We start from the raw sequence: 55088 nt of genomic DNA, 5'->3' as shown, positions 1-55088 counted from the left end.
GCACTTGAAGGCGCGTATTCGCGAAACCGCAGAGGCGGTCTTGGACTGGCGGCCGGACGTGCTGGTGACCATCGACCTGCCGGAGTTTTCGCTGCGCGTGAACCGGCTGGTGAAAAAAGCTGCGCCAGATCAAAGGGTTGTGCACTATGTTGCCCCCACGGTCTGGGCGTGGCGGCCGGGGCGCGCGAAGAAGATGGTCGGCGTGGTCGACCAGGTGCTGGCCCTGCTACCGTTCGAGCCGCCCTACATGCAAGCTGTTGGAATCGCATGCGATTTCGTCGGACACCCGGTGGTCATGGAGCCTGTTGCCACGGCGGAGGAGGCGGTGGCCTGGAAGGGCGACAGCGGCGACAAGGTGGTGCTGGTGCTGCCGGGGTCGCGGCGGTCCGAGGTGGCGCGATTGTTGCCGGTTTTTCAAGAGGTTGTGGAACGTATCGCGCGGCCCGGCCTGCGGTTTGTGCTGCCTGCCGGTCGGCAGGTCGTGGGGCCGGTGAAAGAGGCGGTAGCCGGCTGGAAGGTTCCGGTTGAAGTCATTGATCCGGAAGGAAATTCCGCGGAGAAACTGGCGGCGTTCCGGGCGGCGGACGTGGCCTTGGCGGCCTCCGGCACGGTGTCGCTGGAGCTGGCGGCCAATGCCACGCCCATGGTGATCGCCTATGACATGTCGTGGCTCAGCCGCCAGATCATCGGGCGGATGCTGCTGGTGGATACCGTGACGCTGGTCAACCTTGTGAGCGACACGCGGGATATACCTGAATTCATTGGGAAAAACTGCAAGCCTGAAGCGATTGCCAAGGCCGTGCTCGACGTGCTGGAGGCGCCGGACAGGCAGCTTCGGGCGATGGATCTGACCATGGAACGGCTGGGGCGCGACGGCGAGGAGCCGGGGTTAAGGGCGGCGCGTGCCGTGCTTAACGGACTGTGAATTAACAAGATCGGGCCGTTCCTTGAACGACCGCACGATGGTTAACGCACCGCGCGCCTACAGGATCTGGGGGTGCCGACGCACGGGCCACATAGGTAAACGAATGGTAAACCGTCGTTCCGGGCAGGTTTAACGGTTTTGAAAGGGGTGAACCGGCCGGTTCGACCCCTCCAACCGGCCGGTTGTTAATACTTGCGATTTCAACGCCTTGTTAAGGTTAACGCTTTGCCGGACGGCACGCTCTGGCCGGGCGTCAGGTGGCCTCCGAACCGACGGCTGTGCCGCCCGGTGGACGCGTGTTTCAAAGATCAGGCGGTGCACCGTTCACGGGTGAGGGACGGCGCGGTCGCTTGTGCCCGGCGCTGGCCGACACGCGGATGCCTGCCACAACCTCCGACCCTCAGTGGTGCAGGACGATGTTGAACCCCTCGTTCGGAGAGGGCGGCACGAAGTGGCTGGAGATTTGCCGGAACTGCTCATCGGTGACCGCGAAGGGATGATCGCCCTGCGCGTTGCGGGCGTGCAGGCGCGCCAGGCAAACCTCGTCGGGCACATCGAGGACATGCAGGACATGAGAGGCGCCTGCCTGTTCGAAGATGCCGCGCATCCAGTTGCGGGCGTCCACGGTGTTCGCCTGAAAGTCGAGAACGACGGAGACACCTGCCTGCAGCACCGACGCGATGTGCGGCGCCATGACCTTGTGAAGCTTCGCCGTGCATCGGACGTAATCGGCGAGGGAGGTCATCTCGTCGCCGAAGAGCGTCTTCAGCCAGTCGTCCTCTGCGATGACGATGGTGGCCGGTTCCTGTCCGAGGGTGGCGGTCAGCGTCGATTTGCCGGAGGCGATCTTGCCGCAGATCATGTGCAGGGTGGGTGTCTTTTGGGTCATGGGGTCTTCCGGGGCAGTTCATCGGGTCGTGCGGGGATTTGTCGGTGACGACACATGCGACCTGACCTGACGGAATGCAACAGGGGGAGGCGTTTGTGGCGCCGACAGGAAAAGGCCCCCGCCGGTTGTGGCGGGGGCCTTTGTGGTTGGTGCGTTGATAAGGTTGGTGCGTTGATAACGCACCCTACGGTGGTGCCTTTACAGCAGGCCCTTGGCCGCTTCGGTCACCGCCTCGGGGGTGATGCCGAACTTCTCGTAGAGCGTCTCGTAAGGGGCGGATGCGCCGAAGCCGGTCATGCCGACGAAGGCGCCCTTGTCACGCTTGCCGCGCTCGGAGAACAGCCACTTGTCCCAGCCGAAGCCCACGGCGGCCTCGACCGCGACGCGCACCGGACCTGCGGGCAGGACCTTGCGGCGGTAGGCCTCGTCCTGCGCCTCGAAGAGTTCCCAGCAGGGCATGGAGACGACGCGGGTGCCGATGCCCTCGGCCTGCAGCGCGTCGCGGGCGGCCATGGCGATGGCGACCTCGGAGCCGGTGGCCATCAGGATGACCTGGCGCTTGCCCTCGGCGTCGGCCAGCACGTAGGCGCCTTTCTCCGACAGGTTGGCGGTCTTGTGCTCGGTCCGGACGGTGGGCAGGTTCTGGCGGGTCAGCGACAGCACGGAGGGCGTCGCCTTCTGCGTCAGGGCGATTTCCCAGGCCTCGGCGGTTTCCACCGCGTCGGCGGGGCGGAAGACCAGCGTGTTCGGCGTGGCGCGGGAAATGGCCAGATGCTCGACCGGCTGGTGGGTCGGGCCGTCTTCACCGAGGCCGATGGAATCGTGGGTCATCACGAAGATGGTCGGGGTCTTCATCAGCGCGGCGAGGCGCATGGCCGGCCGGGCGTAGTCGGTGAAGGCCATGAAGGTGCCGCCGTAGGGACGCAGGCCGCCGTGCAGGCCGATGCCGTTCATCGCCGAGGACATGCCGTGTTCCCGGATGCCCCAGTAGACGTAGCGGCCCTTGCGGTTGTCGGTGTCGAACTTGCCGAGATCGCCGGTCAGCGTGTTGTTGGAGCCGGTGAGATCGGCCGAGCCGCCGATGGTTTCCGGCATGATCGGGTTGATGACCTCGAGCGCCATCTCGGACGCCTTGCGGGTGGCGACCTTGGGCTGGGTTTCGGAGATCTGCTTTTTCAGCGCCTTGATGGTGGCGGAGAGCTTCTTCGGCGCGTCGCCGGCGATGACGCGGGCGAATTCCTTCTGGCGGGAGTCGGAGGCGGCGGCGAGGCGCGCTTCCCATTCCGTGCGGTCGGCTGCGCCGCGGGAGCCGGTGGATTCCCACCAGGATTTCACTTCGGCGGGCACTTCGAACGGGCCGGTGTGCCAGCCCCAGGCTTCCTTGGCGGCGATGTTCTGTTCGTTGTTGGTCAGCGCGCCGTGGCCCTTGGAGGTGTCCTGCGCGGCGTGGCCGAGGGCGATGTGCGTCTTGCAGGCGATCATCGAGGGCTGGTCGGAGGCCTTGGCGGCGGCGATCGCGGCGTCGATGGCGGCGGGATCGTGGCCGTCGATCTCCTGCACGTGCCAGCCGGCGGACTTGAAGCGCGCCACCTGGTCGGTGCGGTCCGAGAGCGAGACCTTGCCGTCGATGGTGATGTCGTTGTTGTCCCAGAAGACGACGAGCTTCGACAGGGCGTAGCGGCCGGCGAGGGTGATCGCCTCCTGGCTGACGCCTTCCATCAGGCAGCCGTCACCGGCGATGACGTAGGTGTGGTGGTCGACCAGCTTCTTGCCGAAGCGGGCGCGGAGCATCTCCTCGGCCATGGCGAAACCGACGGAGTTGGCGATGCCCTGGCCGAGCGGGCCGGTGGTGGTCTCGACCGCCTTCAGCAGGAAGTTCTCCGGGTGGCCGGCGGTCTTGGCGCCCCACTGGCGGAAGTTCTGGAGCTGGTCGAGCGTGACCTCCGGATCGCCGCAGAGGTAGAGCAGCGAGTAGATCAGCATGGAGCCGTGACCGGCGGACAGGATGAAGCGGTCGCGGTCGGGCCACTCGGGGTTGGCGGCGTCGAACTTCAGGTGGTTGCCGAAGAGCACGGTGGCAACGTCGGCCATGCCGATGGGCATGCCGGAGTGGCCGGAGTTGGCGTTGGCCACACCGTCGAGGGCCAGCGCGCGGATCGCGGTTGCGCGCATCCAGTGGTCGGGATTGGCGTTGCGAAGCTCTGAAATGTCCACCGTGAGGTTCCTTGCGTTGCAGCGTTTCGCGCTGAATAGCAGCCGCGGGGCAAATGGCAAGGTCGCGGCCCGGCGGGCCGCGGGCAGGCGGATGAAAACCGCCGTCCAAGTGCTTGGGAAGGCGTTGGTAAACAGGGGGGCGCATTTTCCTTTTGCGCTTGCTAGACTTCCTCCAAAGGGTCGAGGGGCGATTCGCGATGCGGTTGTCCCGGCACAAGACCCGAAAGACGGGACGGCCCGGCATACGGGCGAGGAAACGGGGGCGAGAGGGCAGATGACCCAGATCGACGAGTTGCAGACGCGCCTGTCGCGCGCGCTGGATCGGATTGGCCAGCGGCTGGAGGCCCACACGCCCGGGCCGGACGGCGGAGAGCTGGAGGCCTTGACGGCGAAACTGGCGGCGGCGGAGTCCGCGCTGGCGGAGGCCGAGGAACGGGCCGCCGCGGCGGCGGAAGCGACGGAGGCCGAGCGCGCCTCGGCCATCGAGGCGGCGCGGCTGGACATGGCGGAGGAACATGCCTCGGCGCTGGCCACCCTGAGGGGCGAGGCCGCGGCGGAGCAGGAACTGGCAGTTGCCCAGGCTCTGGAGAAGGCGGCGGAGGAGCGCGACGCGGTCATCGCCGCCGTGCGCGCCGAGGCCGAGGCGGCGGTCGCCGCGGCAGGCGCGGGGTCTTCGGACGACAGCGCGGTTGGGGGCGAGGGCGCCGATCTGAGCGAGATCGAGGGCGAACTGACGGCGCTGCGCGAGGCGCTGGACGACGAGAAGGTTGCCAATGCCCAGCTCGAGGAGCGGATGCGCCACCTGAAGGCGCGGCTGGCCGAGGCGGAAGCCGGAGCCGGGGCCTCGGGCGAGGCGGCGGGTGTCCCTGCGGAACTGATCGAGGGGCTGGACGCGGAAGTGCAGCGCCTGCGCGCGGCCAACGCCGCCCTGTCGGAGAGCAACGCGGCCCTCAGGGCCGCCAATGCGCAGGGCGTCGGCGATGCCTCGCTCATCAACGATGCGATGAAGGCGGAACTGGACGGGTTGCGCGCGGCGCGCGCGGTCGACGCGGCCGAGACCGAGGCGCTGATCGCGACCCTCGGGCCGCTTCTCGAGGCCGCCGGAACGGACGGACAGGAGGCCAAGTCATGAGCCAGGTCGAAGTGGAGATCGGGATCGGCGGGCGCACCTTCGAGGTGGCCTGCCAGGACGGCGAACAGCAGTTCCTGCTGTCGGCGGCGGCGCTTCTGGATGCGGAGGCGCAGGTGCTGGTGCAGCAGATCGGGCGCATCCCCGAGACGCGAATGCTGTTGATGGCCGGTCTGATGCTGGCGGACAAGACCGCCGGTCTGGAAGAGAAGCTGCGCGATGCCGAAGAGCAGCTTGGCGCCATGAAGGCGGAGATCGCCGAGCTGAAGGGGCGGCCCGCGCCCGCGCCCGAGAAGGTCGAGGTGGCGGTGATCCCCTCGGACGTGACGGATGCGCTGGCAGAGCTGGCGGCGCGGGCGGAATCGCTGGCCGAGACGGCGGACGAGAAGCTGGGCGCCTGAGAAGGCCGCGCGGCCGGGCAGGGCGGGTGGCCAACCCGGCTGCGCCGGAACGCCCACCCTACGGCATGTGGCGCCTCAGGCGGCGGCCCTGAGCCGGTCCGCGAGACTGTTCCCGAGGGAAATGAACGCGCGCAGCTGCTCCGGCTTGCGGATGAGGCCGGTCTGGCGCAGGGCGAAGCCTTGCGTGTCGCGGATTGCCATGGGCTGCTGCGCGGGATTGCGCCCCTGACGCGCGGCGGCGAGGTCCGGCGCGTCGCGGACCGGGGCGAGCGCGGTTTCGGCGCCGGGCGTGGCGAGCAGCGTTCCGGGGCCCGTGCCCGGGGCGGCCTGAAGGCGGGCCATGTCCTCGCCCAGCGGCCCGAGGAATTTCATGAGGATCATGCGGCCCACGCCGCCGGTGCTGCCGAGCGCGCTTTCCATGCGGATGCGGGCGCCGTCGGGCATGTCCGGTCCCAGCACGGCCAGCCCTTCGGGCAGCGCGAGGTCGGGCGCGGTGAAGCGGGTCCAGCGGGTGGTGCCGGATGACCCGCCCGGGGTGGAATGGCTCAGGCTGTAGAGCGTGAGGGTCCAGCCTTCGGCGGGGTGCGAGATGTCGATCTTCATGCCGTTGCGGCCGGAGGCGGTGGCCTCCTCGATCTGCCAGCCTTCGGTGGATGCAAGGTGGCGGAGTTCGGCGCGCCACCTGCGGTTCTGGCGGAAGGCTGCGAAGACGATCATGGCGCCTGCAAGGGACGCAATGATGAGGAACGCGGCGGCGGACACGGTGCCCATGGTCAAAGTCCTGTCGGAAAAATGTATGGTCTCAAATGGCAAAGGGCGGCCCGGTGCGGGGCCGCCCTTCGATCTGCAGCAAGTCCTGCGGGCACTGTCAGGAGCCCGGCGCCGGGATCGGCTCAGGCGTTGGCTTCGCGGATCTTGTCGGCGGCGTCCTTGTTGAAGGAGATGCCGTTCTGGTCGAACAGGCCGTCGAGTTCGCCGGACAGCGTCATCTCGGTGATGATGTCGCAGCCGCCGACGAATTCGCCCTTCACGTAGAGCTGCGGGATGGTCGGCCAGTCGGAGTAATCCTTGATGCCCTGGCGGATGGCGTCGTCGGTCAGGACGTTCACGTCCTGGAATTCGACCCCCATGTAGTTCAGCACGCCCGCCACGCGGGAGGAGAAGCCGCATTGCGGCATCGCCTTGGTGCCCTTCATGAAGAGCACCACGTCGTTGGATTTCACGGTTTCCTCGATGCGGGTCTTGGCGTCGGTCGTCTCGGTCATGTCGTTCTCCGTTGTCGGGCGCGCGCCGGGCGGGGCGGGCCGGGATGTGCGTGGCCCGCGAGGGGCCGGGCGGGTCAGTCGGGGGCCCGGGTGGTCAGGGCGAGGGCGTGCAGTTCGCCGGAGGGGCCGTCCATCTTGCCCTTGAGCGCGGCGTAGACGGCGCGCTGCTGCTGGACGCGGTTCATGCCGCGGAAGCTCTCGTCGACCACCATCGCGGACATGTGCACGCCGTCGTCACCCTCGACGACGATCTTGGCGTCCGGAAAGGATTGGCGCAGAAGGTCCTCGAGGTCCTGGGCATGGATGGGCATATGGGGCTCCGCTCTGGTGTCTCTGGTGGGTCCGGCTGTTTCCGGGGGCTTTTGTCAGGAATCTAGACCGCCCGGTGGGGCTGTGCAAGGGCAGGTGGCACGGCCCTGCGGCCGACGAGAGGCGCTGCCTCTCGTGCTCTCCGAGGTATTTCCGTCCAGGTGAAGCGGGTGGGGGCGGAGCCTCAGGCCGCGAGGGCGCACCAGACCGGGACGTGGTCGGAGGGCTTCTCGGCGGCGCGGACGTCCTTTTCGATCCAGCAGTCCTCGAGCAGGTCGGCGGCCTGCGGGGTCAGGAGCATGTGGTCGATGCGGATGCCGTTGTTCCGTTCCCAGGAATTGGCCTGGTAATCCCAGAAGGAATAGTGGCCCGGGCCTTGGGTGCGGGCGCGGAAGGCTTCGGTGAAACCGAGGTTGAGGATGCGGCGGAAGGCCTGCCGGGTCTGCGGCAGGAAGAGCGCGTCGTCCTTCCAGGCGTCGGGCCGGGCCGCGTCCTCGGCCTGCGGGATGACGTTGTAGTCGCCGGCCATGACCGCGGGCATCTCGGCGGCGAGGAGTTCCTCGGCGCGGGTGTGCAGGCGGTCCATCCATGCAAGCTTGTAGTCGTATTTCGGGCCGGGGGCGGGGTTGCCGTTGGGCAGGTAGAGGCCGCAGAGGCGCACGGCGGTGGCGTCGCCCATCACCGTCGCCTCGATCCAGCGGGCCTGTTCGTCCTCCGGGTCGCCGGGCAGGCCGCGCGTCACGTCCTCCAGCGGCAGTTTCGACAGGATGGCAACACCGTTGAACCCTTTCTGTCCGTGGGTCTCGACGACGTAGCCCATGTCCTCGAAATGCTCCCTGGGGAAATTTTCGTCCACAGACTTGATTTCCTGCGCCAGCACGACGTCGGGGTTTGCAGATTGGAGCCAGTCGGAAAGGGCCCCGATGCGGGCCTTGATGCCGTTTATGTTGAATGTCGCGATTTTCATTCGATCCCCCGATTTTGATTCAGGTGGACCGTGGATCGTGTCGAAGGTCAAGCGCGGGGATTTCAGGAGTGAGAAAAGGGGTGACGCCAAAGAGAGTTAAGTGATGTTGATCAACGTCATTTTTCTGATATTTTGTGTCGCGTAGCGGCAGGGGTGTTCAACTTTGGGTTGCGCTCTGCTATTTAACTCAACCGAGTATCCCCTCATCTCGAATCGCCTTTCCCGACTTTGCAAACCTGCAAAGTTGCGTTGCGTGGCGTCGATTCCACTTTTCCACAAGTTTTGTCGGTCTGGGGATAAGTCCTATTGTTTCGCGTTCAGAGACAGATGTTTCCACCGGTCCCTGTGGATAAACAATTGATTAAACAACCTTAACAGGAATTAACTTTTCTGCAAACGCTTTTTGCGGGCAGCGTTAGGGGGTCAACAACGCACTTCCCACAACGGAGAACGACAATGTCCGCACTCATCAAAACCCAGGCTTCTGAAGAAATCGTTTCCAGCGTCGAAACGAGCGCCTTCTCCGGCGATTCGGTCGAAATGTTCACCTCCTGGTCCGGCCCGGCGGCTGGCGACATCGACACCGGCGACGCGGTCGAAGCTTTCACCTCCTGGTCCGGCCCGACCCGCGGCGACCTGCGTGACGGTTCCGCAGTCGAGATGTTCACCTCCTGGTCCTGCCCGGTGACCGGTTCCGCAGCCCAGGGCGACAACGTCGAGGCGTTCACCTCGTGGTCCGGCCCGGTCCGCGGCGACAAGATTTCCGGCGACAACGTCGAAGCCTTCACCTCGTGGTCCGGCCCGGCGGCTGGCGACAAGATCTCCGGCGACAACGTCGAAGCGTTCACCTCGTGGTCCGGCCCGGCGGCTGGCGACAAGATCTCCGGCGACAACGTCGAGGCGTTCACCTCGTGGTCCGGCCCGGCGGCAGGCGACAAGATCTCCGGCGACAATGTCGAGGCGTTCACCTCGTGGTCCGGCCCGGCGGCTGGCGACAAGATTTCCGGCGACAGCGTCGAGGCGTTCACCTCGTGGTCCGGCCCGGCAGCAGGCGACAAGATCTCCGGCGACAGCGTCGAAGCCTTCACCTCTTGGTCCGGCCCGGCGGCAGGCGACCGTGTGTCCGGCGACAACGTCGAGGCTTTCACCTCGTGGTCCGGCCCGGCTGCCGGTGAGCGCGAAGCAGGCGATGCCGTCGAAGCCTTCACCAGCTGGTCCGTCAAGGCCTGAGCCGCGACCGAGAACCTGCGAACCCGGGCGGGGCGCGAAGCTCTGCCAACGACAGAGGAGAAGACCAAATGCAAAATGTCATCCAACTGACCGTCCCGTCCCGGATTGCGCCTCTGGAAGCGCGGATCACCGCGCTTCTGGGCTCCTTCGCCGATCATCGCCGCACAGGTGACGACGTGTTCTGGCTGAAGGAAAACGCGGAACTCCTGAACATCCTGGAGTGCACCGGCCAGCCCGTCACGGCAGAGGCACTGAGCGTGCACGAAGCCTTCTATCAACAGGCCGAAGACAGGCTGACATTCTTCCCACAGTACTACAGATTTCTACTGTCGCTTGCATTGGATCTTGAGGATCTCGGCTTTTCGGGGAATTCTGCTCAGCGTATGGTTGAGTTTGCCGCATCACAGCGCCTTGCCGAGGCTGAACTGTCCGATCTCCAGCGCGCCGAAGCCCGGCGCCTGATGATGCGCCGCGGGATCGATCCCGTGCGCGACGAAGGACTGGATGACCGGCTGCGCGCCTTCTGCGGACGAACCGCGACCTTCGCGCTGCCGAACAAGAAGGCGGCCTACGAGCTGACGCACATCGTCTATTACCTGTCGGAGTACGGACGGCACGATCCGCTGCTGGACGACAAGGCCATGATCAGCCTTCACTATGCCGGGCTGACCGCCTTCCTCGACCAGAACGCCGACCTGCTGGCAGAGGTCTGCATCGCGCTGGTCTATGCCGGACAGGAACCGCCGATCGCCTGGAGCGCCTGGCTGGAAGAGGAAACCGCCGCCTACAGCGTCGATCACGGCGAGGGGCTGCCGCTGAACGACGATTACCACGAGTTTCTGGTCTGCAACTGGCACCAGGCGGTGATCGGGGCGCCGGTGTTCCGCAAGCCGCTGGAAAACGAGCGGATGACCTATTCCAAGAACGGCCGCCGTTCGACCGCGCTGCGCGAGATCAGCCAGGCCATGCTGGGGATGGAACGCCGCAGCGGCGACTGGGAGCGGATGCGCACCATGATCCTGCCGGCGCTGTCGGAGACGACGCTGGAGGTGCTGACCGTGGCGAGCGAAAGCTGCGCCTTCTTCCCCGACTACTTTGCCGGTTTCGCCCGCGCAGGTGCCGCATGAAGCGCGTTTCGAAGATGACGATGGCGCTGGGTGGCGCCGGTCTGGGGGCGCTCTTGGTGGTGGTCTACACCGGCATGATGGCGGCGGCCGACGGGATCACGAAGTTCATCGCCGGGTCCTACGCCGCGCCGCAGCTTTTCGTGCTGTCCTCGCTTCTGGTCGTGGCGCTGTCGGTGGGCGGTGCGCGCATGGGCGGGCAGGGGGTCGTTGCGGGGCTTCGGGTGAAGTCGCGCACGGCCATGCTGATCCGCGCGGTGCTGACGGTGGTCGCCTCGGTGGCGTTCTTCATGGCCTTCCGGCTGCTGCCCTTTGCCGACGTCTTCCTGTTCATCGGTCTCATCCCGCTGATCGCGGCGGTGCTCTCCGGCCCGATCCTCGGCGAGACGCCGCGCCCGCTGGCCTGGGCCGCGCTGACCGTCGGCGCCTGCGGCGTGCTGTTCCTGATGCCGGGCGGTGTGTCCGGGATGCAGGCGGGCCATGCCTGGGCGCTTCTGGCCGCGGTGTCGGGGACGGGGTCGATGCTGGCCGCCCGCGTCATCGCCAAGGTCGAACGGGCGCCGCTGGCGCAGGTCTTCTGGCCGAACCTTGCGCTGATGGTGTCGATGGCGGTGGCGCTGCCCTTCGTCTGGCAGCCGATGGGCCTGACCGACCTGATGTGGGTCGCGGCCTATGCCGGGGCGCTCTTCGGGGCACGCTACGTGGTGGCCGAGGCGCTGCGCCTGCTGCCGGCCTATGTCGCCACGCCGCTGATGAACCTGCAGTTCGTCTGGATGGTCGTCATCGGTTTCGCGGCCTTCGGCGAGGTGCCGACAGCGGCCACGGTGGTCGGCGTGATGCTGGTGGTGGGCTCCGGCGCATGGCTGGTGCTGGAGGATCACGTGGGCCGGGTGCGTGCGGCGCGGATGGTTCCGGCGGAGTGACCAAGGCCCGAGCCGGGGCGGGCGCTGCCCTCCCCGGACCCCTCCCGAGGTATTTTCGCCAAGATGAAGGGATACGGACAAAGGGGCCGCGTGGCCCCTTTGTCGTCTGTCGGTGTGCCCTTGCTGGCCGCGGTCAAGGCCGCGCGTTCCCTCCTTATATATAGAGTGCGCGCGCAGCGGCCGTCCGGGCCGCATTCTCCTTATATGGAGAAGGACGTGCCGCAGCCGCAGGAGCTGGTGGCGTTCGGGTTGTCGATGGTGAAGCGCGCGCCGATCAGCTCGTCGGTGAAGTCGATCGTGGCGCCGGACAGGAACGGCAGGGAGACCGGGTCGACCACCACCTTTTCCGGCCCTTCGGCGATGACGAGATCGTCGGTCGCGGGCGCGTCGAGGCTGATGTCGTACTGGAAGCCGGAGCATCCGCCGCCCTCGACCGCCACGCGCAGGGCCTTGCCCTGGTCGGCGGCACCGATTTCGGACAGGCGGGCAAAGGCGCGTTCTGTGACTTTCGGCGGGAGCTGCATGGATCGGTCCTCGGTTGCGGTCCTTACAGACTTAAGTGCAGGCGGGCGCCGGGGCAAGATGGGGCGAGGGGATCGGGGCCGCGCGGCACGCACAGCCGGTCTGCGCCACGCTGGCCCTTGTTGCGACAAGTTGTTGTTATCGCAGGAACGAGGCGCTAAGAGACCAACGTCAGATTGTACGGGAGACAGGCCGGATGGGCGCAGTTTACGCAAGCGATCCGGAAACGGCACGCGGGCGGCTTTTCGCGGAGGATGAGAGCGCGCACCGTTCCTCTTTCCAGCGCGACCGCGACCGGATCATCCATTCGTCGGCGTTCCGGCGGCTGAAGCACAAGACGCAGGTCTTCATCGAGCACGAGAGCGACTTCTACCGGACGCGGCTGACGCATTCGATCGAGGTGGCGCAGGTGGCGCGTACCATATCGAACACGCTGGGGTTGAACATCGACCTCGCGGAGGCGGTGGCGCTGGCGCATGACCTGGGCCACACGCCTTTCGGCCACACCGGGGAGGATGCGCTCGACGCGCTGATGAAGCCCTATGGCGGGTTCGACCACAACGCCCAGACGATCCGCATCGTGACCTCGCTGGAACGGCATTATGCCGAGTTCGACGGTCTGAACCTGACCTGGGACACGCTGGAAGGCATAGCCAAGCACAACGGGCCGCTGACCTCGGGGCCGGACGATCCGGGCCACGATCTGCCCTATGCGCTGAAGGCCTACAACGACGTGCACGACCTGGAGTTGCACACCCACGCCAGCGCCGAGGCGCAGGTGGCGGCCCTGTCGGACGACATCGCCTACAACAACCACGACCTGCACGACGGGCTGCGGGCCGGGCTGTTCTCGGAGGAGGCCGTGGCCGAGCTGCCGATGGTGGGCGAGGCCTATGCCGAGGTCGACCGGCTGTATCCCGGCACCGACTGGTATCGCCGCCGCCACGAGGCGCTGCGCCGGGTGTTCGGGGTGATGGTCACCGACCTGCTGGACGTGTCGCGGCAGATCCTCGCGGACAGCGGCGCGCGGTCCGCGCAGGAGATCCGGGAGCTGGGCTACCCGGTGATCGCCTTTTCCGACCGGATGGCGCAGGACATCACGGAGTTCCGCAAGTTCCTGTTCACGCGGGTCTATCGCGCGCCCACGGTCATGGACCAGCGGCGGCGGGTGACGCAGGCGGTCGACGACCTGTTCCCGATCTTCATGGACGATCCGACCCTGCTGCCGCGGCGCTGGCACAAGGATGTGCAGGCGGCGCAGGACGAAACCACGCGGGCGCGTCTTGTGGCCGATTACATCGCGGGCATGACCGACCGTTTTGCCCTGCAACAGCATGCCAAGCTGACCGGCACCGACATTCTGGACGGGCATTGGGAAACCGGGCTTTCCCGGCAGTGACGTCTGTGGCACTTCTGTGACCGAGAGGGTTGCAGAGTGTCGGAACAGTCGGGGCGGTTCGAGGGCAGGGTTGCCGTGGTGGCGGGGGCGGAACATCCGCTTGCCGCATCGCTGTGTCGCCGCATCGCATCCGAAGGGGGCCGCGTCGTGGCGCTTGGCCGCAAGCACGATCTCCTTCTCGACGTCGCCCGGGACCACCCCGACCTGATCCAGACGCTGACGCTGGGCGGGATGCCGCACAACGTGGTCGACCTGCTCAAGGGGAGCTGGAACGGCGAGCCGCTGGATTGTTTCATCGACTGCATGCTGCTGACCGTGGCCGGGGACGCCGCCGCCTCGCGCGAGATGATCGCGCTGAGCTGGGGGCTGACGGATGCGCTGGAGGGTGGCTTGAAGACCGCCCAAGGCTGCGGAGTCCTGGTCGTGCCGGAGAATTTCACGTCTTCCGATAGCATATCCGGATCAATCAGTTACGATGGTTTGTTAAACCGATTTGTGAACGCCTCGGGGCGCGGGCGGCGCAGGGCCGTGCGGGTGCTGGACGCGCCCGAAACCTGGACCGGGGCGGACTGCCTTTCCGCCGGCGACCTTGTGTTGTCCCTTTTCGATGGGACGGAGGCCGAAAACATCGACACAAGAATAGTCGACTGGACACCTGTACCGTCCTAGGTCTGTCGAAACCACACGGAGAGGGACGAATGGCGGTTGCGGAAACGGCGGGGGCACTGGACCCCGTTCTGGCCTTTGGGCTGGTGGGGGCGCTTGGCGTGGGCAGCCAGTGGCTGGCCTGGCGGCTGAGGCTTCCGGCCATCGTGCTGATGCTGGCGGCGGGTCTGATCGTCGGCCCGGTGCTGGGCATTCTGGACCCTGCGGCGCAGTTCGGGTCGATGCTGTCGCCGATGATCGCCATCGCCGTGGCCATCATCCTTTTCGAGGGCGGGCTGACGCTGGACCTCGGCCACCTGAGCGACGCGGCGACGGGTGTGCGGCGGCTGGTGATCATCGGGGCGCCGCTGGGGTGGCTCATGTCGGCCTGCGCGCTGCACTACGTGGCGGGGCTGTCGTGGGAAAGCTCGGCCGTCTTCGGCGGCATCATGATCGTTACCGGCCCCACGGTGATCGCGCCCCTCTTGCGGCAGGCCAAGCTGGCGAAGCGCCCGGCGGCGCTCTTGCAGTGGGAGGCCATCGTCAACGATCCGGTCGGCGCGCTGGCGGCGGTCCTAGCCTTCGAGGTGGTCGTGGTTCTGCAGACCGCCACGGGCGCGGGCCACGCCATCTGGGAGCTGGCGATGGGCATCGGCGTGGCAAGCGCGCTGGGGCTTGCGGGGGGCGCGGGCCTTGCGGCCGCCTTCCGCCGCGCCTACGTGCCGGAATACATGAAGGTCCCCGTCCTGTTCGTTGTTTTGCTTGCGGTTTTCGGGCTTGCGGATTCGGTGCTGCATGAAAGCGGCCTGCTCGCCGTGACGCTGATGGGGCTGTGGATCGCCAACGCGGGCCTGCCGTCCTTCACCGAGCTCTACCGCTTCAAGGAGCACGCGACGGTGCTGCTGGTCTCGGGCGTGTTCATCCTGCTTGCGGCGGGCATGAGCTTTGACCGGCTGATGGTGCTGGACTGGCGGGCGCTGGTCTTTGTCGCGGTGGTCATCCTGATCGCGCGCCCGCTGCCGGTGCTGATCGCGCTGGCCTTCACCAACGTGCCCGCGAAGGAGCGGCTTCTGGTCGCCCTGACCGGGCCGCGCGGGGTCGTGCTGGTGGCCGTCGCCGGGCTGTTCGGCGAGCGGCTGGTGGAGCTGGGCATCCCCGACGGCGACCGCGTGGCGCCGCTGGCCTTTGCGCTGGTGGCGGCGACGGTGGTGCTGCACGGCTTCACCCTGTCGCCGGTGGCGCGGTTCCTCGGGCTCAGCGCCGGAGAGAAGCCGGGCGTGCTGATCCTTGGCGGATCGCGCTGGTCGGTGGAACTGGCGCAGGCGCTGCGCAAGCTGGGGCAGGTGGAGAAGAAGGGCGAGAAGGGCGAGGTCAAGAAGTCCGCCGGCCTGCCGGTGATGATCGCCGACCCGAACCACGCCCGCCTGCGCGGTGCGCGCGAAGCCGGGATCGACGTGTTCTTCGGCGACATCCTTTCGGAGGCCGCGGAGGAGCGGGTGGAGCTGATCGCCTACGAAAAGCTGATCTGCGCCGCCGAGAACGACGCCTACAACACGCTGGTCGCCACCGACCTCGCGCCGGAGTTCGGGCGCGACAACGTCTTTCAGCTGAAGCGGGTGAAGGAGACGAGTTCGCGCCACCAGCTGCCCGCCACACTGGGCGGACGGCCGCTGGCGCTGCAGCAGACCTATTTCGAGGCGAACGCGGCTATTGCCGAGGGTTACGAGTTCCGCGTCAGTACCCTGTCGGAGGAGTGGAAGCTGGAGAACTGGCGCGAAACGCTGGAGGGCGCCGTGGCCGTGGCCGAGCTGACCCCCGGCGGGCGGCTGCGCTTCCTTGCCCCCGACGAGGACCCGCAGGACCGCCCCGGCACGCGCATCCTGTCGTTCACCAAGAAGCGGGAGGAGCGGCGCGAGGCCTGAGGGCGCAGTGACACGTTTGACGCGCGCGGCCAAAGTGATAGAGGAGGCGCCAATCCTTGGAGCCTGAACATGAACCTCTTTGCCGATATCCGCGCGCTTGTCCTCGATTCCATCGCGACCCTCGTGACCGAGGGTGTGCTGCCTGACGGTCTCAATACCGATGCCGTGACGACGGAGCCTCCGCGAGACCCGGCGCATGGCGACATGGCGACCAACGCGGCGATGGTGCTGGCCAAGCCGGCAAGGCAGAAGCCGCGCGACATCGCGGAGGCGCTGGCGGCGAAGCTGGCGGACGATCCGCGCGTGTCGAGCGCCGAGGTGGCGGGCCCGGGCTTCCTGAACCTGCGGCTCGAGCCGTCGGTCTGGCAGACGCTGCCCAAGGCGATCCTCGGCAACGGCACCGCCTATGGCCGGTCGGACATGGGCAAGGGCGAGAAGGTCAACGTCGAGTATGTCTCGGCCAACCCCACGGGGCCGATGCACGTGGGCCACGCGCGGGGTGCCATCGTGGGCGACGCCATGGCCTCGCTTCTGGCTTACGCGGGTTATGACGTGACCCGCGAATACTACATCAACGACGGCGGCGCGCAGGTCGACGTGCTGGCGCGGTCCGTCTACCTGCGCTACCAGGAGGCGCACGACCTGTCGGTCGACTGGCCGGAGGGCAGCTATCCCGGCGACTACCTGATCCCGGTGGGCGAAGCGCTGAAGGACAAGGTCGGCGACATCTGGCTGGACGCGCCCGAGAAGGTCTGGCTGCCGGAGGTGCGCGAGTTCGCGACCGAGGCGATGATGGACCTGATCCGCGACGATCTGGCCGCGCTTGGCGTGCACATGGATGTCTTCTTCTCCGAGAAGTCTCTTTACGGCACCGGCCGGATCGAGGCGGCGATCGACGCGCTTAAGGAAATGGGGCTGATCTACTGGGGCGTCCTGCCGAAGCCCAAGGGCAAGACGGACGAGGACTGGGAAGAGCGCGAGCAGTGGCTTTTCAAGTCGACCGAGTTCGGCGACGACGAGGACCGCCCGGTGATGAAGGCGGATGGCTCCTGGGCCTATTTCGCGCCGGACATCGCCTATCACTACGACAAGGTGCAGCGCGGCTTCGACCTGCTGATCAACATCTTCGGCGCCGATCACGGCGGTTACGTCAAGCGGCTGAAGGCGGTGGTCAAGGCGCTGAGCCAGGACCGCGTGTCGCTGGACATCAAGCTGATCCAGCTGGTGAAGCTGTTCAAGAACGGCGCGCCGTTCAAGATGTCGAAGCGGGCAGGGACCTTCATCACGCTGCGCGACCTCGTGGACGAGGTGGGCTCGGACGTGGCGCGGTTCCACATGCTGACGCGGAAATCCGACGCGGCGCTGGACTTCGACTTCGACAAGGTGGTCGAGCAGTCGAAAGAAAACCCGGTGTTCTACGTGCAGTACGCCCATGCGCGGATCTGTTCGGTGCTGCGCAAGGCCGGGGCCGAGGGCATCGACGTGTCCGACGCGACGCTTGCCGCGCAGGACCTGTCCGGCATGACCCATCCGGCGGAACTGCACCTTGCCGCGAAGCTTGCCGAATGGCCGCGGCTGGTGGAGATCGCCGCCCGCACGCACGAGCCGCACCGGGTGGCGACCTACCTGGGCGAACTGGCGTCGGACCTGCACGGGCTGTGGAACCGGGGCAACGACGAACCGGCGCTGCGTTTCCTGCAGGATGACCCTGTTGCAACACAGTCGAAAATCGCGCTGGCACGCGCCACGGCGGTTGTGATTTCCGCAGGCCTTGGTATCTTGGGCGTGACCCCGGTGGAAGAAATGCGCTGACACAAGGCGCGCGCCTCCGGGTCCGACAGGCGCTTTTCCAATTCTCTTGGGCTGGTCCGACGGGCCGGTGGCGTCGTTAATAAGGACGAGCAGCATCACCTTGCCGGCAATGTACTGGCGGGGGAACACGAGGCAGACATGGCGGACTATTCCTATGACGCGGGGCGCATTGCGCCTGTTTCCGGGCATTTCCAGCGCGGTGGCCACCGTTACGACGGCGGATACGGTGACGATTACGGCGTGCAGGATCATGGCGCTGCGGCGCAGGTCCGGGCCGTTTCGATGACCAACCTTCTGGGCGCCGTGGCGTCCCTGGCGCTGGTGGTGGGTGTCGGCATCTGGGGCTACGGCGTGATGGCGCGCGACGTCAGCGGCGTGCCGGTCGTGCGCGCGGCCTCCGGCCCGATGCGCGTGGCGCCCGAGGATCCGGGCGGCACGCTGGCCGATCATCAAGGGCTGGCGGTGAACGCCGTGGCGGGGCAGGGCTCGGCCGAGGGACCGGCGCAGCAGCTTTTGCTGGCGCCGCGCCCGGCGGGTCTGGCGGCCGAAGACGTGGCCACGGGCGCGCTGTCGCTGGCGCTGCAGCAGGACGCGGAGGCGATTGCCGAGGCCGAGGCTTTCGCGGCCATGGACGCCGTGACGCCCGCCGTGATGTCGACGCAATCCGGTGAGGATGCAGAAAACGACCCGATCCTTGCACTGGCAGCCGAGATCGCGGCCGAGAGCGAGCCGCTTTCGCCGCTTGCGCCCGGCGCGGACAACCCGGTGGTGACGGCGGTGCAGGACGTGTCGTCCTCCGGCGCGCTCGATATCTTCCCCGAAGACGAATACGCCGACGAGGAAGCCGCCGAGGCGCAGATGCCGAAGCCCGGGCCGGGTCTTGGCCGGTCGCTCAGGCCCAAGCTGCGGCCGTCGGGCTTGCAGGTGGCTTCGGTCGGTCCGGTGGATGCGGATGTGATCGCCGCCGCCGTGGCCAGCGTGACGAAGGAGATCGACCCGGCGTCGCTGCCCGCGGGCACGCGCCTGGTGCAGATCGGCGCCTTCGACAGCGCCGAGACGGCGCGGTCGGAATGGACGCGTCTTGAGGCGCGCTTCGGCGACTTCATGGACGGCAAGGGCCGGGTGATCCAGCAGGCGACCTCGGGCGGGCGGACGTTCTACCGCCTGCGGGCCGAGGGGTTTGTCGACCTGTCCGATGCGCGGCGCTTCTGCGCGGCCTTCGTCGCCGAGAAGGTGGACTGCATCCCGGTGGTCACGCGATGAGCCGCTTCGGCGCGGCCATCCTTGGCTGCGCGGGGCTTGAGCTGACGGCGGACGAGAAGGCGCTCTTCCGGGAAGTGCGCCCTTTCGGATTCATCCTGTTCGCCCGCAACATCAAAAGCGCGGATCAGGTCCGGGCGTTGTGCGACGCGCTGCGCGCGGCGGCGGGTTTCGACGCGCCGGTGTTCATCGACCAGGAAGGCGGGCGCGTGCAGCGTCTGCGGGCGCCGCTCGCGAAGGAGTTCCGGCCGCCGCTGGAGGACGTGGCGCTGGGGCCGCGGGCCTTCTGGCTGCGCGCCCGGCTGATCGCGCATGAGCTGCGGTCCATGGGCATCGACGGCAACTGCATTCCGACGCTGGACGTGGCCCGGGACGAAACGCACCCGATCCTGCGCAACCGCTGCTACGGCACCGATGTGGAGACCGTGGTGCGCCATGGCCGCGCGGTGGCGGACGGGCTGTTCGCGGGCGGCGTGCTGCCGGTGATGAAGCACATCCCCGGCCATGGCCTGGGCACGCTGGACAGCCACAAGGACCTGCCGCGCGTCGGAGCGCCGCGAAATGTGCTCGACCATACGGATTTTGCCGCTTTTCGTGCACTGAACGACCTGCCCCTGGGCATGACGGCACATCTGGTGTTCGAAGAGATCGACCCGCAACCGGCGACGATCTCGGAGGGGATGGTGAAGATCATCCGGGAAGAGATCGGGTTTGACGGCCTGCTGATGACCGACGACATCTCGATGGAGGCGCTGAGCGGCACGGTGCGCGAACGCGGTGCGGCGGCGCTGGCGGCGGGCTGCGACCTTGTCCTGCACTGCAACGGCGCCTTCGACGAGATGGTGTCGATCTGGCAGCGCTGCGGAGAGATGACCCCGGCGGCACAGACCCGCGCAGAGGCGGCGCTGGCCGCCCGCCGCGCGCCCGACGATGTTGACATCGCGGCGCTGGAGGCTGAATTTGACGCCTTGACCGCGTGAAGGGTGTCCGATGGACGAAACCACCGCAGAGCCGGAACTGCCGCTTTCCGTCGCCGATCGCATGGCGGCGGAGGCTCTGGTCGTGGACGTGGAGGGCTTCGAGGGGCCGCTGGACCTGCTGCTGAACATGGCGCGCACGCAGAAGGTGGACCTGCGCCAGATCAGCGTGCTGGAACTGGCGCGGCAGTACCTCGTCTTCGTCGAGAAGGCCAAGGCGCTGCGGATCGAGCTGGCGGCGGATTACCTCGTGATGGCGGCGTGGCTGGCGTTCCTGAAATCGCGCTTGCTGCTGCCCCCCGATCCTGCGGAGGAAGGCCCCTCGGGCGAGGATCTGGCGGCGCATCTGGCGTTCCAGCTTGAGCGGTTGCAGGCGATGCGCGAGGTGGCGGCAAAGCTGATGGCGCGCGACCGGCTGGGCCGCGACTTCTTTGCCCGCGGCGTCCCCGAAGAGATGGAGCGCGTGCGCAAGGTGGTCTACACCGCCTCGCTGCTGGACCTGATGCAGGGCTACGCGCGCATCCGCACGCGCGACGAATTCCGGCCCTTCGTGATGGACCGGGACAAGGTGTTCACCATGGAGCAGGCGCTGGACCGGATTCGCGGCATGATCGGCTTTGCGGGGCAGTGGACCGACATCCAGGGCTATCTGCCGGAGGGCTGGAGCGAGGACCCGGTGATGTGGCGCTCGGCCACGGCGGCGACGTTTGCCGCCTCGCTGGAACTGGTGAAGGAAGGCAAGGCGGAGATCCGGCAGAGCGGCACGTTCGAGCCGATCCAGCTGCGCCGCCGGGAGGGCCGGGAATGAACGATCTGCCGGAGACCGGCGACGAGACCGAAACAGACGAGCCGATCCGCGACTCGCTGTTCGAGGCACCGCCCATGGGCGAGCAGGAGCGCATGGTGGAGGCGATCCTCTTTGCCAGCGCGGAGGCGGTGACGGTCAGGGACCTGGGCGACCGGATGCCCCACGGCTGCGACCCGGCGGAGGCGCTGGTGCACCTGCGCAAGCGCTACGAGGGGCGCGGCGTGCGCGTGGTGCGCGTGGGCGACGCCTGGGCGATCCGCACGGCGCCGGACCTTGGCTACCTGATGCAGCGCGAGACGGTCGAGACCCGCAAGCTGTCGCGCGCGGCGGTGGAGACGCTGGCGATCATCGCCTATCACCAGCCGGTGACGCGGGCGGAAATCGAGGAAATCCGGGGGGTTGCCGTGTCGCGCGGCACGGTCGACCAGCTGATCGAGATGGACTGGATCCGCTTCGGCCGCCGCCGGATGACGCCGGGCCGCCCGGTGACCTTCGTGGTGACGCAGGGCTTCCTCGACCACTTCGGGCTGGAATCGGCGCGCGATCTGCCGGGGCTGGCGGAACTGCGGTCGGCCGGTCTGCTGGAAAGCCGTCCCTCGCCGATCGGGCCGATGGGCGACGAAAGCGACCCGGACGAGATGGAGGCGGGCGAAGGCCAGTCCGAACTGTTCGAGGACTGAGGACAATTCCGCGTGTTCGCCAAAGATTGGACGCAATTTCGCGGTATGGTCAGGCAAGTTCCACGCGGGGCCATGGGCGCGATCCGAACCGGGTGACCGTGGCTACAACATTATCCAGCAGGTGCGGGCGAGGGCGCCGCATCGGACAGGAGACAGGCATGAACATCGACCAGATCGTCCGCATGATCGTCAACCAGGTGGTGCGGCAGTTCGTGAGCAAGGGCGTGAACGCCGGCATGGGCCGCGCCTTCGGGCAGGGGCGTGGCCGGAGCGGAGCCGACCGTGTGCGCGGCGACGGCATGGCGCACAGCTTCGATGACGAGGCGCGGCACGAGGACCGGCAGGCGCAGCGGGAGGCCCGTCAGGCGCGCCGTGCGGCCCGGCAGGCCCGGCGCGGCGACAATGGCTGAAGGCGTCTGCGCCCGGGGGTATTGAGAGATCATTGCGGGGCGCACCCTGAGGGGTGTTCCCTGAAACGAAAAAGGCCCTGCCGGGTGGCAGGGCCTTCCTTGTGTCTGGCTTGTGTCTGGCCGTATCAGCGCACGACGTAGACGATGCGGCGGTTCTCCGGGTTCACGATGACCGGCGCGTCGTTCACGTAGGCGTAGGTGTAGTCGGCTTCCGGCACGTCGTAGAGCGTCACGCCTTCCGGGATACCGGCGCCGACGACGACTTCACCGTTCAGGTAGACCGGCTCGACCGGGTTCTGCGACACGTAGGTGACGGTGGTCTCTTCCGGGGTGGCGGCGGCGCCACCTGCGGCACCCAGCACGACGCCAGCGGCGACGGCAGCGGGACCACCGACCAGAAGCGCTGCGGTTGCGGCACCGAAGCCTGCGCCCGCGGTCGCGTTCACGGCCGTTTCAGCACCGTCCCTTTCCTCTTCGATGATCTGCACGTCCATCGCTTCGGTGTTCTGGTAGATCACCGTCGGTTCCGGCATGGTGGTGTTGATCAGGTAGGGGCTGTAGGCCCAGCCTTCGGCACCGTCGAAGGTCACCTTGCACCAGTCGGAGGCGGTGCAGCCGTCGACGGTGACCATCGCGTCCTGCGGCATCACGCTGACGACGCCGTACTGCGGGCCGGGGCCCTGACGCAGGTTCAGCTCGGTCGTGGTGGACGCTTCGAGCGCGAACAGCGGCGCTGCGGTCACGGCGGTGAGGGCAATGGCGGAGACTGCGATTTTCTTGAACATGGGATGCTCCCTTATCTTCGGTTCTGGGCACCGGACGGTGTGTCCGACCCTTGGAGCGACAACAGGGAGGGGCGCCAACCGGTTCCGGTGAAAGGGAAAAATCCGACGGTTGACGTTGCGCCATCCGGCAAGGCGCCGCCAAGCCCCCTGCCGGATGCGCGGAAAGGCGCAGGTTCCCGCGTCAGGCGGTCATGAAATGTTTCGAAAGTTTCAGGCCCTGGCCCTGATAGTTCGAGGCGATGCCCTGACCGTAAAGCTGGGCGGGCACCTCGGACATGCGTTCGTAGACGAGCCGGCCCACGGTCTGCCCGTGTTCGAGCACGAAGGGCGCTTCGTGGCAGCGCACCTCGAGCACGCCGCGCGCGCCCGCGCCGCCCGCCGGGGCATGGCCGAAGCCCGGGTCGAAGAAACCGGCGTAATGCACGCGGAACTCGCCCACCATGGCGAGGAAGGGGGCCATCTCGGCGGCGAAGCCCGGCGGGATGTGCACGGCCTCGCGGCTGACGAGGATGTAGAAGGCACCGGGATCGAGGATCAGCCGCTTGCGGTCGGATCGCAGCCGGTCCCAGTAGTCGGCGGGATCGTAGTGGTTGAGCTTTGCCAGGTCGATCACCCCGGTGTGCGGGCGGGCGCGGTAGCCCACGATGCCCTGCGGCCCGGGTTCGAGATCGACGGAGAAGCCAAGGCCCGCGTCGATCACCGCCGGACCGCCCGCGACGAGGCCGACCTCTTCGTGCAGCGCCCTGAGCTGTGCGTCCGACAGCACAGCCTGGCCGCGCCGGAAGCGGATCTGGTTCAGCGTCATGCCGGGGCGCACGAGGACGGAGAAGCTGCGCGGGCAGATCTCGGCCCAGAGCGGGCCGTCGTAGCCGGGGGCCACGCGGTCGAACTCCGTCCCGCCATCGGTGATGACGCGGGTCAGCAGGTCGAGCCGGCCGGTGGAGCTTTTGGCGTTGGCGATGGCGGTGATGTCGTCGGGCAGGCTGAGCCGTTCCATCAGCGGCACGAGGTAGACGCAGCCCTTTTCCAGCACGGCCCCGGGGGCGAGGTCGATCTCGTGCATCTCGAACTCGGAAATGCGGGAGGCCACCGTCTTGCCCTTGCCTGCGAGGAAGGAAGCGCGGACGCGGTAGGCGCGGGTTCCGAGCCGCAGGTCGAGGCTGGCGGGCTGCAACTGGCCAGGGGCGAAAGGTTCGTCCGCCGCAAGCGCGCCGGTGGAGATCAGGGTCTGGATCTGCTGGCTGGCCAGTACGCCGGTCATGGATGCCTCCGTCTTGTCGGGGATCGTCTTAACAAGCCGCGGCGCGGAGTGGGAGGCGAAAAGCGACGCGGGGGCACGTGCGCCACGGTGCGGCGATTGCGGATGTTCCGGGAGCGGCAGACACGGTGCGCCAAGCCACCGGACGCGCGGTGCGCGACGGCGTGAGGATGCTTGGCGGGGTGTGATTTGGTCGGGCTAGCAGGACTCGAACCTGCGACCTTCCGTCCCCCAGACGGACGCGCTACCAGGCTGCGCCATAGCCCGACTTGTCCGGCCTAATTACCGTTTTCTGCGGCAAGGGCAACCCCCCGCCGCAGCAATTTTCGGGGATTTCAAAGAGGCCGTTCAGGCGTCGTCGGGGGCGGCGCCGTTCAGACGGTCGAGCCGCTGTTGCAGCGCCGGCATCTGCGCGGCGATGGCCTGCGCCTTTTCGGGCGAGAGCGCCCTGAGCGCCGCAGCGCGGGCCAGCAGGCCGGGCCCGGCGGACGGGGGACCTGCGTCCTCGGGCTGGCCGAAGTCGGGCAGGTTGAGCGCGTTCGCGGCACGCGCGGGCGCCTCCGGGACGGCGATGTCCGGAATGGGGGCGGCGTCTGTATCGGTATCGGGCGCGGCGAAGTCGTCGTCTGCCTGTAGCACCTCGCTGTCCGTTGCGTCCTCCATGACATCCGCCGCCTCGGGGGCGGTGTCGAAAGGATCTTCGTCCGGTGTGGTCAAGTCGGGTTCGGTTCCCGTTGCCATGTCGTCGGGCGAGGGAATGCCCGCGTCCTGCGGCAGGTCGAAGGCGAAAGCGGTCTGCAGCGTGTCCTCTGCCGGGCGGGCCATCTCGTCGTCCTCCGTCACCGATTCTCCCGCATTCGTTGCGGTCATTTCGGTGTGCTCTCCCGTAGCGTCACTTGGCAAGGGCGCGGCAGAGGGCAGGGGCGCGGGCTGTGGCGCGAGGGAAACGGCGCTCTCCTCTGCCGCGGGCGCGGGTTCGAGCGCGGGCGGGGCGAGGGTGTCGTCTGACGTTTCGAACGGGGCGAGCGGTGGCAGGGAGGGCAGATCGTCGTCGGATTCGCCAACCTCCGGTTCGTCCTCCGGAGGCATCGCCGCCATCTGGTCGGGTTCCACCGGCGCCGGTTCGGGCGTGTCCTGAACGGCGGCCTGCGGTGCTTCCTGCTGAGGGTCCGCGGTCCGGCCGGGGAAGGCCACGATGCCGTCGTCGGTCTGTTCGACCTCGGCGTAGGGCGCGTCCTCGATCAGTTCGGCGTCGGTGTCGTCGTCGCCCACTTGGGGCGACAGGCCCGAGACATAGCGCACGCCCTGTTCGCGCAGCACCTTCTGGACGCCCTTGATGGTCAGCCCGTCCTCGTGCAGCAATTTCTTGATTCCGCCCAGCAATTCCATGTCGGCAGGGCGATAGTACCGACGCCCGCCTGCGCGTTTCACCGGTTTGACCTGGGTGAACTTGCTCTCCCAGAACCGCAGAACATGCGCAGGGGTCTCGAGCCACTCGGATACTTCCGAGATGGTGCGGAAGGCGTCAGGCGACTTGGACATCTTTTACGCGCCTCAGCGCTTGTTGCCCGCGGCCACGCGGTCTTTCATCAGGTGCGAGGGCCGGAAGGTCAGCACGCGGCGCGGCTGGATCGGCACTTCTTCACCTGTCTTGGGGTTGCGCCCCACACGCGCGGCCTTCTCGCGCACGGAAAACGTGCCGAAGGACGAAATCTTGACCTGCTCACCTTCGACGAGCGCGTCGGACATGTGTTGAAGCACCGCTTCGACCAGTTCCGCGCTTTCATTCCGCGACAAACCAACCTCGCGAAACACGGCTTCGCTCAGGTCCATACGCGTCAGGGTTTTTTCCCCCATACTCCATCCCTCCGCTGTCCTGTCGCAGCTTATGCCCGTGCCAAATCACAAGTCAATATCAATGGCTTGGAGAGGGGATTTTAGGTGTCATGCCAAGAGGGGGCGTTAACTTTTCGGGCAGGCTGGAAAAAGCGCCCGGCGGCGTGCGGCCTTGTGCTGCCGGGCCATGATCGCCGTAAGGAGCGGCTGCTTTGCGATCCCGAAGCCTCGGCGGTTGACCGCCCATCGGACGGTTGCAACGGCGGCGGGAGCGCCCTTCGCAGGCGGGACGATAGCAAGCCGGCGATGCGGCGGCAACGACGCCGCGGCGATCAGCGGATGATTTCGGTCCGGTGGACTACCAGCGCAGCACGACCGCGCCCCAGGCGAGGCCGCCGCCGATGGCCTCTGTCACCACGACATCGCCCTCGGCGATCTGGCCGCGGGCCCAGCCCACGGAAAGCGCCAGCGGGATCGACGCGGCGGAGGTGTTGCCGTGGTCCTGCACGGTGACGACCACGCGTTCCATGGGCAGGCCCAGCTTCTTGGCGGTGCCGGAGATGATGCGGATGTTGGCCTGATGGGGCACGACCCAGTCGACTTCGGACGAGGCCATGCCGATCTTGTCCATCGCGGTGTTCGCGGTGGAGGCCAGCTTTTCCACCGCATGCCGGAAGACTTCCTTGCCCGCCATGCGCAGGTGGCCGGTGGAGTTCGTGGCCACGCCGCCGTCGACGTAGAGGATGTCGCGGAACCGTCCGTCGGAGTTCAGGTCGCAGGACAGGATGCCCCGGTCGGCGTTGGTGCCTTCGCCTTCGCGCGCTTCGAGAATCAGCGCGCCGGCGCCATCGCCGAAAAGCACGCAGGTGGAGCGGTCGGTCCAGTCCATGATCCGGCTGAACGTCTCGGCCCCGATGACCAGCACGCGTTCGGCCTGGCCGGAAGTGATGAGTGCGTTGGCGTTGGCCAGCGCATAGATGAAGCCCGCGCAGACCGCCTGCACGTCGAAGGCAAAGCCCTTCGTCATGCCCAGTTCCGCCTGCACCATGGTGGCAGCGGAGGGGAAGGTCAGGTCGGCGGTGGAGGTCGCAAGGACGATGGCGTCGATGTCGTCGGCGGTGATGCCGGCGTCGGTCAGGGCGACACGGGCGGCCCGCGTGGCGAGGTCCGAGGTCGTCTGGCCGGGGGCCGCGATGTGACGGCGTTCGATGCCGGAGCGCGCCCGGATCCATTCGTCGGAGGTTTCGAGAACGATCGGTTCGGGGGTCAGCCCGGTCAGCCCGGTCTCGAATTCGGAGTTCTCCACGATTCGATCGGGAAGGTAGTGTCCGACCCCGATAACGGTCGCGCGTCGTGTCATTTCAGTTGATGTCCTTCTGCCCGGGCGCATCCTGCGACGCAGCGTCGCCAGACGCAACACCCGGCGGGTCGGTTTCATCGAGCACTGTGGCCACGCGGGCGGCGAGCCGCTCTCCGAAACCGGTTTCGGCCAGCTGGAACGCCAGCTTGACGGCGGCGGAGATGCCGGTGGCATCCGCCGAACCGTGCGATTTGACCACCGTGCCGTTCAGCCCGAGAAAGACGCCGCCGTTCACCCGCCGCGGGTCGATGCGCTTCTTGAGGCGGCTGAGCGAGGTCAGCGCCAGAAGCGATGCGATGCGGGAGAGGGGGGAATAGGCGAAGGCCTCCTTCAGGAGGTCGCCGATCAGCGAGGCGGTGCCTTCGCCGGTCTTCAGCGCGACGTTGCCGGTGAAGCCGTCGGTGACGATCACGTCGCAGCGGCGGCCGGGGATGTCGCCGCCCTCGACGAAACCCACGAAGTCGTAGCTGCCGCTGTCGGCGCTGGCGCGGATCAGGTCGTGGGCTTCCTTCAGCTCGGCGCGGCCCTTGTGCTCTTCGGTGCCGACGTTCAGCAGGCCGATGCGGGGGCGTTCGAGGTGAAGACCGTTGCGGGCGTAGGAGGCGCCCATCAGCGCGTATTGCAGCAGGTCCTGCGCGTCGGCGCGGATGTCCGCGCCCACGTCGAGCATCACGTTGAAGCCCTGCGGATTGCGCGAGGGCCAGAGGATCGCGATGGCGGGACGGTTCACGCCCGGCAGCTTGCGCAGGCGGATCATCGACAGCGCCATCAGCGCGCCGGTGTTCCCGCAGGAGACCGCCACGGTCGCATCGCCGTCGCGCACCGATTCGAGCGCGGACCACATGGACGTGCCCTTGCCATGGCGCATGACCTGGCTGGGCTTGTCGTCCATGCTGACCACGCCCTCGGCGTTCTTCAGCGTGACGCGTTCGGGCAGGCCCTTCTTCTTGGCGACGAGCTTTTCAAGCTCCGCCTCGGGGCCGTGCAGGATGAAGTGGATCTGTGGATTCTTGATCGCAGACGCGGCAATGCCGGCGACTACTGCCGCCGGTCCCCGGTCTCCGCCCATGGCGTCCACTGAAATCACGACGCGGTCCGCGCCCGTGGCCTTCCTGTCGTTCCGAGAGGTCATGCCGCGGAGCCCCGCCGTGCAGCAATCAAGCTGCGTCTTCGTCCAGGTCGATCTCGTCTGCCTGCGCGATCACTTCCCGTTCCGCGTAGTGGCCGCAGGACGGGCAGACGTGGTGCGGGCGCTTCAGCTCGCCGCAGTTGTCGCACTCGTTCGGGTTCGCGGCGGTCAGCGCATCGTGCGCGCGGCGGTTGTTGCGGCGCGACTTCGAAACCTTGTTCTGTTGGACAGCCATGTCTCAACCTTTCTCGAAGGGCAGGGATCTGCCTGCCGTGTGTCTCTTTGTGGTGGCGTCGCAGGGGGGTGGTTTCACCCCCGGTACGGCCCCGGTTCCTGGTCCTGATATGGCCCTGGTCAACTGGGTGCCTGCCATGCTCATGAGCGCGCGAAAATACGCAGGATCGCCCGAATGGCAAGCAGATTCTCAGCCTTCCCCGCCCGCATCGTCCATTTTTTTCTTCAGGTCGGCCAGACCGGCGAAAGGCCGAACATCGTCGTCGGTGATCGGCGTCACGCCGGGTTCGGCGAACTGGGCCTCGCCCAGCTCGACCCCTTCCTTGCGCGGATAGGGCGGGAGGGCAAGGGCAAGTTCCTCCTGCATGACGGAAGCGAGGTCGATCACCTCGCCCAGCGGTTCGAGGCTGTCGTCCTCCGGCACCTCGGTTTCGGAGCCGGCCTCGGGTTCCTCCAGCCAGCGGGCGGGCACGAAGCGGCGCAGCACGGTGGTGTCGATGCGGGTGGTCACCGGGTCGAGCGTGACGATGCAGGACTGCACGACGGTGGCGCCCAGCTTGGCCTCGAGCTGCCAGCCCTCCTTGCCGCGGGGCGTGAGGATGCCTTCGAAGCGCAGCTTGCGCACCGCCTGGATCCCCAGCGAGGTGGCGAGATCGGCGCGTGTCTCGGAGTCGGGTTCCAGGAGGAAGGGCGATTCACCGGACTGGCGCAGTTCCGTCACCCGAAGGCGCGTCCGGTCGGTGGGGCGGCGTGGGGCGGGTTGCGTCATGACGACAGGCTTTCCTGACCTTGCTTGGGGGGGTAAACTTGTCTAATCGGGATAAGAGTCTGCGGACGTCAATACAAGAGGGGCCGGAACATGTACGGCATCGGGACATCGCTGAAGTGGGCCGTTCTGGCGATTGCGCTGGTCGGCGCGGCCGGCTGCGAGACACGGTATCGCAACCACGGCTACGTGCCTTCGGAAGAGGTGCTCCAGCAGATCGTGCCCGGCGTGGACACCCGCGCGACGGTCGAGGACGTGGTCGGCGTGCCCAATGCCTCGGGCGTGCTGAACGACTCCGGTTTCTATTATATCCAGTCGGAAGTGAAGCATTTCGCCTGGCAGCGCCCCACGGTGACGGAGCGCGAGATCGTCGCGATCACCTTCGACCAGGCGGGCGTGGTCGACAACATCGTGACCTACGGGCTGGAGGACGGCCGCGTGGTGCCGCTGACCAAGCGCGTGACACAGACGTCCGATGGCGACATCAGCTTCATCCGCAAGCTCTTTGGCAACATCGGCGGGATCAACCTGGGTGACGTGCTGGGCGGGTGATCCGGACCGCCGGGAGACCGGCGGCACGCACCCCTGTCATGACGCCGCATTGCCCCGTGACCGCGGGGCGGCGGACGGTCATGCCGAAGAACGCCCCATGATCCTCTTGTCCCGCGGACGCTATGCCGCCCGGCTGGCCGCCGGGCCCGCCGACGTGGCCGCGGCGCAGGCGTTGCGCGGGCGGGCCTTCCTTGGGGGCGCGCGGCCGGACATCGACGCCTTCGACGCCATCTGCGATCACGTTCTGGTCGAGGACCTGAGGAGCGGACGGCTGGTCTGCTGCTTCCGTTTCCTGCGCCTGGGCAGCGGGGCGGAGATCGGGCGCAGCTATGCCGCACAGTATTATGACCTGTCCCGGCTGGAGGCCTTCGACGGGGCGATGGTCGAGATGGGCCGCTTCTGCGTCGATCCGGAGGTGCACGACCCCGATGTGCTGCGCCTGGCCTGGGGAGCGATGACCGCCTACGTGGACGGGCAGGGGGTGGAGTTGCTGTTCGGCTGCGCCTCCTTCGCGGGGACGGATGCGCATGTCTATTCCGATGCCTTCGCCATGCTGAAGGCGCGGCACCTTGCGCCCGCGCGCTGGCTGCCGCGGGTGAAGGCGGGGGACGTCTACCCGTTTGCCCAGCGGCTGCGGCGCAAGCCCGATGCCCGCAAAGGGCTGCTGCGGATGCCGCCGCTGCTGCGGACCTACCTGCTGATGGGCGGCTGGGTGTCGGATCACGCGGTCGTGGATCGGCAGATGAACACGCTGCACGTCTTTACCGGGGTGGAGATCGCGCTTATCCCCGCCGCGCGCAAACGCCTGCTGCGGGCCGTGGCCGGGTAGCGGGGGCCCTGCATCGGGCGGAGTATGGTGTCGCGCCATGGCCTGAAGGTCGGGCGGCGCAGAGCCCCGCCCTACATCGGGTGTCCACCAGCGGATGGGGCGCGCGATGACCGGCGGGTCGGCGGCACACCCCGGCGATGCCGGCAGCGCGTTGCGAGGACGGCGTTTCGGGGCGGGTGCCGTTGCCGCGACCGGGCCGGGACGTGCGAGGGCGCTTGACGGCGCGGGCGGGCGGGCATAGCTCGCGCCCATGGTTGCACCGCTTCTCCAGCTTTCAGACGTGTCGCTCACCTTCGGTGGTGAGCCGGTCTTCGACGCCCTGTCCCTCAACGTCCAGCCGGGCGACCGCGTCGCCCTCGTGGGGCGGAACGGGTCGGGCAAATCCACGCTCCTGAAGGTCATGGCCGGGCTGGTCGAACCCGACCGGGGCGAGCGGGTGGTGCCGGTCGGCACCTCCGTCGGCTACATGGAGCAGGACCCGGACCTGTCGGGCTTCGAGACGCTGGGCGAGTTCGCGGCCTCCACCCTGCAGGCGTCGGAGATGTACCGCGTCGAGCGCGCCTCCGAAGGGCTGAAGTTCGATCCGGACCGGCCGGTGGCGACTGCCTCGGGCGGGGAGCGGCGGCGCGCGGCGCTGGCCAAGCTGATGGCCGAGGAGCCGGAGCTGATGCTGCTGGACGAGCCGACCAACCACCTTGATATCGAGGCGATCCAGTGGCTGGAGGACGAGCTGAAGGCGACCCGCCGGGCGTTTGTGCTGATCTCTCACGACCGGCGGTTCCTGACCGAGCTGACGCGCGCGACGCTGTGGATCGACCGCGGCGCCGTGCGGCGGCAGGAGCAGGGCTTTGCCGCCTTCGAGACATGGCGCGACAAGATCTGGGAAGAAGAGGACACCGCCCGCCACAAGCTGGACCGCAAGATCAAGTCGGAGGCGCGGTGGGCGGTCGAGGGCATCAGTGCCCGGCGGACGCGGAACATGGGCCGGGTGCGCCGCCTGCAGGACATGCGCGCCGAACGCTCGGGCCAGATCCGGCGGCAGGGGACGGCGGCGATGGACCTCGCCTCTGGCCCCAAGTCCGGCAAGAAGGTGATCGAGGCGGCGGGCGTCAGCCATGCCTTCGGCGACAAGGCGATCGTGAAGGGGTTCGACCTCAAGGTGCAGCGCGGCGACCGCGTGGCCTTTGTCGGGCCGAACGGCGTGGGCAAGACCACCCTGATCCGCATCCTGATGGGAGAGATCGCGCCGGACGAGGGCACGGTGTCGCTGGGCACGAACCTTGTGCCGGCGGTCTTCGACCAGACACGCTCGCAGCTCGACCCGGAGAAGTCGCTGTGGGATTCGCTGACCACCGACAAGGACATGCGGGTCTCGGGCTCGTCGGACCAGGTGATGGTGCGCGGCGCGCCGAAGCATGTGGTGGGCTACCTCAAGGAGTTCCTGTTCGACGAACGGCAGGCGCGGGCGAAGGTCGCGTCGCTGTCGGGGGGCGAGAAGGCGCGGCTGCTGCTGGCGAAGCTGATGGCGCGGGAATCGAACCTTCTGGTGCTGGACGAACCGACCAACGACCTCGACGTGGAGACGCTGGACCTGCTGCAGGAGATCCTCGACGACTACGACGGCACGGTGATCCTCATCTCGCACGACCGGGATTTCCTCGACCGTGTCGCGACGACGACGGTGGCGATGGAGGGCGGCGGCCGGGCCGTGGTCTATGCGGGCGGCTGGTCGGACTACCAGACGCAGAAGCGCGAGGCCGAAGGCGGCGGACGCGAGAAGGCGAAGAAGAAGGGTGGCGGCGGAGAGACGTCGCAGCCCGCGCAATCCGCGCAGCCGTCGAAACCGGCAGAGAAACCGGCGCTGAGCTTTACCGAGAAGCACCGGCTGGAGGAACTGCCCGGGGTGATCGACCGGCTGGGGGCGGAGATCGCCAAGCTGGAGGAATTCCTCGCCGCGCCGGACCTGTTCACCAAGGAGCCGCTGAAGTTCAAGAAGGCGACGGAGGCGCTGGTGGAGCGCCAGCAGACCCTGGCCGCCTCGGAAGAGGAATGGCTGGAACTGATGGAGAAGGCGGAGGGCTGACGCGGCCCTTTGCCTTTGCGGGTGTGTTTTGACGGGTCCTGTCTGTCCGGGACGGCAGGGGCACCCGACCGGATGTTATGACGGGTCGCGTGCTAGAAGCGCGGCGGGCGAAGCCCCATGACACGGGCGGCCAGCGGCATTTCCACCACCGTGATCAGGATGCGCACGACGTGGTGCAGGCTGACCAGTGCCGGGTTCGCGGCGAGCGAGAGCGCGACCACCGACATCTCGGCCACGCCGCCCGGCGCGAAGGAGATGAAGAGGTGCAGGAAGGCGATGCCGGTCAGCCGCTCCAGCACGATGGCGAAGGTCATGCCCAGCAGCAGCATGTAGGACACGGACAGTGCGGCCAGCCAGAGCGAGCGGCGCAGGAGGCCCGCGTCCACGCCCTTGAACCGCATCCCGAGGCTGACGCCGATCACCAGCTGTGCCGTGGCGATCAGCCAGAACGGCAGGTGCAGGTCCAGAACGCCGGTGACGGTGGCTGCGGCGGCCAGCAGGAGCGGCCCGGTCAGCTGTGCCGCGGGCAGGCGGATGCGCCGTCCCACCCACAGGCCCAGCACCGCGGTGATCGCGATCAGCACCAGCGCCAGGGGCGTCACCGGCGGCTTGTCCCCGCCGATGGTCAGCCCGGCGGCGCTGCCCACCGGGTGCCCGATCCACAGCGACAGCCCCACCGGCAAAAGCGTGATGACAAGGATGATCCGCAGGAACTGCTGCACCGTCAGGATGCGCGTGTCGGCGCCCGCGGCCTCGCCCATGAAGATGCTCTCCATCAGCCCGCCCGGGGTGCCGGAGAAGAGGGCCGTGGACCTGTCGTAGCCGCCGATGCGGTGGAAGATGGCCATGTTGCCCGCGTGGGCCGCCACGACGAAGAGGACCAGCGCCGAAAGGGTGATCGGCAGCTCTCCGGCCAGCGACAGCAGGTCCGGCGTCACCTGCGTGCCGATCATCACGCCGATCAGCGCGACGAAGAAGGTGCGGAAGTCCATCGGGAAGTCGTAGTCGGAGAGCGACACGGGCTGTACCAGCCGCACGGTCACGCCCGCGGCCAGAAGCGCGCCGAACATCCACGGCATCGGCCAGCGCACCCAGTAGGCCAGAAGTCCGCCGATGGCTCCGATGGCCAGCATCATCGCGGTTTGCAGGACGACTCGGAGCGTTATCTTGGGAAGGTGCATGGTCTTCCGGATACACCCGGGGGCCGGGAGGGGCAATTGGCTGCCCGACTTTTCCTTTGCACCTCAGAGGGGTAGAGCAGACGCATGACAGGGGCACGTTTCATCACCTCGCGGATCTACCGCGGCTCGGTCTATGGGGCGCGGCATCCGCTTTCGATCCAGCGGGTGCCTGCGGTGACCGATCTGGCGGCGGCGCTGGGGTGGCTGGGGGCCGGGCGGATGCTGACCTCGCCCTGTGCGAAACCCGCCGCGCTGACCGGGTTCCACACGCCCCGCTACGTCGCGGCGCTGATGGCGGCGGAGGCGGCGCAGCAGGTGTCGGGCGAGGTGCGCGACCGCCACGGACTGGGCACGCTGTCGAACCCGGTCTTTGCCGAGATGTACCGCCGTCCCGCGACGGCGGTGGGCGGCGGGCTGCTGGCGGCGGAGCTGGTGGCCGGGGGTGGTGTCGTCCACAACCCGGGCGGCGGGCAGCATCACGCCATGCCGGACCGGGCAGAGGGGTTCTGTTTTCTCAACGAGCCGGTGCTGACCATCCGCAGGCTGCTGGCCATGGGGCTGGAGCGCGTGGCCTATGTCGACATCGACGCGCATCACGGCGACGGGGTGGAGGCGGCCTTTGCCGGGTCGGAGCGGGTGCGCACGATCTCTGTCCACGAGGCGCGTCGCTGGCCCTTCACCGGTGCGCTGGGGGACCGGGCGGGCGGGGCGGCCTTCAACCTGCCGGTGGGGCGCGGGTTCAACGATACGGAGTTCGCGCTGGTGCTGGAAGAGGTGATCCTGCCCGCCGTGGCCGGTTTCCGGCCCGACGCGATCTTCCTGCAATGCGGGGCGGATGCGCTGGCGGAGGACCCGCTGGCGCGGCTGGCGCTGTCGAACCGCGCGCATGTGGCGACGGCGCTGGCCTTGCGGGCGCTTTCGCCGCGGCTGATCGTCTCGGGCGGGGGCGGTTACAACCCGTGGAGCACGGCGCGGTGCTGGACGGCGGTCTGGGGCGCACTGGCGGGGGAAGAGGCGCCGGAACGGTTGCCGGATGCGGCAGAGCGTGTGCTGCGCGGCCTTGTCTGGCACCGGAAGGGCGTCCCGGAGGAGGCGCTGCTGACCACGCTGGTCGACGCGCCGCGCGAAGGGGCTGTGCGGGACGATGTGCGGTCGGACGTGGCGGTGCTGAAGGCGCGCCTGCGGGCTGTGGTCTGACGTGAGACGGCCCGCGCCGGGGTGGACGCGGGCCGTGCCGTTCTGCCGTGGAGGAGGGGGTTACCGCGGCAGAAGAACGCCTTCGATGACGTGGATCACGCCGTTCGACTGGTTCACGTCGGACTGCGTGATCTTGTAGGCGTCGCCGTTCTCGTCGAAGATGAAGATGTTGCCGGAGGACGTCACCTTGGCCGAGAGCGCGTCGCCGGACACCGCGTTGAAGTGGTAGAAGCCGTCACGCTGCGACCGTGCCGCCTCGCGGATCGACTGGGCCGACCAGTTGCCCGCCACCACATGCGCGGTCAGGATCTTGGTGAGCTGGTCCTTGTTCGCAGGCTCCAGGAGCGTCTCGACGGTGCCGTCGGGCAGCTTCTCGAAGGCGGCGTTGGTCGGCGCGAAGACGGTGAAGGGGCCTTCGCCGCTCAGCGTGTCCACGAGGTCGGCGGCCTTCACCGCGGCGACGAGCGTGGTGTGATCGGCGGAGTTCACCGCGTTCTCGACGATGGTCTTCGACGGGTACATCGGGGCGCCGCCGACCATCGGCACATCGGCCTCGGCGGTCGTGGAGGCGTCCGTGGCCATGCCGTCGCCTGCCATCGCGGTCTGGGCCGGGGCCGATTCCGTCATGCCCTGATCGGTGCTTTCCTCGGCGGCGGGCAGCATCACGGTGTCGATGACGTGGATCACGCCGTTCGACTGCTGCACATCGGCGATGGTCACGGTGGCGACGTTACCCTGTTCGTCGGTCAGTGTGATCATGTCGCCGTCCATCTTCGCCTGCAGCGTGCAGCCGCCCAGCGTGGCGACCGGGTGGGTACCGCCGTCATCGGCGATCATCCCGGCGATGGCGTCGGACATGGCGTTCGCGCCGACCACGTGGCAGGTCAGCACCTTGGTGAGCTGGTCCTTGTTCTCGGGCATCAGCAGCGTCTCGACGGTGCCGTCGGGCAGCTTGTCGAAGGCGGCATTGGTGGGGGCGAAGACGGTGAAGGGGCCTTCGCCGCTCAGCGTCTCCACAAGGCCCGCCGCCTGCACCGCCGCAACGAGCGTGGTGTGGTCGGCAGAGTTCACCGCGTTCTCGACGATGGTCTTGTCGGCGAACATGGCGGCGCCGCCGACCATCGGGTTTTCCATGGCGTGGCTGGCGGCGAGGGCCGGGCCGGCCAGCACGAGGGCAAGCGCGGTGGCGGCAGCAGAAGTGTAAAGGCGTTTCATGAAGGTCCTCCTCCTTGGGACAGCGGCATCCAGTGCGCCGCGATGTCAAAGCCACGGAGGAAGGGGGACGAGGGTTTCGCGCGGTCACGCTTCTGTGACTTACGTTACGTCCGGTGCGTGGGAGGAGGCTGGAGCGGGTAGCGGGAATCGAACCCGCGCGTTCAGCTTGGGAAGCTGACAGGCTACCATTACATCATACCCGCCGCGACGGATTGGCTATCGCAACTCCCCGAAGGGATCAAGCCAAATCGGTGTCGGCTGACGCTGTCGGCGCGGCCTTCTGGGGGCCGGGCGGATGCGGGGGTTTGCCGCCTGCCCGGGTGGCCTGATCGGCAGGGCAGGCTGGTCGTTTAAAGGCCACCCGCCCATGCCGGTGGATCAGCTGCGCCGCCGACGGCGACCGCCGCCGGATCCGTCCCCGCCCACGTTGAAGGAGACCTGCGGCAGGGTCACGACCTTCTTCAGTTCCGGGAAGGGGTCGGTGGCATGCGGGATCGCGTTCGCGGCGACGAAATGTTCCTGGAAGCGCGGCTCGATGGCGGTTTCGACCTTGGTGATGCGGCGCACGGTCGTCTCGATCTCGCGACGGGCCTTGAGCGAGCAGAGCGCGATGCGCGCGCCGGTTCCGGCGGCGTTGCCCGCAGAGGTCACCTTGTCGAGCGGCACGTCCGGGATCATCCCCAGCACCATGGCGTGTTTCGGCGAGATATGCGCGCCGAAGGCCCCGGCCAGCACCACGCGGTCGACCTGGTCGACGCCGCGCGTGTCCATCAGGAGCCGTGCGCCCGCATAGAGCGCCGACTTGGCAAGCTGGATTGCGCGGATGTCGCCCTGGGTCACGGTGATCTTCGGTCCGCCCTCGGCGGTGCCGTCGTAGATCAGGTATTCATGGGTGCGGCCCGCGGGCAGGGAGCGTCCGGTGCCGGTGGCCTCGGCAGAGCCGATGAGGCCGGAGGGGTCCAGCAGCCCGGCCATGCGCATCTCGGCCACCGCCTCGATGATGCCGGAGCCGCAGATGCCGGTGATGCCGGTCTGTGCCGTGGCCTCGGCAAAGCCGTCCTCGTCGGACCAGAGGTCGCAGCCGATGACGCGGAAGCGCGGCTCCTTGGTGTCCGGGTCGATGCGGATCGCCTCGATCGCGCCGGGTGCAGCGCGCTGGCCGGAGGAGATCTGCGCGCCTTCGAAAGCGGGGCCTGTGGGCGAGGAACAGGCCAGCGTGCGGGAGGTGTCGCCCAGCAGGATTTCGGCGTTGGTGCCCACGTCGACGATCAGGGCGAGGTCCTCGGACTTGCCCGGCTGCTCGGCCAGCGCCACGGCGGCGGCGTCGGCGCCCACGTGCCCGGCGATGCAGGGCAGGATGTAGATCCGCGCGGATGCGGGCAGGGCGGTCAGGCCCAGTTCCACCGCCGAGAGGTGCAGCGCGTCGGAGGTGGCCAGCGCGAAGGGCGCCTGTCCCAGTTCCACCGGGTCGATGCCCAGCAGCAGGTGGTGCATCACCGGGTTGCAGACGAAGACGGTTTCCAGGATCGACCCGGTGTCGATCTCCGCCTCCTTCGCGATGTCGGTGGTCAGCGTGTCGATGGCCTCGCGCACGGCGGCGGTCATCTCGCGTTCGCCGCCGGGGTTCATCATCGCGTAGGAGACGCGCGACATCAGGTCCTCGCCGAAGCGGATCTGCGGATTCATGATGCCCGCCGAAGTGACCACAGCCCCGGTGTCGAGGTTCGTCAGATGCGCGGCGATGGTGGTGGAGCCGAGGTCGATGGCCAGCCCGAAGATCCCCGCTTCGTGCAGGCCGGGCCAGAGGGCGATCAGCCGGGGGCGGGCTTCGGCATGGGTGCGGTGCAGCGCGACCGTCACCTTCCAGTCGCCTTTGCGCAGGACCTTCTGCAGGACGGGCAGGATCTTTGGGTCGACCTCCAGATCGGCGATCTCCCACTGTGCGAAGAGCGCCTTGGCCAGCCGCTGCTGGTCGCCGGTTGGGTCGTGCATGTCTGGCTCTGCCACCTCGACGTAGAAGAGGCGGGTGGCCGGGTCCATCTCGATCACGCGGTCGGCGGCGGCCTTGCGGACCACCTGCCGGTGCACCTGGCTTTCGGGCGGCACGTCGATGACCACGTCGGACTGCACGGTGGCCTGGCAACCGAGGCGACGCCCGGTCTTCAGCCCGCGCACGCGGTCATAGCGTTCCTCGACCGCGTTCCATTCGGACAGCGCATCCTGTGCGACATGCACGCCATGTTTGGAAAAGTCGCCATACGAGGGCGTGATCTGGCACTTGGAGCAGATGCCGCGCCCGCCGCAGACCGAATCGAGATCGACCCCCAGTTGCCGTGCCGCGGTCAGCACGGGCGTGCCCACCGGGAAACGGCCGCGTTTGCCCGAAGGGGTGAAGATCACGAGGGGGTCCTGGGCCATGGTCGCTCCGCGTACAGTCTGGGTCCGTCGTCGCGGAACATAACGGCTGCGCGCGCGAGCGAAAGGCCGGATCGCGGCATGGGGCGGCGGGATTGCGGCGGAAGGGGCCGGAAATGCGAACGGCGGCGCCCCGCAAGGCCCCGCCGTTTCCCGTCACCGGCCGAGGCGTCAGGGTTTGATGTAGGTGTATCCCATCGCCTGGAGGCGAGAGAGTTCGGCCACGCCGGAGGGGACGATGTCCTCTTCCCAGACGTCGTAGAGGTCGTCGCCGTAGTTGATGTTGCGGCCTTCGAGGGTGTTGTTGCAGACGTGGAAAGCGACGTTCTGGCTTTTCAGAGAGCCGATGGCGGTCTGCAGGCGGTCGTCCTTCTTGGCGTTCATCACGAGGCCCACGCCATTGCCGTGCATCACCACGACCACCTCGAGGTTCCCGGCGCCCACCGCGTTGATGTGGTTCTGGATGTTGCGCATCGCGCCCATGTAGCCCTTGCTGTCCTCGCCGCCGTCTTCGTTGATGTGGTAGACGACCTTCTGGGTGCCGTAGCGTTCGTTTGCCATCGCGGGCTGCGCCAGAACGAAAATGCCGAATGTCAGCGCAAAAAGCGCCCTTGCCATAAGTCTCATTGGTTTTCCTCCCTTGGCGGGGGGCGTCCTCCTGCCCCCGTGCCGGTCCAGAGCCGCTGCTGGCTCTCGTAACATCATTTACGAATGTATGAATAAGTCAACGGTTTCGAGCCCGGATCGCGGGATGCGAAGGGCAGGCAGGGTCAGGATTGCTCCAGCCAGCGCAGGATTTCGCCGCGGTTTCCGTCGAGATCCGGCGCCGGGCTGCGCGAGGTCGGATCGGGCGCGTCGGTCATCTTGATCGGGTTGCCCGCGGCCTTGAAGGCCTGCCGCCCGTTCTTGTCGAGCACGTCGACCACCATGTTGCGCGCCAGGATCTGCGGGTCCTTCAGGACCTGGTCGACGGTCTGGATCGGGCCGGTGGGAATGCCCGCCGCCGTCAGCTTGGCGATCCAGTGGGCGCGGGTGTTCTCGAGCGTCACCGCCTCGATCAGCCGTTTCAGCAGGCGCGCGTTCTGGCAGCGCGCGGGGTTGGTGGCAAAGCGTTCGTCGTCGGAGATCGGAAGGTTCAGTGCGATGCAGAGCCGTTCGAACAGCCGGTCGTTCCCGGCGGCGATCACGAACAGACCGTCGGAGGCGTGGAAGGTCTCGAACGGGGTGATCGAGGGATGGCGGGCGCCGGAGGGGCCGGGCGCCTTGCCGGTGACGGTGGTCAGCGCGACGGCGTGTTCGAGGATCGCAAGCTGGCTGTCGAGCATCGCCACGTCGATCTTGCGGCCCTTGCCGGTGCGTTCGCGGTCCAGCAGCGCGGCGAGGATGCCCTGCGTCAGGAACATGCCCGCCACGATATCGCCGATGGAGGCGCCGACGCGCACCGGCTCGCGGTCCTTCTCGCCGGTGATCGACATGACGCCGCCGCGCGCCTGAACGACCATGTCGTAGGCCGGGCGCTTGGAATCCGGGCCGGTGTGGCCGAAGCCGGAGACCGCGCCGTAGACCAGCCGGGGGTAGGCGGCGTGCAGGGTTTCCCAGCCGTAGCCCAGCCGTTCCATCACGCCGGGGCGGTAATTCTCGACGATCACGTCGGCGCGCGGCAGGAGCTTTTCGAAGATCGCGCGGTCGTTGTCTTCCTTGAGGTTGAGCGCGATGGACTTCTTGCCGTGGTTGATCGCGGCGAAATAGGCGGACTTGCCGTCCTTGAAGGGCGGGAAGGTGCGGGTGTCGTCGCCGGACTCGGGCGGCTCCACCTTGATGACGGTGGCGCCCATGTCGGCCATCGTCACGGTGCAGAAAGGCCCCGCCAGGACATGCGTCAGGTCGAGGATCGTATAGCCTTTGAGTGGGGCGGTCATTGTCGTGCCTCCGGATGTCTGCTGCTCGGGTGCCAGCAAACCGCGACGGGGCCGTGACGGCAAGGGGTTTTGCCGCCGGGTCGCTGCGACGCGGCGGAGGATGGCTGATCTTTCCGCTGCAGGCATGGCGCGCGCCGCGACGGGCGCGCGCATTTGTCCCGGTGCGGGGGGCGGTGCCGCTCAGCCCTTCGCGAAGATGAAGCCGAGGAGGTTCAGCAGCACCTGCGCCGCGAGGATCGAGGTGGAGCCGGTGGGATCGTAGTCCGGCGCGACCTCCACCAGGTCGATGCCCACGACCTTGTGGGTGCGCGCCACCTGCTGGAGGATTTCCAGCACGTCATAGTAGAGGAAACCGCCATGGCTGGGCGTGCCCGTTCCCGGCGCGATCGACGGGCAGAAGGCGTCGATGTCGATGGTGATGTAGACCGGCACGCCGTCGGGGATGCGGGCGGCTGTCGCCTCCGGCCCGAGCCTGCGCACCTGCCGCACCGACAGGATGTCCGAGCCCCGGGCGCGGGCATCCTCGTACCCCTCGCGCGCGGTGGAGGACACGTTGCGGATGCCCAGCTGCGTCAGCCCGCTGACCCAGGGTTTTTCCGAGGCGCGGCGCATCGGGTTGCCGTGGCCGCGCGTCACGCCGTGGCGGACATCGACGAAATCGAGGTGGGCGTCGATCTGCAGGACGTGGAAGGGGGTGTGGCCCTCGTAGGCCTCGATGCAGGGGATGTTGATCGAATGGTCGCCGCCGATGGTGACGGGCAGGGTGCCTGCCTTCAGCGCGGCCTCCACGCCCTTGCGGATGTTGGCGTGGCTGGTTTCCGTGTCGGTGTGGACGATGTCGGCGTCGCCCATGTCCACGATCCGCACCCCTTCGAGATAGGTGATGTCGTCCTCGTGGTCGTAGGCGCCCGCATGGCCGAAGCTGAACAGGGTCGAGGCCTCGCGCACCCCGCGCGGGCCGAAGCGGGCACCGGCGCGCCACTGCGTGCCTGCGTCGAAGGGCGCGCCGAGCACCGCCACATCGGCGTCGAGCGCGCTCCAGTCCGGCTGGTAGGGGCTGCGGGCAAAGGTGCAGATGCCGGTGAAGGGCAGGTTCAGGCGGCCGGATTCGTAACCATGTGTCATGCGGGATCTCCTTCGTCGCGCGACCCTGCAACGGCGGCAGGGGGCGGGCAAGCGGGATCGGGCCGAGGACCTGCCCGGGGCAGGGTGTGCCTCGGGGATGGGCATCGGGTGCCGGTCCGGTGGCGTGGCGTGTGCGCGGGGTGCCCCGCGGGTGGCCTGCGCGCGTCAGGCAGCTCCGGTCCGGCAGGTACCGTGCGTCGGCCCGCATCAAAGGGGCATTGCGCGGGCGGCATGACGTGGCGGCGGTTTGGGGGTTTCCCTCGCTGACGGCCCATGCAATAGGGACGTGCCAACCGATCCCCTCCCAAAGGAGACTTCCAATGGAGATTCGCGAGGCGCTCACCTTCGATGACGTTCTTCTTGTTCCCGCCGCATCCGTGGTGCTTCCGTCCACCGCGGACACGCGCACCCGGGTGACGAAGTCGATCAAGATGAACATTCCGCTGCTCAGCTCGGCCATGGACACGGTGACCGAAAGCCGGATGGCGATCACCATGGCGCAGGCCGGGGGGATCGGGGTCATCCACAAGAACCTCTCCGTCGACGAGCAGGCGCGCGAGGTCCGGCGGGTCAAGCGCTTCGAATCGGGCATCGTCTACAATCCCGTCACCCTGACCCCCGAACAGACGCTGGCGGACGCCAAGGCGCTGACGGAACGCTACGGCTTCACCGGCTTCCCGGTGGTGGACGAGAAGCACCGCGTCGTGGGGATCGTGACCAACCGCGACATGCGCTTTGCCCAGAAGGACGAGACGCCGGTCAAGGCGATGATGACCTCGGACCGGCTGGCCATCCTGACCGAACCCGCCGACCGCGAGGAGGCGATCAGCCTGATGCGCGCGCGCCGGATCGAGAAGCTCCTGGTCACCGACAAGGACGGCAAGCTGACCGGCCTGCTGACGCTGAAGGACACCGAGAAGGCCGTGCTGAACCCGACCGCCTGCAAGGACGAGCTGGGGCGGCTGCGGGTCGCGGCGGCCACGGGCGTCGGCGACTCGGGCTACGAACGGTCGGAGGCGCTGGTCGATGCCGGCGTCGACATCATCGTCGTGGACACCGCGCACGGCCATTCGCGCGGGGTGCTGGAGGCGGTGACGCGGGCCAAGCGGCTGTCGAACGAGGTGCAGGTCATCGCGGGCAACGTGGCGACGGCGGACGCCACGAAGGCGCTGATCGACGCGGGCGCGGATGCGGTCAAGGTCGGGATCGGCCCGGGCTCCATCTGCACGACGCGGATGGTGGCCGGTGTCGGCATGCCGCAGCTTACCGCCATCATGGACTGCGCGCAGGCGGCGGGCGACGTTCCGGTGATCGCCGACGGCGGCATCAAGTTCTCCGGCGATTTCGCCAAGGCGATCGCGGCGGGCGCCTCCTGCGCCATGGTCGGCTCGATGATCGCGGGCACGGACGAAAGCCCGGGCGAGGTCATCCTCTACCAGGGCCGGTCCTTCAAGGCCTACCGCGGCATGGGGTCGCTCGGCGCCATGGCGCGCGGTTCGGCGGACCGGTATTTCCAGAAGGATGCCGCAAGCGACAAGCTGGTGCCCGAGGGGATCGAGGGGCAGGTGCCCTACAAGGGCCCGGCGGGCGTGGTCATCCACCAGCTTGTGGGCGGTCTGCGCGCGGCGATGGGCTATACCGGCAACGCGACGGTCGAGGACATGCGGCGCAACTGCACCTTCGTGAAGATCACCGGCGCGGGTCTGAAGGAAAGCCACGTCCACGACGTGCAGATCACCCGCGAGTCGCCCAACTACCGGATCGGCTGATGGACGGCGCGGGAACGCCCGGGGTGGATCGCTTCGTCTCAGGCGAGGTGGAGGTCCTGTGCCTGACCGACGGCAGCACCGTGCTGCCGCCGGAGGTCTTTCCTGCGCTCGACGCCGACACCCGGACTGCGCGGCTGGCGGCCCGGGGGATGGAGGACATCACCACCGCCTTCAACGCCTACGTGCTGCGGCACGCGGGCGGGATCGACCTCGTGGACACGGGGTGCGGATCTCTGGTGGGCGAGGGCGCGGGCCATATGGTGCGCCTCATGGCGGACCTCGGGATCGCGCCGCGCGACGTGGACCGCATCATCTTCACCCACCTGCACGGCGATCATGTCGGCGGCGCGTTCGGCGAGGGTGGCCTTGTCTTTCCGCAGGCCGAAGTGCTGATGCACCGCGCGGAGGCGGACCACTGGCGCCGCAAGGACGCGCCCGGCGGCCGCATGGTGGCAGAGGCGGGGCGGCTCCTGCTGCTGGAGGACGGTGCCGACCTGGGTCACGGCATGCGGCTCTGGCACCTGCCGGGACATACGCCGGGCCACAGCGGCCTGCGGATCGGCACGCTGGCAATCGTGGCGGACATCGTGCACGCCGAGGCGCTGCAACTGCCCGACCCGAACCTGTCGCCGACCTATGACGTGGACCCGGTGCAGGCGGCCGAGACGCGTCTGGCCGCGCTGTCCCGCGTCGCGGCCGAAGGTCTGGTCTGGTCCGGCTGTCACATGCTGGGACCGCAGAAGTTTGCCCGCCTCGCGCAGGACGGGGACGGCTTCGCGCGGGTTGCCCTGTGACGCCGGCGGCCCGCATCCAGGCCGCCGCCGAGCTGATCGACCGGATCGCGCAAGGCGAGGCCGCCGAGAAGGCGCTGACCACATGGGGACGTACCTCGCGCTTTGCCGGGTCGAAGGACCGTGCCGCTGTGCGCGATCATGTCTTCGACATGCTGCGGATGTGGCGGTCGACCGCGGCGATGGGCGGCGGAGAGAGCGGGCGCGCCCGGATGCTCGGCCTCCTGCGTCTGCGCGATACCGATCCCGATACGCTGTTCGACGGCAAGGGCCATGCGCCCGCACCGCTGACGGAGGCGGAGCGCGCCGCCGGTCATACGCCCGAAGGCGCCGACGCCTGGGACCTGCCGGACTGGCTGGCCGAGAGGTTTCTTGCGGACCTGGGCGAGGCCGCCGGTCCGACCGCGCTGGCCCTGCGGGACCGGGCGCCGGTCTTCCTGCGCGTCAACACCCTGAAAAGCGATCTGGCGGCGGCGCGTGACCGCCTTGCCGCCGAAGGGGTGGAGACCGCGCCGCATCCCCTGTCGCCCACCGCTCTTGAGGTCCTGTCCGGCGCGCGGGGGCTGGTGCGGACCGGGGCCTTCACCGACGGCTGGGTCGAGCTTCAGGACGCCGCAAGCCAGGCTGTGGTCGATCTGATCCCGGCAGAGGGCGTGGGCCGCGTGCTCGACTACTGCGCCGGGGGCGGGGGCAAGACGCTGGCGCTGGCGGCACGGCTGCCGGGGGCGCGTATCTATGCCCATGACGCCGATCCGGGCCGGATGTCCGATCTGCCGCAACGCGCGGCGCGGGCCGGGGCGGAGGTCACCGTGACCCGTAAACCCGAAGGGGTCTTCGACCTGGTGATGGCGGATGTGCCCTGCTCCGGAAGCGGCGCGTGGCGCCGTGCGCCCGAAGGCAAGTGGCGCCTGACCGAAGACCGCCTGACGGACCTGCAGGGCATCCAGCAGGGCATCCTTGCGACCTGCGCCGACCTCGTCGCGCCGGGCGGCTGCCTCGCCTATGCCACCTGTTCGGTGCTGGCCGTCGAGAACGAGACGCAGATCGCGCGGTTCCTCGCGGAGAGACCGGACTGGCGGCGCGGGCCGTCACGGCAGTTCCTGCCCTCGGACGGCGGCGACGGGTTCTTCGTCTGCTGCCTGATCTCGGGCCACGCCTGACCGCATCCGACCGTGCCGCATGAAGCCACAACCTAGGGCTGTAAGTTGCGTCGTGCGCTATCACGGTTAACATGCCGTTAACCTCTCGGCAGTCGAATGGATGGAGGCGATTCGAGGCGAAAGCCAGTTGTGGAGGACATCATCGCGCGCCGTGGCGACAATTTGCACAGCCTCACCCCGATTATCGGGTCGGTGATCCTTATCGTCATCGCGGCCTGTGCGCTGTGGGTCTCGCAATGGGCCAGCGCGCATGAGGTGCAGGTGGCCGCCCTTGCCGTGACCGGCGCACTGTCCTGCGTGGCGCTGATCTGGCTGGCCGTCGACATCTACCAGTCGGGCCGCAACCGCCGCACGCTGCGTCGTCTTGCCGAGTTCACAGAGACGGAGCCGGGCTTCTGCTTCATCTGCGACGACAGCGGGCGCCTCTACCACGCCAACGCCGCCGCCCGCAGCCGCTTTCAACCGGCAAAGGGAGAGGCGCTGGCGCAGCTCCTGCGCGACGTCTTTGCCAGCAGCGAGGGCATCCTCTACCGGCTCTGGCAAAAGAGCCTGACGACCGGCTACGCGATCGAGGACGTCACCAGCCATTCCGAGGGTTTTCGCATATATGTCAGGCGCTTCTCCGACGACGCTGTGCTCTGGCGGCTGGAGTCGGAGGCGCAGCGCAGCGCCGGGACCGTGCGCAGCGACCTGCCGCTGATGTCGCTGGGCCGGAACGGCGCCATCTTATACATGAACGCCGCGGCGCGCAGCCTTGTCGGCGGGCGGGCGAAACGGCTGGAGGATGTCTTCGTCGACCTGCCGCTGCGCCCGGGCGGCGTGCATCACCTCAGCAACACGGACGGTGAGCAACGGGTGCTGGTGCAGTCGAGCGACATCGGCGCCGGGCGGGTGGAACTGGTGCTCTCGCCCATCGCGACGGAAACGGATCCGGAGGACAGCGTCGGCACCTTCGACGGGCTGCCCGTGCCGCTGCTGAAGGTGTCGCCAGACGGCGCCATCCTGCGCGCCAACCCGGAGGCGCGGCGCATGCTCGACCTCGGCAGCACCACGGCGCCGGGCCAGCTGGCCGAGCACATGGAAGGGCTGGGCCGCGCGATCAAGGACTGGCTGCAGGAGGCGGCGGACGGACGCGGCCTGCACCGCTCGGAGTTCCTGCGCCTGACACGCGCCGACCGCGAGGTCTTTGTCCAGGTGACGCTGAACCGGGTGATCGAGGACGGGGAGAAGCGGCTGGTCGCCGTGCTGAACGACGCGACCGAGCTCAAGACCCTCGAGGCGCAGTTCGTCCAGAGCCAGAAGATGCAGGCCATCGGTCAGCTTGCTGGCGGCGTCGCGCATGACTTCAATAACCTTCTGACCGCGATTTCAGGGCATTGCGACCTGTTGTTGCTGCGCCATGACCAGGGCGATCCGGATTACGGCGACCTAGTGCAGATCAACCAGAACGCCAACCGCGCGGCGGCGCTGGTGGGGCAGCTTCTGGCCTTCTCGCGCAAGCAGACCATGCAGCCGGAGGTGCTGGACCTGCGCGACACGCTGTCCGACCTGGCCCACCTGCTGAACCGGCTGGTGGGCGAGAAGGTGCGCCTGACCCTGCGCCACGACCCGGCGCTGCCGCCCGTCCGCGGCGACCGGCGGCAGCTGGAACAGGTGATGATGAACCTCGTGGTGAACGCCCGGGATGCCATGCCCGAAGGCGGCGAGATCCTCGTGGAGACGGAGCGCCGCATACTGCGCGAACCGTTGAAGCGCGACCGAGCGGTGGTGGCGCCGGGCACCTACGTCTCTGTCCGGGTGATCGACGAGGGCGTGGGCATCCCCGCCGACAAGCTGCAGAAGGTGTTCGAGCCGTTCTTTACCACCAAGCGCACGGGCGAGGGCACCGGGCTGGGCCTCTCCACGGTCTACGGCATCGTCAAGCAGACCGGCGGTTTCATCTTCGTCGACAGCGTGGTCGGGCAGGGCACCTGCTTTACCCTGATGCTGCCCGCCCATGAGGTCGTCGCCGCGAAGGCCGCGCCGGTGGCGATCAAGGAAGAGGCCCGCCTGCCGCAGAAGGGATCGGGCGTGGTGCTTCTGGTCGAGGACGAGGCGCCGGTGCGCGCCTTTGCCGCCCGAGCCCTCCGGCTGCGCGGCTACACGGTGATCGAGGCGGAGACGGCCGAAGACGCTCTGAAGACCCTCGACGACGAGAAGCTGGCGGTCGATGTCTTTGTCACCGACGTCGTGATGCCGGGCATGGACGGGCCGACCTGGGTGCGCAAGGCCCGCGAAAGCCGCCCCGACACGCGCGTCGTCTTTGTCTCGGGTTATGCGGAGGATGCGTTCGGCGAAGGGTCGGAGGCGATCCCGAACTCCGTCTTCCTGCCCAAACCCTTCTCGCTTTCCGAACTGACCGAGACGGTGCACCAGCAGTTGAACTGAAGCCGCCAAGCCCTTGATCGGACAATCGGAACCCCGGCGTTCAGGTGGCGCGTTCCCAGATCTCGAAATCCTCGGCGCACTTGCGGCGCAGCTTCTCTTCCGTCGCAGCGGAAAGGTCGGTGTCGCGCCGGGGCGACACGTTTTCGCGCGGCAGGTCCAGCGTGACGCCCAGCCGATCCTCAAGGAAGCCGATCAGACCGGACTGATTCTCGTACTTGAAGAGATGCGTGACGGAAACGCCGTTGGGGCGCGGCTCCACGAACTTGGCCTGGCTGCCGACATTGGCGAAAGGCGGGCGGTCACCCTGCGCGTAGGCCTGGCAGAAGTCGTCAAAGCTCATGTCGCGGGTCGAGGTCGGCTTGCCCTCCAGAAACGCGCGCTGCCGGTAGCGGTACCAGGATCCAAGCCACGACACGGGTTCGCGGATCACGGCCAGAAGCTCCATGTCCTCGCCGCCGACCTTCTCCAACATCGGGCGGAAGAAGCGGTTGTAGCGGTAGACCGGCGCGTGTTTCAGCTCCGGCGGGTCGGACACGACCATCGACGCCAAGGGGCCAAGCGCCGTCGCATAGGCCGAGGTCCCGGTCTTCGGCACCGCCAGCATCACCAGACGCTGCTTCCAGAACACCAACATTCTCTAAGTCTCTCGATTTGCTCAACCTTCTTTTAACCCTGTGGGCGCAAGCTGCGGAAGGAAAGAATTGACTTGTAATGTTCTACTTTTGTGCTCATCTTGACGAGAACAAGAGGCGAACGAAAGCAGCGATTGCCGCGCCCCGGTGCGTGTGGAATAAGGAGCCAAAGAATGGCAACGGCAGATCTTCTCAGTATGGACAGCAAGCGGAACGCGGACAAGCAGAAGGCGCTGGACAGCGCCCTGGCCCAGATCGAACGACAGTTCGGGAAGGGCTCGATCATGAAGCTGGGTGGCGAGAACGCGATCAAGGACATCGAGTCGACCTCGACCGGGTCGCTCGGTCTCGACATCGCGCTCGGGATCGGCGGTCTGCCCAAGGGCCGGATCATCGAGATCTACGGCCCGGAGTCCTCGGGCAAGACAACCCTGACGCTGCACGTGGTGGCGGAAGAACAGAAGAAGGGCGGGGTCTGCGCCTTTGTCGACGCGGAACACGCGCTCGATCCGCAGTACGCGCGGAAGCTGGGCGTCGATCTGGACGAGCTGCTGATTTCGCAGCCCGACACCGGCGAACAGGCGCTCGAGATCACCGATACGCTGGTGCGTTCCGGTGCGGTGAGCCTCGTGGTCGTCGACTCGGTCGCGGCGCTGACGCCGAAGTCCGAGCTCGAGGGCGACATGGGCGACAGCTCCGTCGGCGTGCACGCCCGCCTGATGAGCCAGGCGATGCGCAAGCTGACCGCGTCGATCAGCCGGTCGAACTGCATGGTGATCTTCATCAACCAGATCCGCATGAAGATCGGCGTCATGTTCGGCTCTCCGGAGACGACGACGGGCGGCAACGCGCTGAAGTTCTACTCTTCCGTCCGTCTCGACATCCGCCGCATCGGCGCGATCAAGGACCGCGACGAGGTCGTCGGCAACCAGACCCGCGTGAAGGTGGTGAAGAACAAGGTCGCGCCGCCGTTCAAGCAGGTCGAATTCGACATCATGTACGGTGAAGGCATCTCCAAGATGGGCGAGCTTCTGGACCTCGGCGTGAAGGCCGGTGTCGTGGACAAGTCCGGGGCGTGGTTCTCCTACGGGGACGAGCGGATCGGGCAGGGGCGTGAGAACGCCAAGACCTACCTTCGTGAAAACACCCGCGTCGCGCTTGAGATCGAGGACAAGATCCGTGCCGCGCACGGGCTGGACTTCCACATGCCGGAAGAAGAGCCGGACATGGTCGACGACGACGAATAGTCCGGCCTCGCCAAGGGGATCGGTCCTTCTCCGAAAGACAATGGGGCGTCCTGCGGGGCGCCCTTTTCTTTGAAAATGCTTTTTGCTGACCCGAATTTGGGGGCCATAGGACCACCCATTTCCGCCCTGTAGACCTGTGGGTCCGGGACCATGACGTCATGGTGAAGTGGCCGCCCGCGTCAAAGGCCCGGCCGAACCCTTTGTTGCCATGGACAGATGCCCGCACGGCAGATACATCAGGCCACCAGACCTGATAGCCCGCAAAGAGGCCCCGAGACATGGCAAGCCTGAACGACATCCGTTCCACATTTCTGAACTACTTCGAGAAGCAGGGGCACCAGATCGTCCCGTCGAGCCCGCTCGTGCCGCGCAACGACCCGACGCTGATGTTCGTCAACTCGGGGATGGTGCAGTTCAAGAACCGCTTCACCGGCGTCGAGAAGGGCGATTACGACCGTGCGACGACCGCGCAGAAATGCGTGCGGGCGGGCGGCAAGCACAACGACCTCGACAACGTGGGGTACACCGCGCGGCACCACACCTTCTTTGAAATGCTCGGGAATTTCTCGTTCGGCGACTATTTCAAGAAGGAGGCGATCCCCTTCGCCTACGAACTGGTGACGCGCGAGTTCGGGATCGACAAGAACCGGATCTACACCACCGTCTACCATACCGATGACGAGGCCTTCGAGATCTGGAAGAAGGTGGGCGTGCCGGAGGACCGGATCATCCGGATCGCGACCTCCGACAACTTCTGGCAGATGGGCCCGACCGGTCCCTGCGGTCCGTGCACCGAAATCTTCTACGACCACGGCCCCGAGGTCTGGGGCGGCCCGCCGGGATCGCCGGAAGAGGACGGCGACCGCTTCATCGAGATCTGGAACGTCGTCTTCATGCAGAACGAGCAGTTCGAGGACGGCTCCATGAAGGCGCTCGACATGCAGTCGATCGACACCGGCATGGGGCTGGAGCGGATCGGCGCGCTTCTGCAAGGCAAGCACGACAACTACGACACCGACCTGATGCGCTCGCTCATCGAGGCGTCGGCGCATGCGACGTCGGTCGATCCGGACGGGCCGGGCAAGATGCATCACCGGGTGATCGCCGACCACCTGCGCTCGACCTCCTTCCTGATTGCGGACGGCGTGATGCCGTCGAACGACGGGCGCGGCTACGTGCTGCGCCGGATCATGCGCCGCGCCATGCGCCACGCCCACCTGCTGGGCGCGCAGGATCCGCTCATGCACCGGCTGGTCCCGGCGCTGGTCCGCCAGATGGGCACCGCCTATCCGGAACTGTCGCGCGCACAGGCGATGATCGAGGAGACGCTGCTGAGCGAAGAGACCCGCTTCAAGCAGACGCTCGACCGCGGTCTGAAGCTGCTGGACGAGGAACTGGCGGGCCTTGGCGAAGAGGCGGCCCTGCCGGGCGAGACGGCCTTCAAGCTCTATGACACCTTCGGTTTCCCGCTCGACCTGACGCAGGATGCGCTGCGCGAAAAGGGCCGGTCTGTGGACACCGCGGGCTTCGACGCCGCCATGGCGGAACAGAAGGCGCGCGCACGGGCGGCGTGGTCCGGTTCGGGCGACGCGGCCGACACCGCTGTCTGGTACGACATCGCGGAAACCGCGGGCGCAACCGACTTCCTCGGCTACGACACCGAGCAGGCTGAGGGCCAGGTGCTGGCGCTGGTCAAGGACGGCGCGCAGGTCAAGTCGCTGGCCGAGGGCGAGAAGGGCTGGATCGTCCTGAACCAGACCCCGTTCTACGGTGAAAGCGGCGGTCAGGTCGGCGACACCGGCTGGCTGCGCCGTCTGGAAAACGAACGCGAGATCGCGACGGTCGAGGACACGCAGAAAATGGGCGGGGGCAAGGTCTTCGCGCATCTGGTTCAAGTGAACAAGGGTACGTTCACCAAGGGCGACGCGCTTTCACTTGAGGTCGATCATGGCCGCCGGTCCGCGATCCGGGCGAACCACTCCGCCACGCACCTGCTGCACGAGGCGCTGCGCGAGGCGCTTGGCGATCACGTGGCACAGCGCGGCTCGCTCAACGCGCCGGACCGGCTGCGGTTCGACTTCAGCCACGGCAAGGCGCTTTCCGCGTCCGAAATCAAGGACGTGGAGCGGGACGTGAACACCTACATCCGGCAGAACGCGCCGGTGTCGACGCGCATCATGACGCCGGACGACGCGCGCGCCATCGGGGCGCAGGCGCTGTTCGGCGAGAAGTACGGCGACGAGGTCCGCGTGGTGTCGATGGGCTCGAAGCCCGGTTCCGGCAAGGGATCGGACGGCGCGACCTATTCGCTGGAGCTTTGCGGTGGCACGCACGTCCGCCAGACCGGTGACATCGGGGCGTTTGTTTGCCTCGGCGACAGCGCGTCCTCTGCCGGCGTGCGCCGGATCGAGGCGCTGACCGGGCAGCTTGCGCTCGACCACCTTGCCCAGCAGGGCCAGACGCTGGCCGCCGTCGCGGCAGAGCTGAAGGCGCCGGCCTCCGAGGTTCCGGCCCGTGTCCGCGCGCTGATGGACGAACGCCGCAAGCTGGAGAACGAGGTGGCCAGCCTGCGCCGCGAACTGGCGATGGCCGGTGGCGGGCAGGGCGCAGGTCCCGAGGCCGAGGAGATCGGCGGGGTGAAGTTCCTGGCGCAGGTGCTGACCGGCGTGACGGGCAAGGACCTGCCGCCGCTGATCGACGAGCACAAGACCCGGCTCGGTTCCGGCGCGGTGCTGCTGATTGCCGATGCCGGTGGCAAGGCGGCCGTGGCCGCAGGTGTGACGGATGACCTGAAGGGCACGCTGTCCGCGGTCGACCTCGTCAAGGCCGCGGTGCCGGAACTGGGCGGCAAGGGCGGCGGTGGCCGTCCCGACATGGCCCAGGGCGGCGGCGCTTCGGTCGAGAACGCCGATGCCGCGATCGCCGCGGCGCGGGCCGTGATCGCCGGATGACGCGCGGCCGGGCTTGACCCCGGCGCCCTTCACCGCTTCAAACCATGGGGCCCCGGACACGCGCCGGGGCCAATTCTTTTGGAGGAAATGAGATGCCAGCACTCTGGATCGCGCATGTGTCGGTCACCGACGCCGAGGCCTACGGAAAATACGCCGAACTGGCGGGGCCCGCCATCGCCGCCCACGGCGGAGAATTCATCGCGCGCGGCGGCCGTTACGTGCAGCTCGAAGGCCGTGACCGGCCGCGCAACGTGGTCGCCCGCTTTCCCAGCGTCGAGGCTGCGGTGGAGTGTTACAACTCGGATGCCTATCAGGCGGCGCTGGATCACGCCCGCGGTGCCTCCGAACGCGACCTGATGGTGGTCGAGATCACCGAGTGATCCCGCTTGCAGAGCTGCGCCGCCGCTTTGCCGGGCCGGGGCGGGTCGACTGGATCGGCCTCCGGCCCGCCCGGCTGGCACTCCCGCAGGCCGTCACCCGCTGCACGGTGACGGAAAACGGGCTGGAGGGCGACCACGGGCGCTGCGGCAAACGTGCCGTCACCCTGATCCAGGCGGAACACATCCCCGTCATCGCGGCGCTCTGCGGGCGGACGGTCACGGCAGAGATGCTTCGCCGCAATATCGTGGTTTCCGGGCTCAACCTGACCGCCGCGCGGGAGTTCGGCCTTCAGATCGGCGAGGTGATGCTAGAGATCACCGCCCCCTGCGCGCCGTGCTCACGGATGGAGGCGGTTCTGGGGCAGGGCGGTTACACCGCGATGAGGGGTCACGGCGGCTGGTGCGCCCGGGTGGTGACAACGGGTGAAATCGAACTCGGTCACAGGGTTATCCACAGGAGTTGAACCCAATTCGGCGCCTTCCCGCCCGAACTTCACCGCGGCGTGAGCAATGCTTTGCCATCGGCGGATTCCGGCCTTTCGCCTGTCTTTGAGAAGTGGCTGATTCGAGGGAAACTGTGAATACCGTGCAGTTATCCACAACAAAGTTTTCTGAATCTGGAAATGTTTCCGCTTCTGAAAGCGAATTGGGGCCGCCAACACCGCGGAACCGTTGCAAAAATATGGCACTCTGGCCACAGATTCCCGAATTTCCGGGGGAATCCGGGGGTCTAGGGCGATTTTGCGTCGGCAAGTACGGAATTCCTGTCGCGCCACCTGAATTTCTTTGGCTAAGGTTCTCTCACCTACAATTTTTTCTTGGGAGAAAGATCATGAAAAAAGTTCTTGCTGGCGCCGCTGTTCTCGCAGCTCTCGCAGCTCTCGCAGCTCCGGCCTTCGCTTGGGAAGGTCAGGTCGTGGCGTGCTACGACAAAGTTTGGGTCCCCGCCAAGTACAACACCTCCAAGACCCTGATCATGGCAGCTCACACCGAGTGGGAGCACGCAGCCAACGGTCAGATGGTGCAGATGCACTACCCGGCGGTCTACAAGGAGAACAAGACGCTGGCAGCGCCCGGTCATTACGTGGCCGTGAAAACCGCCTGCAGATAATCCTCTCCTGAGGTGAAACAAATCGAAGGGCGTGGGGAGCTGCCAACCCGCGCCCTTTTTGCTTGCCGTGGCCTTTGTGTTTCTGCCCCGGAAATTCTCCGGACACAGCCTGTGGAAAACTTGCCAATGCGCCGGAAATATTGAAGACTCCGGCGCAGGGCTGAAACAGGGGGCAACATGGGACGCGTCTTGGCGTGGACATTGGTATTGGCGTCTCTTGCCAATTCCGCCGCTTCTGCGGTGGACACAGACGGGGTGCCCGCTCCGCGCTGCTACAAGAAAGTCAGCGTCGAGGCGAAATACGATTATTCCCGGCGTCTCGTCCGCAAGGCCCGCCTCGTGCACGACGAGAATGACAAGGGGCAGATCACCATGACCCATTACCCGGCGATCTATATCGAGGAAAAGACCCTCGTCACGCCGGCCTACGTACTGCTCCGGGAAGTGAAATGCACGAAGCGGGTCCTGCGCCGCGCCGAGCCTCTGCCCAGCAGCACATGCGTTCAGACCCGCGGCTGCGAAGAACTCGAACCCGCCGCCGCAGACTGACCCCAGACCTTCGTACCACAAACGAAAGAGGCCGGTCCGACCCGGCCCCTTCCTTCATCTTGGAAAAAATACCTGCGGGGGTCCGGGGGGGGCACCCCCCGGCGGGGGGGGCGGGGGCGGGGGGGGCGCCCCCGCCGCCCGCGCCCGCCCCCCGCGGGGGCCCGCCCCACCGGGTGCCCCCCCCCCCTGCGCCCCCGGGGGGCGGGGCCCGCCGCGGGCCGGGGGGCCCCCCGGGGGCCGCCCCAGGCGCTCCCCCCCCCCCCAGCCCCCCCCCGGGGGGCCGCGCCGTGCGTGCCGGGGTGCCCCCCGCGCGGGGGCCCCCCCCGCCGGGGGGTGCCCCCCCCGGACCCCCGCAGGTATTTTTTCCAAGATGAAG

At 67.6% G+C, this 55088-nt stretch carries 51 protein-coding genes, 2 tRNA genes and 1 pseudogene (1 of these 54 running past the window's edge); 29 read left to right on the top strand and 25 right to left on the bottom strand.

Annotated features, from left to right (window positions below; translation table 11 throughout):
• Window positions 1-925: the 3' portion of a lipid-A-disaccharide synthase gene (lpxB, locus tag ACU0DV_RS21375; RefSeq protein ID WP_446241835.1), read on the top strand. The gene continues 200 nt to the left of window position 1, outside the view; only the last 925 of its 1125 coding nucleotides appear in the window; its start codon lies off the left edge, out of view; it ends in the stop codon at window positions 923-925.
• A 400-nt stretch (window positions 926-1325) separates the two neighbouring features.
• Here lpxB and ACU0DV_RS21370 read toward each other — a convergent pair whose 3' ends face one another.
• Complete coding sequence (locus ACU0DV_RS21370; RefSeq protein ID WP_370313937.1) at window positions 1326-1814, bottom strand: AAA family ATPase; 489 nt, start codon at window positions 1812-1814, stop codon at window positions 1326-1328.
• Between the two features lie 198 nt (window positions 1815-2012).
• Entirely contained in the window at window positions 2013-4028 is a 2016-nt protein-coding gene (gene tkt / locus ACU0DV_RS21365) for a transketolase (RefSeq protein ID WP_370313938.1), read from the bottom strand.
• Window positions 4029-4302: 274 nt separating this feature from the next.
• Here tkt and ACU0DV_RS21360 point away from each other — a divergent pair, with 274 nt between their 5' ends.
• Both ACU0DV_RS21360 and ACU0DV_RS21355 read left to right on the top strand, forming a co-directional pair.
• On the top strand, window positions 4303-5160 hold the full coding sequence (locus ACU0DV_RS21360) for a hypothetical protein (RefSeq protein WP_446241836.1): 858 nt from the start codon (window positions 4303-4305) through the stop codon (window positions 5158-5160).
• Window positions 5157-5558, top strand: a complete 402-nt coding sequence (locus ACU0DV_RS21355; protein ID WP_100930399.1) for a cell division protein ZapA — start codon at window positions 5157-5159, stop codon at window positions 5556-5558. Before ACU0DV_RS21360 ends, ACU0DV_RS21355 begins: the two co-directional genes overlap by 4 nt.
• Before the next feature lie 75 nt (window positions 5559-5633).
• On the opposite strand, the gene ACU0DV_RS21350 is transcribed toward ACU0DV_RS21355, so the two are convergent.
• From ACU0DV_RS21350 to xth, 4 genes are all read right to left on the bottom strand, one after another.
• On the bottom strand, window positions 5634-6329 hold the full coding sequence (locus ACU0DV_RS21350; RefSeq protein WP_446241837.1) for a hypothetical protein: 696 nt from the start codon (window positions 6327-6329) through the stop codon (window positions 5634-5636).
• Window positions 6330-6451: 122 nt separating this feature from the next.
• Entirely contained in the window at window positions 6452-6823 is a 372-nt protein-coding gene (gene grxD, locus ACU0DV_RS21345) for a Grx4 family monothiol glutaredoxin (protein ID WP_370313941.1), read from the bottom strand.
• Between the two features lie 74 nt (window positions 6824-6897).
• Window positions 6898-7134 (bottom strand): BolA/IbaG family iron-sulfur metabolism protein, encoded by a 237-nt coding sequence (locus ACU0DV_RS21340; RefSeq protein WP_005857816.1) that lies wholly within the window; start codon window positions 7132-7134, stop codon window positions 6898-6900.
• Between the two features lie 182 nt (window positions 7135-7316).
• Window positions 7317-8099 carry an exodeoxyribonuclease III gene (gene xth, locus ACU0DV_RS21335; RefSeq protein WP_446241838.1) on the bottom strand — a complete coding sequence of 261 codons (783 nt, stop codon included), beginning with the start codon at window positions 8097-8099 and terminating at the stop codon, window positions 7317-7319.
• 456 nt (window positions 8100-8555) lie between these two features.
• Here xth and ACU0DV_RS21330 point away from each other — a divergent pair, with 456 nt between their 5' ends.
• The 3 genes from ACU0DV_RS21330 (at window position 8556) to ACU0DV_RS21320 (ending at window position 11376) form a co-directional block, all read left to right on the top strand.
• Window positions 8556-9329, top strand: coding sequence for a hypothetical protein (locus tag ACU0DV_RS21330; RefSeq protein WP_446241839.1), 774 nt, complete (start codon window positions 8556-8558; stop codon window positions 9327-9329).
• 68 nt (window positions 9330-9397) lie between these two features.
• On the top strand, window positions 9398-10456 hold the full coding sequence (locus ACU0DV_RS21325) for a DUF6902 family protein (RefSeq protein WP_446241840.1): 1059 nt from the start codon (window positions 9398-9400) through the stop codon (window positions 10454-10456).
• Window positions 10453-11376 carry a DMT family transporter gene (locus ACU0DV_RS21320; protein ID WP_100930405.1) on the top strand — a complete coding sequence of 308 codons (924 nt, stop codon included), beginning with the start codon at window positions 10453-10455 and terminating at the stop codon, window positions 11374-11376. The genes ACU0DV_RS21325 and ACU0DV_RS21320 overlap by 4 nt, the downstream gene beginning before the upstream one ends.
• A 200-nt stretch (window positions 11377-11576) precedes the next feature.
• On the opposite strand, the gene ACU0DV_RS21315 is transcribed toward ACU0DV_RS21320, so the two are convergent.
• Window positions 11577-11900: a HesB/IscA family protein gene (locus tag ACU0DV_RS21315; RefSeq protein WP_100930406.1), complete on the bottom strand. Its 324-nt coding sequence runs from the start codon at window positions 11898-11900 to the stop codon at window positions 11577-11579.
• A 194-nt stretch (window positions 11901-12094) separates the two neighbouring features.
• Here ACU0DV_RS21315 and ACU0DV_RS21310 point away from each other — a divergent pair, with 194 nt between their 5' ends.
• From ACU0DV_RS21310 to ACU0DV_RS21270, 9 genes are all read left to right on the top strand, one after another.
• Window positions 12095-13297, top strand: coding sequence for a deoxyguanosinetriphosphate triphosphohydrolase (locus tag ACU0DV_RS21310; protein ID WP_446241841.1), 1203 nt, complete (start codon window positions 12095-12097; stop codon window positions 13295-13297).
• Window positions 13298-13333: 36 nt separating this feature from the next.
• A complete protein-coding gene (locus ACU0DV_RS21305) occupies window positions 13334-13966 on the top strand; it encodes a hypothetical protein (RefSeq protein WP_446241842.1) in 633 nt (210 codons plus the stop codon).
• 29 nt (window positions 13967-13995) lie between these two features.
• Window positions 13996-15864 (top strand): cation:proton antiporter, encoded by a 1869-nt coding sequence (locus ACU0DV_RS21300; RefSeq protein WP_100930409.1) that lies wholly within the window; start codon window positions 13996-13998, stop codon window positions 15862-15864.
• 69 nt (window positions 15865-15933) lie between these two features.
• Window positions 15934-17676, top strand: a complete 1743-nt coding sequence (gene argS, locus ACU0DV_RS21295) for an arginine--tRNA ligase (RefSeq protein ID WP_100930410.1) — start codon at window positions 15934-15936, stop codon at window positions 17674-17676.
• Window positions 17677-17814: 138 nt separating this feature from the next.
• The gene (locus tag ACU0DV_RS21290) at window positions 17815-18939 is read left to right on the top strand and encodes an SPOR domain-containing protein (RefSeq protein ID WP_446241843.1); all 1125 of its coding nucleotides are present in this window, start codon (window positions 17815-17817) and stop codon (window positions 18937-18939) included.
• Complete coding sequence (locus tag ACU0DV_RS21285) at window positions 18936-19916, top strand: glycoside hydrolase family 3 N-terminal domain-containing protein (RefSeq protein WP_446241844.1); 981 nt, start codon at window positions 18936-18938, stop codon at window positions 19914-19916. Before ACU0DV_RS21290 ends, ACU0DV_RS21285 begins: the two co-directional genes overlap by 4 nt.
• Before the next feature lie 10 nt (window positions 19917-19926).
• Window positions 19927-20721, top strand: coding sequence for a segregation and condensation protein A (locus tag ACU0DV_RS21280; RefSeq protein ID WP_100930413.1), 795 nt, complete (start codon window positions 19927-19929; stop codon window positions 20719-20721).
• Window positions 20718-21401, top strand: a complete 684-nt coding sequence (scpB, locus tag ACU0DV_RS21275; RefSeq protein WP_100930414.1) for an SMC-Scp complex subunit ScpB — start codon at window positions 20718-20720, stop codon at window positions 21399-21401. The genes ACU0DV_RS21280 and scpB overlap by 4 nt, the downstream gene beginning before the upstream one ends.
• A 158-nt stretch (window positions 21402-21559) precedes the next feature.
• Complete coding sequence (locus tag ACU0DV_RS21270) at window positions 21560-21811, top strand: hypothetical protein (RefSeq protein WP_283983447.1); 252 nt, start codon at window positions 21560-21562, stop codon at window positions 21809-21811.
• A 125-nt stretch (window positions 21812-21936) separates the two neighbouring features.
• Here ACU0DV_RS21270 and ACU0DV_RS21265 read toward each other — a convergent pair whose 3' ends face one another.
• The 9 genes from ACU0DV_RS21265 to ACU0DV_RS21225 form a co-directional block, all read right to left on the bottom strand.
• The gene (locus ACU0DV_RS21265; protein WP_100930416.1) at window positions 21937-22596 is read right to left on the bottom strand and encodes a DUF1236 domain-containing protein; all 660 of its coding nucleotides are present in this window, start codon (window positions 22594-22596) and stop codon (window positions 21937-21939) included.
• Between the two features lie 181 nt (window positions 22597-22777).
• Window positions 22778-23857: a 2'-deoxycytidine 5'-triphosphate deaminase gene (locus ACU0DV_RS21260; RefSeq protein WP_370313949.1), complete on the bottom strand. Its 1080-nt coding sequence runs from the start codon at window positions 23855-23857 to the stop codon at window positions 22778-22780.
• Window positions 23858-24044: 187 nt separating this feature from the next.
• Window positions 24045-24121, bottom strand: a tRNA-Pro gene (locus ACU0DV_RS21255).
• Between the two features lie 81 nt (window positions 24122-24202).
• Window positions 24203-25396 (bottom strand): MerR family transcriptional regulator, encoded by a 1194-nt coding sequence (locus tag ACU0DV_RS21250; protein WP_446241845.1) that lies wholly within the window; start codon window positions 25394-25396, stop codon window positions 24203-24205.
• 12 nt (window positions 25397-25408) lie between these two features.
• Window positions 25409-25711 (bottom strand): integration host factor subunit alpha, encoded by a 303-nt coding sequence (ihfA, locus tag ACU0DV_RS21245; protein ID WP_005857850.1) that lies wholly within the window; start codon window positions 25709-25711, stop codon window positions 25409-25411.
• 337 nt (window positions 25712-26048) lie between these two features.
• The gene (locus ACU0DV_RS21240; RefSeq protein WP_446241846.1) at window positions 26049-27050 is read right to left on the bottom strand and encodes a beta-ketoacyl-ACP synthase III; all 1002 of its coding nucleotides are present in this window, start codon (window positions 27048-27050) and stop codon (window positions 26049-26051) included.
• A 1-nt stretch (window position 27051) separates the two neighbouring features.
• Window positions 27052-28182 (bottom strand): phosphate acyltransferase PlsX, encoded by a 1131-nt coding sequence (plsX, locus tag ACU0DV_RS21235; RefSeq protein ID WP_100930420.1) that lies wholly within the window; start codon window positions 28180-28182, stop codon window positions 27052-27054.
• Between the two features lie 25 nt (window positions 28183-28207).
• Window positions 28208-28414, bottom strand: a complete 207-nt coding sequence (gene rpmF, locus ACU0DV_RS21230) for a 50S ribosomal protein L32 (protein WP_100930421.1) — start codon at window positions 28412-28414, stop codon at window positions 28208-28210.
• A 189-nt stretch (window positions 28415-28603) separates the two neighbouring features.
• On the bottom strand, window positions 28604-29182 hold the full coding sequence (locus ACU0DV_RS21225; RefSeq protein WP_446241847.1) for a YceD family protein: 579 nt from the start codon (window positions 29180-29182) through the stop codon (window positions 28604-28606).
• Between the two features lie 90 nt (window positions 29183-29272).
• Between ACU0DV_RS21225 and ACU0DV_RS21220 the strand changes: the two genes are divergently transcribed.
• The 3 genes from ACU0DV_RS21220 to ACU0DV_RS21210 all read left to right on the top strand — a co-directional run bounded on the left by ACU0DV_RS21220 (window position 29273) and on the right by ACU0DV_RS21210 (window position 32643).
• Window positions 29273-29731, top strand: a complete 459-nt coding sequence (locus ACU0DV_RS21220; RefSeq protein ID WP_100930423.1) for an outer membrane protein assembly factor BamE — start codon at window positions 29273-29275, stop codon at window positions 29729-29731.
• A 97-nt stretch (window positions 29732-29828) separates the two neighbouring features.
• Window positions 29829-30560 carry a GNAT family N-acetyltransferase gene (locus ACU0DV_RS21215; protein ID WP_446241848.1) on the top strand — a complete coding sequence of 244 codons (732 nt, stop codon included), beginning with the start codon at window positions 29829-29831 and terminating at the stop codon, window positions 30558-30560.
• Window positions 30561-30810: 250 nt separating this feature from the next.
• Window positions 30811-32643: an ABC-F family ATP-binding cassette domain-containing protein gene (locus ACU0DV_RS21210; protein ID WP_446241849.1), complete on the top strand. Its 1833-nt coding sequence runs from the start codon at window positions 30811-30813 to the stop codon at window positions 32641-32643.
• A gap of 92 nt (window positions 32644-32735) precedes the next feature.
• On the opposite strand, the gene ACU0DV_RS21205 is transcribed toward ACU0DV_RS21210, so the two are convergent.
• On the bottom strand, window positions 32736-33824 hold the full coding sequence (locus ACU0DV_RS21205; protein ID WP_446241850.1) for an AbrB family transcriptional regulator: 1089 nt from the start codon (window positions 33822-33824) through the stop codon (window positions 32736-32738).
• An 84-nt stretch (window positions 33825-33908) separates the two neighbouring features.
• On the opposite strand from ACU0DV_RS21205, the gene ACU0DV_RS21200 reads away from it, so the two are divergent.
• Window positions 33909-35021 (top strand): acetoin utilization protein AcuC, encoded by a 1113-nt coding sequence (locus ACU0DV_RS21200; RefSeq protein ID WP_446241851.1) that lies wholly within the window; start codon window positions 33909-33911, stop codon window positions 35019-35021.
• Between the two features lie 60 nt (window positions 35022-35081).
• On the opposite strand, the gene ACU0DV_RS21195 is transcribed toward ACU0DV_RS21200, so the two are convergent.
• The 7 genes and pseudogenes from ACU0DV_RS21195 to speB form a co-directional block, all read right to left on the bottom strand.
• Entirely contained in the window at window positions 35082-35618 is a 537-nt protein-coding gene (locus ACU0DV_RS21195) for a fasciclin domain-containing protein (protein ID WP_446241865.1), read from the bottom strand.
• Between the two features lie 54 nt (window positions 35619-35672).
• Window positions 35673-36236 (bottom strand): annotated as a pseudogene (locus ACU0DV_RS21190) (fasciclin domain-containing protein); the annotation flags it as partial.
• Between the two features lie 129 nt (window positions 36237-36365).
• Window positions 36366-36439: transfer RNA gene (locus tag ACU0DV_RS21185), tRNA-Gly, on the bottom strand.
• Between the two features lie 175 nt (window positions 36440-36614).
• Window positions 36615-38654, bottom strand: coding sequence for an ASKHA domain-containing protein (locus ACU0DV_RS21180; RefSeq protein WP_446241852.1), 2040 nt, complete (start codon window positions 38652-38654; stop codon window positions 36615-36617).
• Window positions 38655-38822: 168 nt separating this feature from the next.
• Complete coding sequence (locus ACU0DV_RS21175) at window positions 38823-39278, bottom strand: DsrE family protein (RefSeq protein WP_100930430.1); 456 nt, start codon at window positions 39276-39278, stop codon at window positions 38823-38825.
• A gap of 143 nt (window positions 39279-39421) precedes the next feature.
• Entirely contained in the window at window positions 39422-40570 is a 1149-nt protein-coding gene (locus tag ACU0DV_RS21170) for a CaiB/BaiF CoA transferase family protein (protein WP_446241853.1), read from the bottom strand.
• 180 nt (window positions 40571-40750) lie between these two features.
• Window positions 40751-41695: an agmatinase gene (gene speB, locus ACU0DV_RS21165; RefSeq protein ID WP_446241854.1), complete on the bottom strand. Its 945-nt coding sequence runs from the start codon at window positions 41693-41695 to the stop codon at window positions 40751-40753.
• Window positions 41696-42015: 320 nt separating this feature from the next.
• Between speB and guaB the strand changes: the two genes are divergently transcribed.
• From guaB to ACU0DV_RS21145, 4 genes are all read left to right on the top strand, one after another.
• The gene (guaB, locus tag ACU0DV_RS21160; RefSeq protein ID WP_100930433.1) at window positions 42016-43464 is read left to right on the top strand and encodes an IMP dehydrogenase; all 1449 of its coding nucleotides are present in this window, start codon (window positions 42016-42018) and stop codon (window positions 43462-43464) included.
• Window positions 43464-44258 carry an MBL fold metallo-hydrolase gene (locus ACU0DV_RS21155; protein ID WP_446241855.1) on the top strand — a complete coding sequence of 265 codons (795 nt, stop codon included), beginning with the start codon at window positions 43464-43466 and terminating at the stop codon, window positions 44256-44258. Before guaB ends, ACU0DV_RS21155 begins: the two co-directional genes overlap by 1 nt.
• A complete protein-coding gene (locus ACU0DV_RS21150; RefSeq protein WP_446241856.1) occupies window positions 44255-45415 on the top strand; it encodes an RsmB/NOP family class I SAM-dependent RNA methyltransferase in 1161 nt (386 codons plus the stop codon). The genes ACU0DV_RS21155 and ACU0DV_RS21150 overlap by 4 nt, the downstream gene beginning before the upstream one ends.
• 129 nt (window positions 45416-45544) lie before the next feature.
• Window positions 45545-47842 carry an ATP-binding protein gene (locus ACU0DV_RS21145; protein WP_446241857.1) on the top strand — a complete coding sequence of 766 codons (2298 nt, stop codon included), beginning with the start codon at window positions 45545-45547 and terminating at the stop codon, window positions 47840-47842.
• A gap of 40 nt (window positions 47843-47882) precedes the next feature.
• Here the strand turns inward: ACU0DV_RS21145 and ACU0DV_RS21140 are convergent, their stop codons facing one another.
• Entirely contained in the window at window positions 47883-48476 is a 594-nt protein-coding gene (locus tag ACU0DV_RS21140; RefSeq protein ID WP_446241858.1) for a gamma-glutamyl kinase, read from the bottom strand.
• Window positions 48477-48647: 171 nt separating this feature from the next.
• Here ACU0DV_RS21140 and recA point away from each other — a divergent pair, with 171 nt between their 5' ends.
• The 6 genes from recA (at window position 48648) to ACU0DV_RS21110 (ending at window position 54712) form a co-directional block, all read left to right on the top strand.
• Window positions 48648-49721: a recombinase RecA gene (gene recA / locus ACU0DV_RS21135; protein ID WP_100930438.1), complete on the top strand. Its 1074-nt coding sequence runs from the start codon at window positions 48648-48650 to the stop codon at window positions 49719-49721.
• A 278-nt stretch (window positions 49722-49999) separates the two neighbouring features.
• Window positions 50000-52672 (top strand): alanine--tRNA ligase, encoded by a 2673-nt coding sequence (gene alaS / locus ACU0DV_RS21130; RefSeq protein WP_446241859.1) that lies wholly within the window; start codon window positions 50000-50002, stop codon window positions 52670-52672.
• A gap of 92 nt (window positions 52673-52764) precedes the next feature.
• Complete coding sequence (locus ACU0DV_RS21125; RefSeq protein ID WP_100930440.1) at window positions 52765-53052, top strand: DUF1330 domain-containing protein; 288 nt, start codon at window positions 52765-52767, stop codon at window positions 53050-53052.
• Window positions 53049-53516 (top strand): MOSC domain-containing protein, encoded by a 468-nt coding sequence (locus ACU0DV_RS21120; protein ID WP_446241860.1) that lies wholly within the window; start codon window positions 53049-53051, stop codon window positions 53514-53516. Before ACU0DV_RS21125 ends, ACU0DV_RS21120 begins: the two co-directional genes overlap by 4 nt.
• Before the next feature lie 368 nt (window positions 53517-53884).
• On the top strand, window positions 53885-54163 hold the full coding sequence (locus ACU0DV_RS21115) for a hypothetical protein (RefSeq protein ID WP_446241861.1): 279 nt from the start codon (window positions 53885-53887) through the stop codon (window positions 54161-54163).
• 177 nt (window positions 54164-54340) lie between these two features.
• A complete protein-coding gene (locus ACU0DV_RS21110) occupies window positions 54341-54712 on the top strand; it encodes a hypothetical protein (protein WP_446241862.1) in 372 nt (123 codons plus the stop codon).
• Window positions 54713-55088 lie beyond the last annotated feature (376 nt).

The organism is Sagittula sp., from assembly GCF_052825245.1.
This window is presented reverse-complemented; position numbering and strand designations above follow the sequence as displayed.

What these genes read in the sequence shown, in the direction of transcription:
- ACU0DV_RS21330 (WP_446241839.1), top strand. Translation starts at nt 8,556, where the DNA reads ATGTCCGCACTCATCAAAACCCAGGCTTCTGAAGAAATCGTTTCCAGC.
- ACU0DV_RS21315 (WP_100930406.1), bottom strand. Translation starts at nt 11,900, where the DNA reads ATGCAGCTCCCGCCGAAAGTCACAGAACGCGCCTTTGCCCGCCTGTCC.
- ACU0DV_RS21350 (WP_446241837.1), bottom strand. Translation starts at nt 6,329, where the DNA reads ATGGGCACCGTGTCCGCCGCCGCGTTCCTCATCATTGCGTCCCTTGCA.
- ACU0DV_RS21265 (WP_100930416.1), bottom strand. Translation starts at nt 22,596, where the DNA reads ATGTTCAAGAAAATCGCAGTCTCCGCCATTGCCCTCACCGCCGTGACC.
- ACU0DV_RS21220 (WP_100930423.1), top strand. Translation starts at nt 29,273, where the DNA reads ATGTACGGCATCGGGACATCGCTGAAGTGGGCCGTTCTGGCGATTGCG.
- ACU0DV_RS21115 (WP_446241861.1), top strand. Translation starts at nt 53,885, where the DNA reads ATGAAAAAAGTTCTTGCTGGCGCCGCTGTTCTCGCAGCTCTCGCAGCT.
- alaS (WP_446241859.1), top strand. Translation starts at nt 50,000, where the DNA reads ATGGCAAGCCTGAACGACATCCGTTCCACATTTCTGAACTACTTCGAG.
- ACU0DV_RS21205 (WP_446241850.1), bottom strand. Translation starts at nt 33,824, where the DNA reads ATGCACCTTCCCAAGATAACGCTCCGAGTCGTCCTGCAAACCGCGATG.
- ACU0DV_RS21280 (WP_100930413.1), top strand. Translation starts at nt 19,927, where the DNA reads ATGGACGAAACCACCGCAGAGCCGGAACTGCCGCTTTCCGTCGCCGAT.
- speB (WP_446241854.1), bottom strand. Translation starts at nt 41,695, where the DNA reads ATGACACATGGTTACGAATCCGGCCGCCTGAACCTGCCCTTCACCGGC.
- ACU0DV_RS21290 (WP_446241843.1), top strand. Translation starts at nt 17,815, where the DNA reads ATGGCGGACTATTCCTATGACGCGGGGCGCATTGCGCCTGTTTCCGGG.
- ACU0DV_RS21325 (WP_446241840.1), top strand. Translation starts at nt 9,398, where the DNA reads ATGCAAAATGTCATCCAACTGACCGTCCCGTCCCGGATTGCGCCTCTG.
- ACU0DV_RS21320 (WP_100930405.1), top strand. Translation starts at nt 10,453, where the DNA reads ATGAAGCGCGTTTCGAAGATGACGATGGCGCTGGGTGGCGCCGGTCTG.
- ACU0DV_RS21215 (WP_446241848.1), top strand. Translation starts at nt 29,829, where the DNA reads ATGATCCTCTTGTCCCGCGGACGCTATGCCGCCCGGCTGGCCGCCGGG.
- ACU0DV_RS21125 (WP_100930440.1), top strand. Translation starts at nt 52,765, where the DNA reads ATGCCAGCACTCTGGATCGCGCATGTGTCGGTCACCGACGCCGAGGCC.
- ACU0DV_RS21300 (WP_100930409.1), top strand. Translation starts at nt 13,996, where the DNA reads ATGGCGGTTGCGGAAACGGCGGGGGCACTGGACCCCGTTCTGGCCTTT.
- ACU0DV_RS21210 (WP_446241849.1), top strand. Translation starts at nt 30,811, where the DNA reads ATGGTTGCACCGCTTCTCCAGCTTTCAGACGTGTCGCTCACCTTCGGT.
- ACU0DV_RS21370 (WP_370313937.1), bottom strand. Translation starts at nt 1,814, where the DNA reads ATGACCCAAAAGACACCCACCCTGCACATGATCTGCGGCAAGATCGCC.
- guaB (WP_100930433.1), top strand. Translation starts at nt 42,016, where the DNA reads ATGGAGATTCGCGAGGCGCTCACCTTCGATGACGTTCTTCTTGTTCCC.
- ACU0DV_RS21155 (WP_446241855.1), top strand. Translation starts at nt 43,464, where the DNA reads ATGGACGGCGCGGGAACGCCCGGGGTGGATCGCTTCGTCTCAGGCGAG.
- ACU0DV_RS21195 (WP_446241865.1), bottom strand. Translation starts at nt 35,618, where the DNA reads ATGGCAGGCGACGGCATGGCCACGGACGCCTCCACGACCGCCGAGGCC.
- ACU0DV_RS21360 (WP_446241836.1), top strand. Translation starts at nt 4,303, where the DNA reads ATGACCCAGATCGACGAGTTGCAGACGCGCCTGTCGCGCGCGCTGGAT.
- ACU0DV_RS21175 (WP_100930430.1), bottom strand. Translation starts at nt 39,278, where the DNA reads ATGAGACTTATGGCAAGGGCGCTTTTTGCGCTGACATTCGGCATTTTC.
- xth (WP_446241838.1), bottom strand. Translation starts at nt 8,099, where the DNA reads ATGAAAATCGCGACATTCAACATAAACGGCATCAAGGCCCGCATCGGG.
- ACU0DV_RS21250 (WP_446241845.1), bottom strand. Translation starts at nt 25,396, where the DNA reads ATGTCCAAGTCGCCTGACGCCTTCCGCACCATCTCGGAAGTATCCGAG.
- plsX (WP_100930420.1), bottom strand. Translation starts at nt 28,182, where the DNA reads ATGACCTCTCGGAACGACAGGAAGGCCACGGGCGCGGACCGCGTCGTG.
- ACU0DV_RS21180 (WP_446241852.1), bottom strand. Translation starts at nt 38,654, where the DNA reads ATGGCCCAGGACCCCCTCGTGATCTTCACCCCTTCGGGCAAACGCGGC.
- ACU0DV_RS21200 (WP_446241851.1), top strand. Translation starts at nt 33,909, where the DNA reads ATGACAGGGGCACGTTTCATCACCTCGCGGATCTACCGCGGCTCGGTC.
- ACU0DV_RS21240 (WP_446241846.1), bottom strand. Translation starts at nt 27,050, where the DNA reads ATGACACGACGCGCGACCGTTATCGGGGTCGGACACTACCTTCCCGAT.
- argS (WP_100930410.1), top strand. Translation starts at nt 15,934, where the DNA reads ATGAACCTCTTTGCCGATATCCGCGCGCTTGTCCTCGATTCCATCGCG.
- ACU0DV_RS21340 (WP_005857816.1), bottom strand. Translation starts at nt 7,134, where the DNA reads ATGCCCATCCATGCCCAGGACCTCGAGGACCTTCTGCGCCAATCCTTT.
- ACU0DV_RS21270 (WP_283983447.1), top strand. Translation starts at nt 21,560, where the DNA reads ATGAACATCGACCAGATCGTCCGCATGATCGTCAACCAGGTGGTGCGG.
- scpB (WP_100930414.1), top strand. Translation starts at nt 20,718, where the DNA reads ATGAACGATCTGCCGGAGACCGGCGACGAGACCGAAACAGACGAGCCG.
- ACU0DV_RS21170 (WP_446241853.1), bottom strand. Translation starts at nt 40,570, where the DNA reads ATGACCGCCCCACTCAAAGGCTATACGATCCTCGACCTGACGCATGTC.
- ACU0DV_RS21310 (WP_446241841.1), top strand. Translation starts at nt 12,095, where the DNA reads ATGGGCGCAGTTTACGCAAGCGATCCGGAAACGGCACGCGGGCGGCTT.
- ihfA (WP_005857850.1), bottom strand. Translation starts at nt 25,711, where the DNA reads ATGGGGGAAAAAACCCTGACGCGTATGGACCTGAGCGAAGCCGTGTTT.
- recA (WP_100930438.1), top strand. Translation starts at nt 48,648, where the DNA reads ATGGCAACGGCAGATCTTCTCAGTATGGACAGCAAGCGGAACGCGGAC.
- ACU0DV_RS21140 (WP_446241858.1), bottom strand. Translation starts at nt 48,476, where the DNA reads ATGTTGGTGTTCTGGAAGCAGCGTCTGGTGATGCTGGCGGTGCCGAAG.
- ACU0DV_RS21225 (WP_446241847.1), bottom strand. Translation starts at nt 29,182, where the DNA reads ATGACGCAACCCGCCCCACGCCGCCCCACCGACCGGACGCGCCTTCGG.
- ACU0DV_RS21285 (WP_446241844.1), top strand. Translation starts at nt 18,936, where the DNA reads ATGAGCCGCTTCGGCGCGGCCATCCTTGGCTGCGCGGGGCTTGAGCTG.
- ACU0DV_RS21355 (WP_100930399.1), top strand. Translation starts at nt 5,157, where the DNA reads ATGAGCCAGGTCGAAGTGGAGATCGGGATCGGCGGGCGCACCTTCGAG.
- ACU0DV_RS21110 (WP_446241862.1), top strand. Translation starts at nt 54,341, where the DNA reads ATGGGACGCGTCTTGGCGTGGACATTGGTATTGGCGTCTCTTGCCAAT.
- grxD (WP_370313941.1), bottom strand. Translation starts at nt 6,823, where the DNA reads ATGACCGAGACGACCGACGCCAAGACCCGCATCGAGGAAACCGTGAAA.
- rpmF (WP_100930421.1), bottom strand. Translation starts at nt 28,414, where the DNA reads ATGGCTGTCCAACAGAACAAGGTTTCGAAGTCGCGCCGCAACAACCGC.
- ACU0DV_RS21260 (WP_370313949.1), bottom strand. Translation starts at nt 23,857, where the DNA reads ATGACCGGCGTACTGGCCAGCCAGCAGATCCAGACCCTGATCTCCACC.